The following is a 55816-nucleotide window of genomic DNA, read 5'->3' on the forward strand; positions in this document are numbered from 1 at the left end:
CCGGGGGCCGTATCGTCACCGCGCCCACCAACGGCGCCGCGGGCATCATCCCGGCCGTGCTGACCTACTACAACCGGTTCGTGCCGGGCGCCGATGACGACGGTGTGGTGCGGTTCCTGTTGACGGCGGCGGCGATCGGGGTGCTGTTCAAGGAGAACGCCTCGATCTCCGGTGCCGAGGTCGGCTGTCAGGGTGAGGTGGGTTCGGCCTGCTCGATGGCCTCGGCCGGGCTGACGGAGGTGCTGGGTGGCACGCCGGAGCAGGTGGAGAACGCCGCCGAGATCGGTATCGAGCACAATCTGGGGCTGACCTGCGACCCGATCGGTGGTCTGGTGCAGATCCCGTGTATCGAGCGCAACGCGGTGGCCTCGATCAAGGCGATCACCGCCGCCCGTATCGCGTTGCGCGGTGACGGCCGGCACTTCGTCTCGCTGGACAAGGCGATCAAGACGATGCGGGACACCGGGCGGGACATGCTCGACAAGTACAAGGAGACCTCGCGCGGCGGCCTGGCCGTCAACGTCATCGAGTGCTAAACCGTTTGCTCCCTGTCTCCCCTGGTCAGCACACTCATGGTCATGCGCATCGAGTCGTTCCCCGAGTCGGCCACCCCTGCGGAGCTGCTGGTGCAGGTCCGTGAGCTCCAGCAGGAGGCCTGGCCGGGCTTCACGTTCCCGACGCCGAACCACGATCCCGCGCTGCGGCCGTTGTCGATGGTGCTGGTGGACGACGACGCGGTGGTGGCCGCCCTGGACATCCTGTCCAAGGAGATCACGCACGCCGGTCAGCGCTACCGGGCCGCGGGGCTGAGCACCGTGGTGACCAGGAAGGCGGCCCGCGGCCGGGGCTACGGCCGCCACCTGGTGGCCGCCGCCCGCACCGCGATGGCCGACGCCGGTTTCGACGTCGGCCTGTTCACCTGCGACCGGCCCCTCCAGGCGTTCTACGAGAGCGCGGGCTGGCAGTTGCTCCCCGGCACCGTCCTGATCGGCGGAACCCCCGAGGACCCCTTCCCCAGCGACCGCCCCGGCTTCGACAAGGTCACCATGGCGGCCTTCTTCACGCCCGCGGCCGAGCGGCACCGGCCGTCGTTCCACCATGCCCGCATAGAGCTCTACCCAGGTCAGATCGACAAGCTGTGGTGACGAGGTTTGAGCGAGAATGACCCCTAGTCGTGATCGATTTTGAGCGCTAGTGTCCACGTCATGCCCCAGGAGTCGGCTCTGCCCCCATCCGTGCACGAAGCGCTCGCCAAGCCGATGCCGGAAGGCGGGCTGGCAGCGATCAAGCACGTGGTCTTCCTCATGCAGGAGAACCGCTCCTTCGACCACTACTTCGGCACGCTGCGCGGCGTGCGCGGCTTCGCCGACCGCAACGCGATCACGCTGCGCCACGGCGGGTCGGTCTTCGAGCAGCCCTCGGGCGGCGGCCCTGTGCGGCCCTTCCCGCTGCGGGAGGCGGCCAGGCTGGCCGGGCGGGATCCGCAGTGGCTCGACTCCCTGCCGCACAGCTGGACGGACGGCCAGGTGGCGGTCGCGGGCGGCTGGCACGACGGCTGGATCACGGCCAAGGGCCCCGCCACGATGACGTATCTGGACCGCAGGGACGTGCCGCTGCAGTACGAGCTCGCCGACACCTTCACCATCTGCGACCAGTACTTCTGCTCCGTGATCGGCTCCACCAGCCCGAACCGCAACTACCACTTCAGCGGCCACTCCGGCTTCGAGCCCGGCAGCGACAGGCGGGCCGTGGACAACGACGCCTACGAGGCCGACCACCCAGGCTACACCTGGTCCAACGCCGGCGAGATCCTCCAGGCGGCCGGCCACTCCTGGCGCGTCTACCAGGAGCGGGACAATTTCACCGACAACAACCTGGAGTACTTCGCCCGCTTCCGCGACCTGGCCATGAAGGTGCTGCCCGGCGGGTTCACGAGCATGGAGTCCTTCTACGCGGCGGCAGACCCCGACCTGCTGTCCCAGCTGGCCGAGAACGTGGCCGCGCTGCCGCCCGAGGACCGGCAGCTCTACGACCGGGCACTGCACCGCGTGCCCGCGGGCACCCTGGCCGCCGCCTTCCGCGCCGACGTCGAGGCCGGGACCCTGCCGCAGGTGAGCTACGTCGTCGCCGCCGCGGCCGACTGCGACCACCCGAACGAGTCCTCCCCCGTCCAGAGCGCGCGCCTCGTCCACGACATCCTCGACGCCCTCGCGAGCACCCCCGAGGTGTGGAACTCGACCGTGCTGTTCCTCACCTACGACGAGAACGACGGCCAGTTCGACCACGTGCCTCCACCCCTGCCGCCGGACGACAGGACCGAGGAGTTCTACGACGGGCACCCGATCGGCCTGGGCATGCGGGTCCCGATGATCGTGGTCTCGCCGTGGAGCGCCGGCGGGTACGTCTGCTCGCAGACCTTCGACCACACCTCCACCGCCCGCTTCCTGGAGACCTGGCTGGGCGTCCGCTTCCCCGACATCAGCCCCTGGCGGCGGCAGATCTCCGGCGACCTGACCGGCGCCTTCGACTTCTCCACCGCCGCCGCCCCGCAGCGGCTGACCCCGCCGGGGCCCGTTCCGCCCTTCACCGGCCGCTGGCTCCCCGCCGCCCTCACCTCACCCGGCCTGCCCCTGGTCGAGGAGGGTGTACGGCCGGCCAGGGCGCTGCCGTACCAGCTGGACGGGTGGGCAGTGGCGCGGGACGGGACGCTGAGCGTGACCGCGGTCAACAGCGGCACCGAGAGCGCCCACCTGGCCCTGTACCCCTACGCGGGCGAGTTCGCCCGGCCCTGGCACGCCGACGTGCTGGGCACCACCAGCCGGGACATCGCGATCCGCGGCCGCTACGACCTCGTGCTCACCGGCCCCAACGGCTTCCGCCGCGAGTTCGCCGGATCCGCCTCGGGGCCTTCCGTCGAGATCACGCACCGCGTCGAGACCGAACCCCGGCGGATCGTGGTCCGCCTGGCCAATCCCGGTGCCTCGGCGGTCACGCTCCAGGTGGGCGGCCTCACCGTCCGGCTCGAACCCGGCGCCTCGCGGGAGGTCCCGGTGTCGTGCGAGAACACCCACGGCTGGTACGAGCTCCGCATCACCAGCCCGGCCGACAAGGCCTTCCGTCGCGTGCTGGCCGGCCACATCGAGAACGGCCTGCCCAGCGTCTCGGGCTGATCACCGCTTGAGTCCCACCGCGCAGAGGTGGTAGTCGCCGCTGACCCGGGAGGAGTCGGTGGTCGGGTCCGGACGCCACTCGCGGGTGTTGACGATGCCGGGTTCCAGGATCTCGAAACCCTCGAGGAACGTCTCGAACACCGCCCGCTTGCGCGGCGTGAAGGGCGAGGTGGCGTTGCGGTAGACGGCGCTGACGCCGTCGGCCTTGGCCGGCATGGTGTCCGGGGCGACGTGCGTCAGCACGAGGTGGCTGCCCGCGGGCAGCAGGTCCCGGTAGCGGTGGACGATCCCGGCCGGGTCCTCCGTGTCGGCGACGAAGTGCAGCAGCGAGACCACGAGCAGCGCGATCGGCCGGGAGAGGTCGAGCACCTCCGCCGCCTGCTCCATGAGCTCGTCCGGCCGGCGCAGGTCGCCCTCCTGGACGGTGACGCCGGGCGAGCTTCCGAGCAGCGCCCGCGAGTGGGTCAGCACGACCGGGTCGTTGTCCACGTAGACGACCTTCGCGCCGTCGATCACCTCGTGCACGTGGCCGGAGGTCGGCAGCCCCGAGCCGATGTCGAGGAACTGGTCCACCCCCACCTGCCTGAGGTGGCGCACCGCGCGCTGCAGGAAGGCCCGGCTGTTGCGGGCGTCGCCCCTGACTTCGGGGATGAGCGCCAGCACCTTCTCGGCGGCCTCCCTGTCGGCCGCGAAGTTGTCCTTCCCACCGAGGTAGTAGTCGTACATCCGCGCCACGTTGGGCACGGAAGCGCTGATGCCCGGAGGGACTCGGTCACTCGTCATGGGGCAAACCTAGACGATCTAGGGCGAAAGTTGCGATGATCGCTGCCATGTTAGGTCTCGACGCCTCTTCAGGCATCAGCAAGACCAACCTCTGGGCGTGCATGGGGCTCGGGCTCCTGGGCACCGCCATCATCACCTTCCTGCCGGCAGGCCAGCCGTACGTGCTGAGCGAGGTGCTGGGGCTGTCGGGCGACGAGCTGGGCCGCGCGACCGGATACCTGCAGGTCGCGGCCGAGGTCGGGCTCATACTGAGCCTGGCCTGGTACGGCGCGCTGGCCGACAGGATCGGCAGGCGCCCTGTCGCGATCGCCGGGCTGCTGCTGTGCGCGCTGGGCGCGGCCCTGTACCCGTTCGCGGGCAACGTGGTCGTCCTGGTCGCGCTGCGGATCGTCTTCGCGCTCGGGATCGCCGCGCTGAACGTCACCATGTCCGCGATCACCGCCGACTACGTCCTCGATCGGGCGCGCGGCAAGGCCTACGGCTGGCTCGGCCTGTTCAGCGGCATCGGCGCGGTGGTCGCGGTGCTGGTGCTGGTGCGGCTGCCGAACATGCTGGAGAAGGGCGGCATGGACACGGCGACGGCCGCCAGGGTGGGTTTCCTGATCGTCGCCGCGCTGGTGGTGCTCGGCGCGCTGGCGCTGCGCGCCACGCTCGCACCGGGTCTCGCGGTGCCCCCGGCCGTCCGGGGGCCGGGGCTGATGCGCCTGATCGGTGAGGGCGTACGGCTGGCTCGCGACCCCGGCGTGGCGCTGTCGTACGCGGCATCCTTCGTGGCCAGGGCAGACCTCGCCCTCGTGGCCAGTTTCCTGTCGCTGTGGATCGTGGACTACGCCAGGGCCGTGCGGGGCATGTCCGCCACCGAGGCGCTGGCCAAGAGCGGCGCGATCGTCGGCATCGCCTACCTGGTGATCGTGGTGGGCGCGCCGCTGTTCGGCTGGCTCGGCGACCGGATGCGGCGGCAGGACGTGGTGATCCTGGCCCAGGCGCTGGCCGCTGTGGCGTACCTGTCGAGCCTGCTGGTCAGCGACCCCCTCGGGCCGGGGATGATGCTGGTGGCGGCCCTCATCGGGCTGGGCGAGATCGGCGTCATCACCACGGCGGGCCCGCTGCTGGCCCAGCAGGTGCCTGCCCGCCTGCGTGGCTCCAGCTTCGGCGTGCAGACGCTGTGCGGCGCGGTCGGGATCTTCGTCATCTCCGGGATCGGCGGGTGGCTCTACGACCTGTGGCGGCCCGCCGCCCCCTTCGCGCTGTCCGGCGTGTGCGGACTGCTCGTCGTGCTGCTGGGGCTGGCCGTACGGCGGCGCGTCACGCCACACCCGGAGGCCGCCGAGACCGTGGCGCCGCCGATCCCCCTCAGGAGACCGGCGGCGCCCGAGGCCTAGAAGACCTCGATCTCCGCGAACTGCAGCAGGTAGCTGGGATCGAGCTGCGTCCCCGTCGTCCGCACGTAGCGGGCGGTCACCGGGGAGAAGCCGAACTCCTGCCCGGTCGCGCCCGGCTTCTGGTACCCGGTGCGGGAGGCTACCGTCGTCCAGTTGGTCCCGTCAGGCGACACCTGGACGGTGAAGTCGACGGGGAAGCCGTTCCCGGTGTTCGCGCCGTCGCTGCGCGGCCACAGCACGACCTTGCTCACCCGTGAGGGTCCGCCCAGGTCCACCTGGACCCACTCGGTGTGCTGCGAGGAGGCCAGCGCGCTGCTGAAGCCCATCGAGTACCACAGCTGCGACAGCCGTACCCCGTCCGTGGCGTCGTACCGCAGCCAGCTCTCGGCGGGGTACTCGACCGAGCTGGACGAGGTGACGGTGCGGCCGAGGGCCAGGTCGCCGCCCGCGGTCTCGATCTCGGCGAACTGCATGTGGTAGTGCCCGAGGTTGTCGGTCCGCAGGTTGGTGCCGGTGACCTTCACGTAGCGGGCGTTGACCGGCGCGAACGGGAAGGTCTGCGGATCGGCGGACGGCCTGGCGTACCCGGTGGGCGAGGCGACCGTGGTCCAGCTGGTCCCGTTCGCCGACACCTGGACGGTGAAGTCGACCGGGAAGCCGAGGCCGGTGCTGGCGCCGTCGTTGCGCGGGTAGAGATCGACCCGGCTGATGGACCGGGTGCTGCCGAGGTCGACCTTCACCCACTCGGTGTGGTTGGTGGTCATGTTGTCGACGCTGCTCCACCCCATCGCGTTGCTCCACGAGGTCCGCAGCCCGTCGTTGGCGGCGGCCAGGCTCCAGCCGTCGCCCTGGTAGCTGCTCGACGCGGTCACCGTCCCGAACTCGGCCGCGTTGACCAGCGGGTTGAGGTGGACGTTGTCGAAGCGGGCGCTCGCGCCGCCGGTGACCACCGCGACGCTGCCGAGGGGGAAGGCGTTGTCGGTGACCGACAGGACCTGGTCGCCGCCCGAGAAGACCTTGATCGCGCCCTGCTGGTAGATCACCCGCAGGTGGTTCCACGCGCCGGGGACGTAGCCGGGCGCGGTGGCCTGCGCCAGGGTGGTGCCGTTGCGGTAGAGGAAGACCCGGCCGTCGTTGCGCTGGGCGACCAGGTAGCCGCTGTCCATGTCGGTCGGGTTCAGGCTGTGGATCATCAGCCCGGCCCAGTTGGAGTTGCCGCCGCCGGCCAGCACGCCGGTGATCTTCAGGTCGACGCTCGCGGCGACGTCGCCGTAGGTGCGGCCCTCGACGGCCGAGGCGAAGCCCCAGTCGCTGGTGTCCGACTGGACGTACTCGCCGGCGTTGACCGACCACGTGCCCTTGGTGTGCCGCCACGCGTTCTCGGTGCCGTCGAAGCTGTCCACGAACGGGAAGGACATGTCGGGCGTCGTCGAGACCAGCTCGTCCAGGATCTGCTTGTGCCGTTCCACCACGTCCGCACCGGAGTGGTCGTAGGAGGTCCCGTTGGTGATCAGGCTTTCCGTGATCTGCCGCGCGGTGATCGGCTTGGCCGCCTTGAGCAGGTTGAGCAGCTCGAAGTCCTGCTGGCCGTCGAGCTGGGCCTCGCTGCGCAGGCTGTCGTACACGTCGTAGGCCGGTTTGTTGGGCCTGACCAGCCAGTTGTCGCCGGTCTGCCAGTCGTCGAAGGTGTTGACGTTGCCGAAGTTGGAGCCGTCGCCGAGGTTGCCCCAGTAGTTCCAGCCCCAGTGCAGGTAGCCGTCTCCGCCGACCTTCCAGACCAGCCACGGGAGCAGCCGCGTGCCGTCCAGGGCGTAGGAGACGAACCGGTTCATGTGCCCGTCCTGCGGCACGATGCAGGTGTAGAGCCACAGGTCTTTACCGGCCAGCCGCTGGCTCTGGTAGTGCGCGATGTTCGCGTCGTAGGTGCCGGTGTACGGCGTGAGCGTCGTCAGGTTGGCCTCGTTGCCGGGGAAGAGCGAGGCGTGCGCCTCGTTGGTGCGCGCGTTCGGGAAGTAGGCCTTGTACTTGGTGTAGAGCCAGTTCGCGGCGTTCACCTGGGCGGTCGTCGACGGCTCGTCGAGCGCGCTCATGTAGAACTTGTCCGTCCACCCCTTGGCGTCCAGGTGCGCCTTGAGCGCGGGGAAGACCTTGTCCAGATAGCCGTTGGTCGTCGTGGTGTTGGGCGCGGCGAGAACCCGCTTGACCGGGCCGCTCACCCCGTTGGACGCGACGAGCATCTCCAGGCCAGGGGTGTTGCCGTCCGGGTTCCCCTCGATCAGGGTGGGCGTGTAGATGTACTGCATCGCTCCGGCGTCCACGAACAGCTGGACGAAGCGATCGAAGTTGGACCAGTCCCAGGTGTAGGTGCCCGACGAGTCCACCGTGGTCCCCGGGATCAGGAGGGCCTGGAAGTCCGCGTAGATCACGTTGTTGCGGTGCTTGGCCTGGTTGACGGCGAAGTTGCCGATGACCTTCCACCAGTTCGCGTCGTACATGCTGACGCCGTACTGGACCGGGATCGACATCTGCGTGCCGGAGTAGTCCCAACCGGCCGAGGTGAACCAGTTGTTCATCTTGAACGAGGACTGGTTGGCCGGCGGAATCGTCACGTTGTACACCGCCACCGAGACCGGCACGCTCACGTTGCCCGAGTCGCTGTGCACCACCGCGCTGCCGGTGTAGACGCCGGGCGTCTGCCCTGCGGGCACGTGGACCTGGTAGAAGTACGCCAGCGTGGTGTTGGCCGCCAGGCTCTGCGGTGTGTTGTCGACCAGGGCGTCGAAGTAGGCGCTGCCGCCGTCGGGCGGATTCTGGTAGTCCGAGCCCACCTTGGCGATGTTGGGGTGGTTGTACTCCTTGCGGGCGGTGATGTCGGTGATCGGCGTTCCCGGACCGGACAGCGCCCCGAAGCTGACCGAGACGCCGGTCTGCGCGCTGGCGGATCGGACCAGGATCTGCGCGGCCTGGTACTCGTTGCGCGCGGCGTAGAGCGCGACCGAGCTCGGCGCGCCTGACGGCGGGGCGGAGGAGGAGAAGGCGCGGTCGGATTCGTTCTGCACCCAGACCGACAGCGCGGCTGCCTGGGCGGGCTCGGAGAGCAGTAAGGGGAAGAGTAAGGCGGCTAACGCGAGCATGGTACGGAGCACTGAGATCTCCTGGGGGGTGTCAGCTCATGCGGAAGTCGTAGCGGGCGGGGAGTTCGGCGTCGTCGCCGTGCAGGGCGAACCAGAGCGCGTCGAGGGAGTCCTCACCCTCGCGCAGGTCGGGAACGACCAGGTCGCCGTCGAGGACGCGGGCGGCGCGCTCCAGGTCACCGGCCTTGACGGCCGCCTGGGCCTCCAGGAGCCTGATCCGGCCGTGACGGCGGTCCTCCAGGTTGTCGATCACCTCCAGTGCGTCGCCGGCCCGATCGGCGTCGATCAGGGCGCGGAGCGTTTCGACCGTCAGCGGGTGCAGGTCCGGCGCGAGCGCGTGCGCCTCGAGGAGCAGTACGGCTTTCGCCGTGTCGTCCCCTGTCTGCGCCAGCGCCCGCAGGACCAGCGGAGACCTCTTGAGGCTCAGCGACTCCTCCCAGGCGGACCTGGCGCCGCGGTGGTCTCCGGCCGCGAGGAGGTTGAGCCCGAAATGGTAGAGCCCGTGCCAGTCGGTGGCGCTCTCGAGCAGGCTCAGCCATTCCGGGCCGACCACGCAGGCGGCGGGTTCCGGCAGCACCCCGGTTTCGCACAACGTCAGCCAGGGCTGCTGCTCGGGTCCCAGGCTCTCCGGAGGGAAGCCGGGCAGCGCCTCGAGGGCGCCCCAGCCGGATCCCAGGTGCAGGATCTCGCCGGCGGGCTGGTCCCACCACTGCTCGGCGGCGTTCTCCAGGCCTGCCGTACGGGCGGGGTCGTAGGGGCCGTAGCTCTCCGTCCAGGTCCAGCGCTCCCCCGGCCCGATCGGGACGTGCTCGAGCTGGGTGCGGCACAGCCCGCCCTGGATCTCCAGGTAGCGCAGGCCGGGCTCGGACAGCCACTCCTGCCAGCGCGAGCCGCCCGGCCCGGTCCCCCAGCCGAACAGCTTCCTGCCGGACAGCCGCTCGGTGGACTGGTGCAGCAGCCCGTGGCCGGAGGCGTCCACCGCCGCGATCCACGGCGGGCCCTCGACGTGGAAGAAGTAGTCGGCCGCCCGCCGCCAGGTCGAGGGGCGCAGCACCTCGGGCGTGACGGGGACCGTGGTCAGCTCCTGCTCGTAGCCGTAATAGTCGGCCTTGTCCGCCGGGACCAGGACCCGGGTGTCCGGCGTCTCGGGGACCGCGATGTTCGACCACCAGTAGGCCTGGACGGTGTGCGGGCGCGGGTTGCGCAGCGTCACGCCGACCAGGAGCCTGTCGCCGTCGAGCCGCGCGTCGAGCTGCATGACCAGCCCGAACGCCCGCTCGTACTCGAACATCCTGATCCCGTCGCCGACCCGGACCGCGTGCAGCGGCTCGCAGGTCAGCGGCCAGTGCCCGGTCGTGCCGAGGTTCCACTCGACCCCGCCGGCGAACCAGGCGTCGCGCAGCGCCAGGTTGGCCGGTTGGATGACCGGGTTCTTGAACAGCAGCTCCCTTCCGGTGGATCTGTCCACGAGCGACCAGAGCCGCCCGCCGAGCGACGGCAGGAACTCGGCGCGCAGGTGGTCGTTCTCCAGCACCAGCACCGGGACGTCCCGCTCGCGCGAGTCTCGGGCGTACTCGCTGCGCATGCCGTACGGCAGCAGCCCGAGGATCGGCAGCGGGCTGACCGGCCCGAGGTCCGACATCCACGTCACTTGCCCGCTCCCAGGGTGAGGCCGGAGATGATCCTCCTGGCCAGGACGATGTACAGGACGAGCATCGGGATCACCACGATGGCCACGCCGGCGATCAGCCCGCCGTACTCCGACTGGTAGGTGGCGGCGCCGTACAGCGTGAACAGCGCGCGGGCCAGTGTGAAGCCCGAGGTGTCCTGGATGAACACGATCGCCAGCAGGGCCTCGTTCCACAGCCCGATCGCGTTGAGTATCAGCGCGGTGATCATCCCGCCTCTGGCGAGCGGGAGCGTGATCCGCACGAACGTCCGCAGCGGCGAGGCGCCGTCCAGCGCGGCCGCCTCCTCCAGCTCCTCCGGCAGGGTGCGGAAGAACCCGGTCAGCAGGAAGATCGTGAAGGGCAGCGACAGCGCGACGTACAGCAGGAACAGCCCGACCAGGCTGTTGGTCAGCTTGAGGTGCGCCATCCCGACGAACAGCGGGATGATCACCGTCTGGATCGGCACCCCCATCCCGATCGCGATGAAGCTGGTCAGCGGCCCCGATCCGCGGACGCCGAGCCGGCTCAGCGCGTACGCCGCGGGGGCCGAGACCAGCACGATCGCGAACGACGCCACGGCCGTCAGCACGACCGTGATCAGGAAGGCGTGCCCGAACTCCGCCTGGTTCCAGGCGTAGAGGAAGTTGCGGAACGGCTGGCCGCGCTGGATCCACGTGTGCGGCAGCCCGAACGGGTCGCGGAAGATCTCCAGCGGCGTCTTGAACGACGCCGCGATCAGCCAGTAGAGCAGCAGGACGTTGACCGCGGTGAACAGCCAGATGATCGTCCTGCCGGCCAGGCGCAGCATCAGTACTCCAGCCTCTCCCTGCGCATCACCCAGCGCAGCGTCAGCACCAGGACGGTCACCAGCACGATCATCACGACGGCCGTGGCGCAGGCGACCCCGTACTCCGGCGTGCCCTGGGTGCCGAACGACCGGTCGTAGACGTAGATCGCCAGCGTCCAGGTCTTGTTGGGCGGCAGGTAGGTGCCGGGACCCGCCAGGACGAAGACCATCTCGAAGATCTTGACGGCGCCGATCGTCCACAGCACCCCGGCGATCCCGACCACGTCCCAGATCATGGGCAGCGTGATGTGCCGGAACTTCTGCCAGGGCGTCGCCCCGCACAGGTCCGCGTCCTCGTAGAGGTAGGGCGGGATGCGGTCGATCGCGGCCATCAGGATGGTGATGTAGAACCCGGCGCTCGCCCAGATCAGCGCGCCGATCACCACCCAGACGACGCTCTCCGGCTGCAGGAACTTGGCCGCGGGCGCCCCGACCAGGTTGAGCAGGAAGTTGGCCAGGCCCTGCTTGGAGGGGTTGTAGCGGAAGACGAAGCCGAAGAACATCCCGATGGCCACCGGCGCGACGATGTTCGGGAAGAACAGGATCGCCCGGATCAGCTTGCTCGCCTTCATGTCCCGCAGCACCATCGCGAACAGGAAGGCGAACAGGAACGTCCCGACCCCGCCGACCGCGACGTACATCAGCGTGTTGCCGAAGGCGTACCCGAACGACTCGCTGCCCAGCATCTGCGCGTACTCGTCGAGGCCGGCGAACCTCGGCGTCCCCGCGCCCGACCAGCGGGTGAAGCTGAGCGCCACGGTGACGATCGCCGGGCCGACCAGGAACAGCACGTAGAGCACGATCGCCGGGAGCACGAAGGGCCAGAACAGCCGCTGCTTGCGGGCCAGGTGCGGCGTGCCGGTGACGGGCAGGTCACGCCCGCGCGCCACCGCACGCTCCTGTACGGCCTGCGCCATCAGTGCTGGGTCTTCCAGAACTCGGCGGTCTTGGCGGCGAGCCTGTCCACGAACTGCTGCGCGGTGATCTTGCCCTTGAGCAGGTCGTTGTCGGCGGGGAAGAAGACCTGCTCGGCATACTTGCCGCCGGCGATGCCGTCCAGCCCGTCCATGAACAGCATGTGCGTCTTGGCCGGGTCGTCCAGCGCGGCCTTCAGGTCGGCGATGTCGCTGGGCACGGGCAGGTCCTTGCGCGGGGTCAGGCTGTCGGCGACCGCGGGGACGCCGGCCAGCATCGCCTTGTTCAGGAAGTAGGCCATGAAGGCCTTGGCGGCCTCGGGGTGCTTGGCCTTCTTGGTGACGCTGAAGCCGATCTCCTGGACCTCGATGACGTCGTGCGTCGCGCCCTCGGGCATCGGGTACTGGAACGAGCCGTAGTCGATGGCCTCGCCGCCGCCCTGCTTGTTGAGGTACTCGCGGGTCTCGGTCGGACCCCAGCTGCCCATGAACAGGAAGTCGGCGTCGCCGTCCGCCCAGCGCTGCTGGATCTGCGGGAACTTGGCCGCGTCCCAGCCGTCGATCAGGTAGGTGCCGATCTTGGAGGTGTACTCGGCCGCCTTCTGGAAGCCCGGGTCGGCCTTCCAGGCCTGGCCGGTCGTGTCCTGCGCGGCCTTGGCCAGCCCGCCGGCACCGGCGTACCGCGCGGCGGCCTGCTCGAAGAACCAGGCGGCGTAGTAGCTGATGTCGCCGTCGAGCGCGACCGCCGAGCGGCCCGCCTTCTTGGCGGAGTCGAACCGGGTGAACAGCTCGTTCATGGTCTTGGGCGGCTGCAGGCCTGTGACCTGCTTCTTGTTGTACCACCAGGCGTCGCCCAGGACGATGTACGGGACCGAGAACAGCTTGCCCGCCTCGTCCTTGGCGGCCGGGGTGTCCCAGTACGGCGCGGGCAGAACCTCGCGGACCGTGCCGTCGCCGGTCTTCATGTCCAGGACGTCGTCCACGGGCTGGGTGCCGCCCGCCTGGACGATGGCGGCCTTCACGCTGGTGAAGTCCTGGTCGAACAGGTCGGGCACGGTGTCGGTGTTCAGCGCGGGGACCAGGTTCTGGCGTAAGTAGGCGCGGCCGAGCCACTGGATGTTCATCTTGACGCCGGTCTGCTTGGTGAAGCAGTCGGCGACGTACTGGACGACCTTGCCCTGCGGCTCGTCCTTGGTCCACATCGACCAGTAGGTGAGCTCCTTGTCGGTCGTGGGCTTGACCGCGGCCGACGGGCACGAGGTCTTGAAGTAGGCGGCAGCGGTCGGGAGCGTGAACTCGCCGCCGCTCTGGGCGGAGCTCGCGTCCGAGGACTCGCTCGCGGGGGTGTTGCTGGAACCACAGGCGGTCAGGACGAGGCTGGTCGCCATGCCGAGTGCCGCCAGGATACGGGTGTTGGACATGTGCTTCTCCTGCTGGGGGGCTACGCCAGAGAAACGTTTTAAAGGAATTGGGGTGGACGGTAGGCGTGGCGCTGAGGCGTGTCAAGAGATTGCACTCGTCACAGAGATCGGATGTTACATCGCCGCACGTCACAGAGTTGACGGCTCATTTGGGTTGTCCGTAAATGACTTAAAAACGTTCGTATCGAACAGCTCTTGTCAGCGACGGCGACTCAGCGGGGAGGACTCCCGGGCGACGAGCTCGGGCTGGAACATGATCTGCTGGTGGGCGTGCCCGCCGGGGTTGTCGCACTCGTCCAACAGCAGCTCGGTGGCGATCCGGCCGAGCTGGTACGTCGGCTGCCTGATCGAGGACAGCGTCACGGCGGAGGCCGCGGCGAACTCGATGTCGTCGTAGCCGATCAGCGCCACGTCGTCGGGGACACGCACGCCCGCCTGCAGCAGGCCGCGCAGCGCGCCCAGGGCGAGCAGGTCGTTGGCGCAGAAGACCGCGTCGGGAAGCGAGCCGGAGACCAGTTTCTCCGCCGCGCGCTGCCCGTTGCGCGCGTTCATCTCCGGCATCACGATCTCGGTGACCTTGCCACGGACGCCGCGCTCGCGCAGCGCCCGACGCATGCCTTCCTGCCGCTCGCGGCACTGCCGGATCCCGAGCGGCCCGGTCACGAAGGCGATCCTCTCCGCCCCGGAGTCCAGCAGGTGCGCCGTGGCCAGCATCCCGCCGGCGATGTCGTCGACCGCTACCGAGCACTGGTCGGGGCGGTGGGCGGCGTGGTCGAGCAGCACGACGTGGATGCCGCGCTCACGCAGGGCCTCGAGCGGGGCGGGATCCTCCCCCGCCGGGGTGATCAGCACGCCCCTGACCCGCTGCTCGGCCAGCACCAGCAGGTTGCGGTCCTCGCGCGAGCGCGAGCCGGCCGAGTTCCCCAGGATCACCGCGTACCCGCGGTCGCTCGCCACGTCCTCGACCCCGGCCGCGACGTCGGTGAAGAACGGGTTGGCGATGTCGAGCACGGACAGCCCGATCGACCGGCTCCGCCCGGCCCGCAGGGTGGACGCCGACCCGTGCCGGACGAAGCCGAGCTCGCGGATGGCCCGCAGCACTCGCTCACGGGTCTCGGGGGCGACGCGCTCGGGCCGGTTCAGGGTGTTGGACACGGTGCCGGGGGACACTCCCGCGCGTTCCGCGACGTCCTTGATGCTGGCGGTGTGCATAGTGAGCCCATTAAAACGTGCAAAGCACGCATCCAGCCACTGCCCTTGACCCGAGCACGGCATGCACTTATGTTGCTCACAGTTGCTCGTTAAAACGTTCGTTCGCGCCAGACCATCCGATGACAGCCAGAGGATGCCGACCTTCGCAGCCGGCCCCTCCAGTCCGGCTGCGAAGGAGGTCCAATTTTTCATCACATGCCGAGGAACGCAATCACATTCCGTAGTTGACTGATAACTGTCGCCAACAGTTAGGGCCAGGTCACTCAGGGACCACGGCCACCGGGCAGGCGGCGCGATGCAGGGTGTGCCGGGCGTGCTTGCGGCCGACGACGAGCAGGCTGGGGCCGGCTTCCTGCTCCTCGACGAGCTCGACGCCGGGGTAGCGCTCGGCCCAGAGGGCGGGCGGTGCTCCGGTCACCGGCAGCCCGCGCAGCTCGGCCTCGTGGAAGGCGAACTCGAGCACGGCGCCGCCGTCGTCCTCGACCTTGACCGGCCCCGGCCGGGTGCTCGCGGGAAGGGGACCGGGTCCGCGTACGACGATGACCGGGCAGGCGGCATGGGCGGCCACGTGCTCGGCGACCGAGCCGAGCACCCGGGTGGGCAGCCTGCCGAGGCCGCGCGAGCCGACCACGATCATGGCGGCGTCCGCGGACAGGTCGATGAGGTGCTGCGCGGGATGTCCCTCGAACAGGTCGGTGTCGACGTCGGTGATCGCGCTGGTGTTGCGGGCGCATTCGGCGCCGTGCCACAGGACGTGTTCGGCCGCCTTGCGCAGGTGGGACTTGGCCTCGTCGTCGGCCTCGCCGTACGGCCATTGCCAGGTGTGGGTGAGCAGCAGCGGTGTCTTGCGCAGCTCGGCCTCGTCCATGGCCCAGTCGAGGGCCTGCATGGCGAAGTCGGAGCCGTCGTAGCCGGCCACGATCGGTTTCATGTCAGGTTGCTCCTGTCAGGCGGCGGCGGAAGACCCAGTAGGTCCAGGCCTGGTAGGCCAGCACCACCGGGGTGAAGATCGCCGCCACCCAGGTCATCACCGTCAAGGTGTAGGGCGAGGAGGCGGCGTTGGTCACGGTGAGGCTGTTGGCCGGCTCCACAGCGGGCAGCACGTTGGGCCACAGCAGGAGGAACAGCGAGGCGACGCCGGCGACGATCGCCACGGCGCTGGCGGTGAACGCCCAGCCGTCGCGGCCGCGCAGCGTGGCGACCAGTGCTCCGGCGATACCGGCAGCGGCCAGCGCGGCGGCGGTCCACGAGGCGGGCTTGCCGTCGCCGAGCTGGGCGACCACCAGGAATGCGGCGGCCACGAGCGCCGTCACAGGTCCCAGCAGGCGGGCCGTCCGCTGAGCGCGCTCGCGCAGGTCGCCGGTGGTGCGCAGGGTCAGGAAGATCGCGCCGTGCAGGGTGAACAGCAGCAGCGTGGCCGCCCCGCCGAGCAGGGCGAAGGGGTTGAGCAGGGTGAGCAGGCCGCCGGTGTACTCGTGGGCGGCGTTCAGCGGGACGCCGCGGACGATGTTGGCGAACGCCACGCCCCACAGGAAGGCAGGGCCGAGCGACCCCCAGAAGAAGGCCCGGTCCCATCCCCTGGTCGACGTGCTCTTGCCGCGGTACTCCAGGGCCACGCCACGCAGGATCAGGGCCAGCAGGATGAGGAAGAGCGGCAGGTAGAAGCCGCTGAACAGGGTGGCGTACCACTCGGGGAAGGCGGCGAAGGTGGCCCCGCCGGCCACCAGCAGCCACACCTCGTTACCGTCCCAGACCGGGCCGATGGTGCGCGCCACGGTGGTGCGCTCCTCTGGCGTACGGCCGAGGAAGGGCAGCAGGATGCCCACGCCGAAGTCGAAGCCCTCCAGGACGAAGTAGCCGATCCACAGGACGGCGATCAGGACGAACCAGACGGTGGTCATGGCGGCCTCCTTCAGTAGGACAGGGCAGGCAGGGCGGACTCGGCTTCGGCTTCCTCGTGCGGCCCGAGCCGCACGTACTTGAGCAGGAGCCGGATCTCGATCACGGCGAGCACGGCGTAGACCACGGTGAAGCCGGTCAGGCTGATGGCCACCTCGGCGACGCTCGAGCCGGGCGAGACCGCCGCCGGGGTTCGCATGAGACCGAAGACCGTCCAGGGCTGGCGGCCCATCTCGGTGAAGATCCAGCCGAGTGTGTTGGCCAGGAACGGCAGGCCGATCCCGATCATGGCGAACCTGTAGAACCAGCGGCCGGCGGGCAACCGTCCGCGCCTGGTCAGCCAGAGCCCGGCCAGGGCCAGCAGGGCGGCGAGAGCGCCGAAGCCGATCATCAGGCGGAAGCTCCAGTAGGCCAGGCCGACGTTGGGCCGATAGTCGCCGGGGCCGTAAAGCCGCTGGTAGCGGTCCTGGATGTCGTTGATGCCCTCGACCTTGCCGTCGAGGGTGTTGGTGGCCAGCAGGCTCAGCCCGTTGGGGATCTGCAGGTTGACGCGGTTGCGCCCGTGCTCGACGTCACCGACGGCGAACAGCGAGAACCCGGCCGAGCTCTCGTCTTCCCAGAGCGCTTCGGCGGCGGCCATCTTCATCGGCTGCTGCTCGGTCATGATCTGCGCCTGCCAGTGGCCTGACAGGGAGACACCCACCGCGGCCACCGCCGTGACGATCAGCGCCAGCCGAGTGGACGTCCTATAGAGGGATATTTCCCGCTTTCGTGCCAGGAACCATGCGCTGATGCCGAGCACGAACGCGCCGGCGGTCAGGAACGCGCCGAAGATCACGTGCGGGAAGGTGACCAGTGTGGTCGGGTTGGTGAGCACCGCCCAGATGTCGGTCAGCTCCGCCCGGCCGTTGTTCAGGCGGTAGCCGACCGGGTGCTGCATCCACGAGTTCGCCGCGAGAATGAAGTAGGCCGAGACATTGGTCCCGATGGCCGCCGCCCAGATCGTCGCCAGGTGCACCCGTGGCGGGAGCCTGTCCCAGCCGAAGATCCACAGCCCGAGGAACGTCGACTCCAGGAAGAAGGCGATCAGCCCCTCCATGGCCAGCGGCGCCCCGAACACGTCCCCGACGAAGCGGGAGTAGTCACTCCAGTTCATCCCGAACTGGAACTCCTGCACGATCCCGGTCACCACTCCCATCGTGAAGTTGATCAGGAACAGCCGCCCCCAGAACCGGGTCAGGCGCAGGTACTCAGCCTTCCCCGTGCGATGCCAGGCGGTCTGTAATCCGGCGACGATGATCGACAGCCCGATCGTGAGCGGCACGAACAGGAAGTGGTAGACGGTGGTGATGCCGAACTGCCACCGCGAGAGATCAAGGACATCCATGCCCGCCACCTTCGACCCGCCGGCCCGGCGTTCGTAGGGCCGCACGGCCCACCCCATGGGGGACCTAAGTCCTTTTGGGACTTTTGTCCCTACCGAGTGGATCAGGAGGGAGCTACCGTCGAACCATGATTAGGGTGTTTCTCGTCGATGATCACGAGGTGGTACGGCGGGGCGTCGCGGCGCTGCTCGAGGCCGAGGACGACATCGAGGTGATCGGCGAGGCCGGCACCGCGGAGTCGGCGATCGCCCGCATTCCGGCGCTCAAGCCGGACGTGGCGGTGCTGGACGTGCGGCTGCCGGACGGCAGCGGCGTGGAGGTGTGTCGCGAAGTGCGCTCCCGGATGCCGGGGCTGGCGTGCTTGATGCTGACGTCGTTCGCCGACGACGACGCCCTCTTCGAGGCTGTCATGGCAGGGGCCGCGGGCTACGTGCTCAAGCAGATCCACGGCTCCGACCTGGTCGGTGCCGTCCGGACGGTGGCCTCCGGCCAGTCGCTGCTCGACCCGCAGACCACCGCCGCGATGCTGTCCCGGCTGCGCGAGCAGGCCGCCAGGAAGGATCCCCTCGCGGACCTGTCCGAGCAGGAGAAGAAGATCCTGGAGCTGATCGGCGAAGGGCTGACCAACCGCCAGATCGGCGAGAAGCTGTTCCTGGCCGAGAAGACGGTCAAGAACTACGTGTCCAACCTGCTGGCCAAGCTGAACATGCAGCGCCGCACACAGGCCGCCGCCCTGGCCGCAAGGCTGCGAAACAAGGACTAAAGCCTCTAACTTCGCATGACCGTCCTCATGATGCTGGACGTTATGCAACTGGACGCATCAGGCCTGCAGGTACTCTCCCGCCAGGAGTGCCTGGATCTCCTCTGCACGGCTTTGATCGGCCGGATCGTCTTCACCGACCGCGCTCTCCCCGCGGTCCAGCCGGTCAACTTCCACCTGTACGGCGAGCAGATCGTGATCCGCACCTCCGTCGGCTCCAAGCTGGCCGCGGCCACCCAGCGGACCGTGGTCGCCTTCGAGGCCGACGAGTTCGATCCCGGCATGCGCACCGGCTGGTCGGTGACCGCGGTCGGGCACGCCCGCGCCGTGGACGACCCCGAGGAGATGGCTCGCCTGGCCCGGCTCCCCCTGTTGCCGTGGGCGCCGGGCAGCCGCGACCACTACATCGTGGTGGACGCCGAACAGGTGTCGGGGCGCCGGATCACAGCGGAACCGACCAACTGAGCCGGGTCCCGCCCCCTTCGGGCGACTCGACCGTGAACGTGCCGCCGAGCCGTTTCGCCCGTTCGTCCAGGTTGGCCAGCCCGCTGCGCCGCCCGTCAGGCTTGATCCCGACACCGTTGTCGCTCACGACCAGGACCAACCGGCCGTCGGCCGCCTCGACCAGGATGTCGGCCGAGCTCGCCTTGGCATGCCGTACCAGATTGGACAGGGCCTCGCGCAGCACGGCCAGCAGTTGCCCGGCGACCGGGTCCGGCACGCCGCTGTCGAGGTGCCCCTCCAGCCGGAGTCCGGGGAGGAAGCCCAGATGCGCGCGGGCGCTCTCGACCAGCTCCAGGATCTGCCCGCGCAATCCGTCCTCCGAGGGTCCCTGCAGGGCGAAGATGCTGGAGCGGATCTGGCGGATCGTCTCGTCCAGTTCGTCGATCGCGTGCTGGACGCGGCTGCTCGCCTCGGGCCGCTCCACGAGCCTGAGGGCGCCCATCAGCGTCATGGCCACCGCGAACAGGCGCTGGATGACCACGTCGTGCAGGTCCTTGGCGATCCGGTCGCGGTCTTCGAGCAGGCCCAGCCGCTCGGCGTCGCGGCGCGCCTCGGCCAGTTCCAGCGCGATCGCCGCCTGCCCCGCGAACGCCTCCACCATCCGCACGTCGGCGCTGCTGAACGGCAGGCGACCCGACCGCTTGGTCAGCACCAGGACCCCCCGCACGGGCGGCTGTGTGCCCAGCGGCACCAGCAGCCGCATGTCGCCCTCGGTCAGAGACTCGCCCCGGGTCAGCACCTCCCCCGCCGGCGTGCAGTCCACCGCGCAGGAGCTGCCGAGCGTCTTGTCCGCATGAGTTCCTTCGGCGATCTCCACCACCAGCCTGGTCCCGCCCTCGGCAGGCAGCATCAGCTCGACCAGGTCGGCGTCCGTCATCTCCTTCGCGCTCTCCGTCAGCGCGGTCAGCACGTCGTGCCGGTCGGCGCCTGACAGCAGGCTGGTGGTGATCTGCGACGAGGCCTCCAGCCACCTCTCCCGCCGCCGTGTCTGCTCATACAGCCGCGCGTTCTCCACCGCCACGCCGGCCGCGGTGGCCAGTGCGATGACGACCGCCTCGTCCTCCTCGTCGAACTCGCTCCCGCCGCGCTTCTCGGTCAGGTACAGGTTGCCAAAGACCTCGTCGCGCACCCGGACCGGAACACCCAGGAACGTTCCCATCGGCGGGTGACCTGGCGGGAAACCGTACGACTCGGGATGGTCGGAGATCCGCGCAAGCCGCAACGGCCGCGCGTCCTTGATCAGCAGTCCGAGCAGGCCGAGCCCGTGCGGCCAGTGCTCGATCTTGGCGATCTCCTCCTCGCTCAATCCCACGGGGATGAACTCGATCAGCGTGCTGCCCTGGCCGACCACCCCCATCGCGCCATAGCTGGCGTCCACCAGATTGGTGGCCGTCTCCACGATCCGCCGCAGCACTGTCTCGAGATCCAGATCGCTGCCCACCGACACCACGGCGTCCAGCAGTGCGTGCACGCGATCACGCGTCGCCAGAACCGCGTTCAGCCGAACCTGGAGCTCGGACAGCAACTCGTCCAGCCGCATGGACGGCATGACTGATCTGTCGGTCATACCCGCAGTTTCTCCCTCACGCTGCCGATTGGTAAAGCTCCGCGCCGGTGGGTTGGAGGCCGAACGTCCCTCTCGAAAGGTGACCAACGCCTCCAGACACGGCCCGGGACAAATCCCCAGGCTAGAGGTGAAATTTCCGGAACGAAGGGGAATCGTGATGGTCAAGCCGATCGTGGTCGCCGTCGACGGGTCCGAATCCGCGGCCGTAGCCGTGTCCTGGGCAGCGGACGACGCGTGCCGCCGCGGGCTTCCGCTGCGAGTCGTGCACGTGTGCGAGAAGTTCAGCCTGCTGCCTGACGAGGTGGTCGAGCGGCAGCGCGACCACGGCGAGACAGTTGTCGCGGCTGCCGCCGAACGGGCTCGGGAGCGCGCGCCCGGTCTGCGGATCACCACGGAGCCGACGACCGGCAACGTCGTCGAGGAGCTCATCGCCGAGGCAGGCGACGCGGACTGCGTCGTGCTCGGCAGCCGGGGCCTGGGCGGCTTCACCGGCCTGCTCGTCGGGTCGGCCGGCCTGGGCGTCGCCGGGCACGCGCCCGGCCCGGTCGTGATCGTGCGCGGCTCGGCTGAAGCCGCTCACGGTGAGGTGGTGGCCGGGTTCGACGGTTCCCCGGCGTCGGAGGCTGCCCTGGAGTACGCCTTCCAGCAGGCCCGGGCGCGCAAGGCGCGCCTGCGGGTGATGTACGCCTGGCGGATGCCGGTCACCGGGCCGTACGCCTTCGGGATGGCCGACACCATCCGGAGCATCGAGCAGGGCGAGGTGGAGCAGGCGCGGGAGCGGCTGGCGCCGTGGCCGGGCAAGTACCCGGACGTGCCGGTCGTGGAGGACGTGGTGTGCGGCCATCCCGCGTACATGCTGAGCAGGGCGTCGCAATCGGCGGACCTGGTGGTGGTCGGCTCGCGCGGGCTGGGCGGCTTCGCCTCGGCGGTGCTGGGCTCCGTCAGCCACGCCGTGCTGCACCACGCGGCCTGCCCGGTAGCGGTCGTGCGGCCACGCCCCGCGGGTCAGGAGTAAGGGCCGAAAGTCCCATCACATCGGTGTCCTTCGCCTCGGTGCGAGGACTGGCGGGGCTGGTGTGCTGGACGAGATCACCAGTGAGAAAGAGGGATCCCCCATGTCCGTCACTCAACTACCCAGCCGCAGGAAGCTGGGCCCCTGGATGGCGACCGCGCTGGTAGTCGGGAACATGATCGGCTCCGGTGTGTTCCTGCTGCCCGCCTCCCTGGCCGCCTTCGGCAGCGCGAGCCTGGTGGCCTGGGCGCTGACCGCCACCGGGGCGCTGCTGCTCGCGCTGGTGTTCGCCCGCCTGGGCCGGGCCTACCCCAGGACCGGCGGGCCGTACGCCTACGCCCGTCAGGCTTTCGGCGACTTCATCGGCTTCCAGACCGCCTGGGGCTACTGGATCGCGGTCTGGGTCGGCAACGCCGCGATCGCCGTGGCGTTCGTCAGCTACCTCGGCTACTTCTGGCCCTCGGTGTCCGGCACCGCGCTGACGGCCTCCGGCCTGGCACTGGCCGCCATCTGGCTGCTGACCGCGGTCAACGTCCGCGGCGTCCGCCAGGGCGGCTGGGTCCAGGTGATCACCACCGTGGCCAAGCTGCTTCCGCTGGTGGGCCTGGCGGTGGCCGCGCCGTTCTTCATCGACGCCACCGACTTCACCCCGTTCAACCCCAGCGGTCAGGGCACCTTCGGAGCCGTCTCGGCGGCGGCCGCGCTGACGCTGTGGGCCTTCATCGGGATCGAGTCGGCCACCGTGCCCGCGGAAGACGTCGACGACCCGGAAAGGACGATCCCCCGCGCCACGATCATCGGCACGGTCGTCACCGCTACCGTGTACGTCCTGGGCACTGTCGCCGTCTTCGCCTCGGTGCCGCGCGACGTGCTGGGCAAGTCCACCGCGCCCTTCGCGGACGCCGCCGAGGCCATGTTCGGCCACTGGGCGGGCGTCCTGGTCGCGATCGGCGCGATCCTCAGCGCCTTCGGCGCGCTCAACGGCTGGATCATGCTGCAGGGCCAGGTGGCGCTCGCCGCGGCCCGGGACGGGCTGTTCCCGCGCGTGTTCGCCAAGCTGTCCCGCTGGGGCACGCCGGCCGTCGGCCTGGTCGTCTCCAGCGTGCTGGTCACCGCGCTGATGGTGCTCAACTACAACGCCGGGCTGGTCGAGCAGTTCAACTTCGTGATCCTGCTGGCCACGCTCACCACCCTCATCCCCTACGCGTACTCGGCGGCGGCGCAGCTGATGCTGGCCCTCACAGACAGCGAGCGCTTCTCCGGCAAGCGGCTGGCCACCAGCCTCACCATCGCCGGGCTGGCCTTCGCCTACGCCCTGTGGACCATCGCGGGCTCCGGCTATGAGGTGGTGTACAAGGGCACGCTGCTCATGCTCGCCGGGGTGCCGGTGTACGTGTGGCTGAAGTACCGCGACCGCCGCCCCGCGGCCGAGATCGAAAGGCAGGCGGCATGAGCGTGCTCCACGTGGACAGCGAGGTGGGTCCGCTTCGGCAGGTCATCCTGCACCGCCCCGGGCTGGAGCTGAAGAGGCTCACCCCCACCAACTGCGACGACCTGCTCTTCGACGACGTGCTCTGGGTCACGCGGGCCCGTCAGGAACACGACGCGTTCGCCGATGCCCTGCGCGAGCGCGGGGTGACCGTACACCTCTTCGACGAGTTGCTCACCGAGACGCTCAAGCTGGACCGGGCACGGGCGTGGGTGCTTGACCGGGTCGTCACCGAACCCGCGTTCGGCCCCACGCTGGCCGGGCCGCTGCGCGAGGCGCTGGACGCCATGCCCGCGGACACGCTGGCCCGGCATCTCATCGGCGGGCTGTCCAAGCGCGAACTCGGCCTCACGGTGGACAGCCTGCGCCTGGCCGGGCTGGAGGAGGACGGCTTCGTCCTGCCGCCGCTGCCCAACCACCTTTTCACCCGCGACGCCTCCGCCTGGATCTACGGCGGGGTGTCGCTCCATCCCATGGCCAAGCCGGCCCGCCGCAGGGAGACCACGCACGTGGCGGCCGTGTACGCCTTCCATCCGATGTTCGCCGGGCAGGCGCCGGTCTGGTATCCGGCGGATGCCTCGGCCAGCATCGAGGGCGGCGACATCCACGTCGTCGGCGACGGCGCGGTCCTGGTCGGCATGAGCGAACGCACCACCCCGCAGGCCATCGAGCTGCTGGCGCGCCGCCTGTTCGAGGCCGGGGCGGCCGACCGCGTCATCGTCGCGATGCTGCCGAAGAAGCGGGCGTTCATGCACCTGGACACCGTCATGACGACGGTGGACCGGGGCGTCTTCGTGGTCTACCCGGAGCTGCCGCCACTGCGCTCGTTCATCCTCACCCCCGGCCTGCGGGTGCATGAGAACGACGACCTGTTCAAGGCGCTCGGCGCGACCCGCGTGCTGCGCGCGGAGCAGGACGTGTGGGCGGCCGAGCGCGAGCAGTGGGACGACGGCACCAACGTGCTGGCCATCGCCCCCGGCGTGGTCGTCGCCTACGAGCGCAACGTCACCACCAACACGATGCTGCGCAAGCACGGCATCGAGGTCATCACCATCGCCGGCGCCGAGCTCGGCCGCGGTCGCGGCGGCCCTCGGTGCATGAGCTGCCCCATCGAGAGAGGCCCTTGATGAAAGACCTGCTGCGTGTCGCCGATCTGTCCCCCGAAGACCTCGCCGACCTTCTCCGCCGCGCCGAGGAGTTCATGCGGCACCCTCTCGCCGCGCACGACCTGTTGCGCGGCAGGACCGTCCTGCTCTACTTCGCCAAGCCCTCCACCAGGACCAGGATCTCCTCCGAGACCGCCGTTGCGCGACTCGGCGGGACCCCGGTCGCCGTCGGTCCCGCCGAGCTGCAGCTCGGTCGGGGCGAGACGATCGAGGACACCGCCCGGGTCATCTCCTCCTACACGGCGGCCGTGATCATCCGCACGTTCGCCGACCAGGACGTGCGGACCTTCGCCAGTGCCGCGCAGGTCCCGGTGATCAACGCCCTCACCGACGGCCACCATCCGCTCCAGGCGCTGGCGGACCTGATGACGCTGCGCGAGCACGTCGGTGACCTTCGCGGACGCAAGATCGCCTACGTGGGGGCGGCCACCAATGTCACGCACAGTCTGATGGAGGCCGCCGCGCCGGCCGGGCTCTCGATCGCCGTGGCCACTCCCCCTGCCTACGCGCCTGATCCCGCTGTGGAGGCGACGACCAGGAAGCTGTCCACCGGCGGGGACCTGCTGCTCACCGGTGACCCGCTCGAGGCGGTCGAGGGCGCGGACGCCGTCTACACCGATGTGTGGTTGTCCATGGGCGACCCGCCGGAGGAGAAGGCTGCTCGGGTCGCCGCGCTGAGCCCGTACCGGGTCACAGCCGAGCTGATGAGCGCGGCCGGGCCTGACGCGATCTTCCTGCACTGCCTGCCTGCCCATCGTGGCGAGGAGGTCACCGCGGAGGTGATCGACGGGCCGCGGTCCCGGGTGTTCCGTCAGGCCGCCAATCGGCTGCCGACGGTGCAGGCCGTACTGGAGGCTCTGCTGTGAGGATCGTGCTGGCGCTCGGCGGCAATGCCCTGCTGCGTCGCGGCGAGCGTGCCGACGCCGCGACGCAGTTGCGCAACGTGGCCGCCGCCGCCGACCAGATCGCCGAGGTCGCCGCGCAGCACCAGATCCTTCTCGTGCACGGCAACGGCCCGCAGGTGGGACTGCTGGCCGAGGAGAGCGAACGCGACCCGACGCTGGAGCGCGGCTACCCCCTGGACACCCTCGTGGCCGAGACCCAGGGCATGATCGGCTACTGGCTGGCGCAGAGCATCGGCCGCCGCCTGCCCGGCACGCCGGTCGCCGCGCTGGTCACGCAGGTCCGCGTGGATCCCGACCTGGGACCTCCCGTCAAGCCCATCGGCCCCTACTACCCGCCCGTCGAGGCCGAGCGGCTGACGCGCGAGCGCGGCTGGACCTTCTCCGATGAGCGGTACGGCATGCGGCGCGTCGTCCCCTCCCCGCGGCCGGTCGAGGTCGTCGAACTACCCGTCATCACCAGGCTCATGAGCGACGGCTGCGTGGTGATAGCAGGTGGCGGTGGCGGAGCCCCCGTCACCGGCGACCTGACAGGAGTGGAAGGGGTCGTGGACAAGGACCTGGTCGCGGCGCTGCTGGCCGAGCGGGTCCAGGCCGACCTGCTGGCCATACTGACCGACGTGCCCTATGTGTTCAGCGGCTACGGCACGCCCACCCAGCGCCCGATCCTGCGAACGAGCCCCGGGGAGCTGGCCGCGGGCGACTTCGCGGCCGGCTCGATGCGACCGAAGATCGAGGCGGTGTGCGGGTTCACCCGCAACACCGGACGCACCGCGGTGATAGGCGCGCTGAGCGAGATGACGACGGTGCTGCGGGGCGACAGCGGAACATGGGTGACCTAGGTCGCCCGAGCTGAGAAGCGTCAGATCCGGCCCGCCAGGGTCAGCTCCGGGACGGGTTCGGTGCCCCAGGCGTGCACGATCGTCAACGTCGCGCCGCACCGATCCGCTTCCGAAGCGGCCCACAGCAGGGCCGGTTCGGAAGCGGCGGTGCCCTCCACTCCCACCAGGATCCTCATGCCTCCACCGTCTTGGACTGTCCGCTGGAGCGGCAGAGGCCTTCGGTACCTGCTTTTGGGGACCTTCGGCCGCTGCCTGCCGTCCCCCGTGTGTGGTGACGTGGACTGACAGGGGGGAGGTCGTGCGATGAGATCAATGCTCCGCCTCCGGTACTACCGGCCGGATGGCAACCCCCTGCGCCGCACCTCCGATCGGCTGGAGGCCTTGGCGATGGCGATGGCCATCGCGCTGTTCCTGATCAGCATCTGGCCGTCGATCGTCGTAGGGAGGATGGCCGCCGACGCTCATCGGCGTGTCCCGGCCGGCGAGCACCAAGTGATCGCGACCGTCCTGGCGGACGTGCGCACCCCGCCCATGTACTCCGAAGAGACGGCGATGCGCGCCACGGCCCCGGCGACATGGACGACCCCGGACGGCAGGCAGCGCACCGGGCAGGTGGTCGTGCCCGCGTTCGCGGTCAAGGGCGACAGGGTTCGGGTGTGGATCGACGCCACCGGCTCACCCGTCACTCCCCCGCCCAGCCCATCCGAGAGCTGGTTGTACGGCGTCAGCTCGACGCTGCTCGTGCTGATGGGTACGGCCGCGCTCCTGGGCCTGCTGTTCGCGGGGGTCAGGTGGGGGCTGGACCGGCGGCGGTCCGCTCGGTGGGAGAAGGCCTGGCTGCTCGAGAACGAGCCCTGGCGGCGAAGGAGATCAGAATGAACGACACCATCTTCGTCGGCACCGACGGCTCACCGGTGGCCACGATCGCCGTCGGCTGGGCGGCCGTGGCGATACTGTGCGCTGCCGGGGAACGATCCGTGCACGTGGTGGTCGGGTCCCGCGGCCTGGCGCGATCAAGGGCGTCCTGCTCGGGTCCGTGAGCCTGGGCGTCGCGAGCCACGTGCGCGGGACCGTTCGACCCGGACAGAACTCACCGCGAGGAGCACAATGTGCTGCTCGACAAGCTGGCGGTCGGTCGCGCAATGCATCCCGATGTGACTGTCATCGACGATCTCACCAGCATCGACGCCGTGACCGCCCTGTCGGAAGCTTCGCGGACCGCGGCCCTGCTCGTGCTCGGCGGCTCGATGTCACCGGGCTCGGTGGGGCGCGGCGTTCTCCACCACGCCCACTGCCCCATGGCCGTGGTACGCCGCCCCTAAAGGTCGCCTGACAACCCCAGATAACGGCCGGATCACGTGCCCGTCGCCGGCTAGAGCCGCGCGCCGTGCTCAGCGGCGTGGACGACGTGGGCGTCCGGGCCGGGGAAGACGAGGCTCTCGTGTGCGCTGTCCTCCCAGCGCACCCGGTAGGGCGGGGTGCCGTCGGCGTGGTCCACTCCGACGATGAGCCCCATCCTGCGCGAGTCTCCGCCGCGCCTGCCCTCGACGATCAGCGTGTCGCCCGGTGCTGCTTTCATCATCATCTCCTATCAGCGGCTCGTCCTGCCCGGGGACCACGGCGTGCCGGCGCGATCGCCGCCGCGCCGGCTGTCACCACCGCGTCTCTCCAGGTCAGCCCCCCTCTGTCTCACCTCCAAGCTGCGCGCCCGGAGGGTCAGGGGGTAGGGCCGTTGGACCTCAGGTGCCCGTGACCATCGACGGGATGACCGGCTCGATACGGAACATGCCGGTCACGATCTCGCCGTGCTCCTCCCGGGGAGAGGTACGGCCGGCGATCGCCTCCAGCAGGTCCGTGGTGGTGATCAACCCGACGATCCTGCTGTCCGCCATGACGGGGACGGCGTCGGCCTGGGCGTCGAGCATCGCCGCCGCCACCTTCGACATCGGATCGGAGGGCTGGACATGCGGGGTACGGCGGCCGGCGACCAGGGACTTGACCTGGTACCGCGACTGCGCGTCCGGACCGCCCTGCCAGGCCGCCGCCACGTCCTCGCGGGTCAGGACGCCCAGCAGGCGCCCGCGCCGGCTGACCGGCAGGTGGTGCACGCAGGCACGGCGCATCAGCTCCCATGCCATCAGCACGGACTCCTCGGGTTCGACGACCACCAGCACCCGGCTCATCACCTGCCCGGCGGTCAGGTCCTCGACGCGCATGATGTCCTCCCTTCGGTGCGGCGGCCCATCAGCAGGTAGGCGATCGGCCCGACAGGCTGGACGAGCAGGGCGGGCCACCACAGGCTCTTGCGTCCACGGACGGCGTCCCGTGGGCGGAACCACAGGTCCACCGCCGCGGTCGCGGTGAGCGCCCATTCGATCGACGCCATCACCAGGATGGCGGCTTGCTGGCGCTGCGTGAGATCCCGCCATCGTCGGCGCTGTCGCATGTCCGGCTCCTTTCCTGCTCCTCAGCGTCTCAGTGTCCGGCCCGGACGGCAGACCCCGGTAGGGCCGGAAGTCCATCAGAAAGGGACCTTCGCCTCCGGTCGAGCCGACCAGGACCGGCGGTCAGGACGGCGGCGGCGAGGGTTCAATACCTCCGGGGGTATGGAGAGGTCATGCGGTCTTGCGTAGGCGGGTGAGGGCTGTCTCGACGTCCACACCGCCGGCGCGGTTGTAGGGCAGCCTGGACAGCAGCAGGCCCATGGCACAGGTGTCGGTGAGCGCCGCGAACGTCAGGCCCGCGCCGATGATCGCGGCGACGAGCACCGCGGCGGGGACCCAGAGGGTCGCCACGACCGAGGCGAGCACGAGGCTTCCGGCGACGAGCCGGACCTGCCGCTCCAGCGCCCAGCGTGCCTGTCCGCGATTGACGGGCGCGCCGATGGCGTTCCAGGCGTTCATGCCGCCGTCCAGGACGGCGACGTCGGTGAGCCCGGCCTCGCTCAGTGCCGCCCGGGCGCGTTCGGCGCGGATGCCGGACTGGCAGATGAGCAGCACGCGGCCGCCCGCGTCGGTGACGATGCGCCGCAGGTGGGTGTTCACCTGGTCGAGGGGCAGGTTGATGGCGCCGTCGATGTGCGCGGACTCGAACTCGGACGGGGTGCGGACGTCCACGACGAGGACCTCGGGGTTGGCGGCGATCAGCGAGCGGGCGGAGGCGGCGTCGATGCGGGACACGAAGGGGTTCTCCAGTTCGTTCTTGCGAAGGGATCAGGCGGCGTCGCGCGTGCGGCGTAGCGCGGTGACCACCTCGGGGACGCCTGCGCCGGTGAGCGCGATCGGCCGGTAGCCCTCGCGGGCCAGAAGTCCGGCGGCGATGCTCGCGCGGCGGCCTGAGCCGCACACGACGAGCACGGGACGCTCCGGATCGAGCTCGGCGGGGACACCCTGGGTGACCAGGTCGGGCAGGAAGCGCTCGACGGCGTTCGCCAGCCGGGCCTGCTCCAGCTCGCTGGGCATGCGCACGTCCAGCAGCTGGGCGTCCGGCTGGGTCAGGCGTTCGACGAAGGCGTCCAGTTCCAGCAGTTCGTACGTCTGGGTGGCCGTCTCGCCGAGGTCACGGACGACGCCCAGGACGGTGTCGATGCCGATCCGGGCGAGCTGGGTGACGGCCTCGGCGACGTCCTGGCCGGGTTCGGCGACCAGCGTGATCGGCTCGGCGTAGGGAAGCAGCCAGCCGGTCCAGCTACCGAAGTCGTCGGCCGATTCGATGCCGAGCGAGCCGGGCAGCATGCCGCGCGCCTGCGCCTGGCGCGGGCGGATGTCGACGATGTGGGTGTCCTCCGGTACGGCGTCGAGTTCGGGCACGCGAACCGGGGGCATCGGCGGCACGCCGAGCGTGTTGGCGGGGCCCATGTGCCGGTAGAAGGCCGGGACAGGCATGGGAGCGGCCAGGAGCGCGTCGGCGAACGCCTCCGCGTCGCCGATGGCCAGCAGCGGGTTGTCCGTCAGCTCCGTCCCGATGGTGGAGGTCAGGCGGCCGGCGCCGGTGGCGGTGCAGAAGGAGCCCTCGCCGTGTGTGGGATACAGGGCGACGCCGGGCGGCAGCGCCGCCAAGCGGCGCAGCGAGAGGTGCTGGAGGCGGGCCAAGGAGCGGGCTCGCCGGAGGCCGAGCAGGTCGGGCCGTCCGGCTGAGGCGACCAGCAGGCTGCCGCCGGAGAACAGGGCGACAGGCCGGCCATCGATGAGCACCAGGTAGCTGGTGTGTTCGGGGGTGTGGCCGGGCGTGTGGACGGGCCGGATGGTCAGCCCTGCGCCGCCTTCGATGTCCTCCAGGTGGAAGGCGGGTGTGTGCCGGTAGGCGGGGGCCGCGGCGGCGGGCAGCACCAGTTCGGCGCCGGTGCGCAACGCGGCCTGCTCACCGCCGGAGACGTAGTCGTTGTGCAGATGCGTCTCCAGCACGAACCGCAGCTCGACGTCCCCCTCCGCCGCGGCGTCCAGGAAGCGGCCGATGTCCCGCTGCGGATCGACGAGCACCCCCTGGCCCTCGTGGGTCAGCAGGTAGGTCTGGTCGCCCAGGCCGGGCGTCCGGAACGACGTGACGTCCATCCCACTCCTCCATTCCATACCCCTGGGGGTATCCGTGAGTCAAAAAGGTGCGGCCACGGTCGCTCCGTGGCCGCTGGTCTCAGGCGAGGGCCAGGAAGAGCTTCTCCAGCTCGGCGACGCTCATGGGTGGCTCGTCGCCCTGCCGCTGCGCGTCCTGGCAGTGCCGCAGACCGGTCGCGACAATCTTGAACCCGGCCCGGTCCAGGGCCTTGGAGACGGCGGCGAGCTGCGTGAGGACCTTCGTACAGTCCTCTCCCGCCTCGATCATCGCGATGACCCCGGCCAGCTGGCCGTGCGCCCGCTTGAGCCGGGTCAGCGCGTCACCCACCATGCCCTCGTTCAGCTCCATGCCCCCAAAGTACCCCCAGGGGTATACGAAAAGCGAATCCGGGCGGCCAACTCCAGCGGGGTGAGCTCGCTCGTGCAGCCGGCCGTCGAGCCTGTTCAGGGACGAAGGACCCCATGCATTAGGGACTTCTGCCTCCAGACCTCACGGGCGGAAAACCCGACGCTGGAGGTATGAACGAGCAGATCGTGGTGGCCGTGGACGGATCCGAGGCCTCCCAAGCCGCAGTCGACTGGGCGGCGACGGACGCGCGGCGCAGAGGCCGCACGCTGAAGGTCGTCCATGTGTGCGAGCAGGTGGCGACCGCCGAGACGGAGTACTGCGAGAAAGCGCTGGCCGCGGCGGTGGACCGGGCTCGCGTGATCCTGCCGGAGTCCGAGATCGCGTCCGCGCTGATGCCCGGGCATCCCGTCGAGACGCTCGTCGCGGAATCCGCGCGGGCCGACAGCATCGTGCTGGGCAGCCGCGGCCTCGGCGGGTTCGCCGGGCTGGTCGTCGGATCGGTCAGCCTGCTGGTCGCCGGGCACGCGACGGGACCCGTGGTGGTCGTGCGCGGCACCGATCCCGTCGAGCACGGCGAGGTGGTGCTCGGCTTCGACGGCTCGCGTCCCGCGCAGGCCGCCGCCGAGTACGCCTTCGAGCAGGCCCGCGCCCGCGGAGCGCGGCTGCGCGCGGTCTACGCGTGGCAGGCGCCGCCGGCCTCGCCGTACGCCGTGGGCTACGGCGGCTACGTGGCCTCGGTGTTCAAGACCGAGACCGCGGCGATGCGCGAGGCGCTGACGCCGTGGCGCGAGAAGTACCAGGACATCCAGGTGATCGACGACGAGGTGTGCGACCACCCGGTCTCGGCGCTGATCAAGGCGTCGCGGACGGCCGACCTCGTCGTGGTCGGCTCGCGCGGGCTGGGCGGCTTCGCCTCGGCGGTGCTCGGCTCGGTCAGCCACGGGGTTCTGCACCACGTCGAGGGGCCGGTCGCGGTCGTCCGTCCGAGGAAGGGTTGAACATGCGCGCGCTGGTGATCTACGAGTCGATGTTCGGCAACACCCGGCGGGTGGCCGAAGCCGTGGCGGAGGGGCTGTCGTCCCATCTGCAAGCCGAAGCCGTCGAGGTGGGACAGGCTCCCGCCGCCGTCGACGGCGACGCCGGCCTGCTGGTGGTCGGCGGGCCGACCCACGCCTTCTCCATGACCAGGCCCTCCACCAGGGCCTCGGCCGCGCAGCAGGCGACTCAGCCGCTGGTCTCGCCCGGCATCGGCATCCGCGAGTGGCTGGAGTCGGCATACGTGGGCCCGGTCCAAGCGGTCGCCTTCGACACCCGGGTACGGCACATGCCCGGGTCGGCGGCCCGCGCCGCCGCCAAGCAGCTGCACCGGCTGGGCGCCGCGATCGCCGGGCCGACGCAGAGCTTCTACGTCACCGGCACGACCGGGCCGCTCATCGACGGCGAACTCGAACGTGCCCGTTCCTGGGGCGAGCAGCTCGGCGCCACCTTCCGCACCCCTGAGCTCCTGGCCTGACGTCCTGTACGGCAGCGCCGGAAGGTTCCGCCGATCGAGGACCGCTGTCCGCCGCCTTCGGCAGTACCAGCGAACGTCCCCCATGCCCGGGCCTAAAGTCCCTAGGTGCGTCCGGGCCCGTGCGCGATCGTCGAAGTCATGACGTTCGTCGCAGCTCCCCCGCACCTGACGGATACCGCGTTCGCCGACTGGGACGTGCTCCAGGCGGAGACGCCCGATCCGCCGCTGTTCGACCCTGCCGTAACCGATCGGCTTCCCGAGCCCGCGCGCGCCTGGATCCTGCATGCCATCAGCCCCGGCACACCGCTGCGGAAGGCCGTCGTCCTCCACACGCACGGGCGCATCCGGCTCGGCCAGTGGCGCGACTTCACCGCCGACCAGGTCCTCGCGCCGCTGCGCGGCTTCGTCTGGGCGGCCGATGCCTACCTGGGAATCCTGCCGGTGCACGGCTTCGACCGCTACCACGACGGCGTGGGCGAGATGCGCTGGCGGGTGCTCGACCTGCTCCCCGTCATGTCCGGTACGGGCCCCGACGTGACCAGGAGCGCCGCGGACAGGCTGGCCTGCGAGTTCGTCATGGCGCCCGCGGCGGCCCTCGATCCGTCGATCACCTGGAAGGCCCCGGACGACCGTACGGCGCTCGCCTGCCTGGGCGGCCGGGAGATCACTCTTTCCATCGGGCCCGGTGGCGAGCTGCGCCGGGTGAGCATGCGACGCTGGGGCAACCCCGGCGGCCGGCCGTACACCACCCATGACTTCACCGTGGAGTGCCGGGCCGAGGACACCTTCGACGGGTTCACCATCCCCACCGACCTTCGCGGAGCGTGGGACGGCCAGGACTTCATCACCTTCACCGTGGACGACGCGATCTTCCGATGAGAGCAGAGACCAAAGTCCTTTCGATCTCGGGTCGTACGGCACTGCTCGCGATCCCCCGCGAACAGTGTCATTGAGGCAGACCTCGACGAAGGGAGGCCGTCATGGCCGCCACGCACCCCCGGCCCGTCATGGCCGCCGATCCGAGCGGCGCGGGGCGCACGCTCGGCCTGGGCAACCTGTCCGTCGTCCGGCACAACCCCACCCTCCAGTAGTGGACGGCCTCTCCAGCGAGGAGGCCGCGCGGCGCCTGGCCGCGGACGGGCCCAACCGGATGGTCCCCGCCCGCGGCCATCGCGGTGCGCGGCTGCTGATCGCGCAGTTCACCAGCCCGATCGTGCTGATCCTGGTCGCGGCGACCGTCCTGTCGATGGTGCTCGGCGATCTGACCGACGGGATGATCATCCTGGTGATCGTCGCCGCGAGCGGGGCGCTCGGATTCTGGCAGGAGCACTCCGCGGGCCGCGCGGTCGACGCGCTGCTGGCCAGGGTGCGGGTCGAGGTCGAGGTGGTCAGGGACGGCGTCGAGGTGTCGGTGCCGGCCGAGGACGTGGTGGTCGGCGACCTGGTGGTGCTGCGGGCGGGCGACATCGTCGCCGCCGACTGCGTGGCGGACGAGTCGCACAGCCTGCTCGTCGACGAGGCGGCGCTGACCGGCGAGTCCTTCCCCGTGGAGAAACGCGGCGGGGACAAGCTGTTCGCGGGCACCCACGTCGTGAGCGGCGCCGGCCGCGCCGAGGTGACGCGCATCGGGCGTGACACCGAGTTCGCCGCGGTGACCGCCGAGCTGGCCTCGCGCGAGGTCACCACCGGGTTCGAGCGCGGGATGACCCGCTTCGGGCTGCTGCTCGTGCGGGCCATGGTCGTGCTGGTGACCATGATCTTCGTGGTGAACCTGCTGCTGAACAGGCCCATCGTCGATTCGGTGCTGTTCTCCCTGGCGCTGGCCGTCGGACTGACCCCGCAGCTGCTGCCCGCGATCGTCGCGGTCAGCCTGTCGGCGGGGGCGCGGCGGATGGCGGCCGAGCGGGTCATCGTCAAGCGGCTGGACGCCATCGAGGACTTCGGCGCGATGACGATCCTGTGCACCGACAAGACGGGCACGCTCACCGCGGGAGCCGTACGCCTGGACGCGGCCCTCGACCCGCACGGCGCCCCCAGCCCCGAGGTGCTGCGGCTGGCCAGGCTCAACGCCGCGCTCCAGCAGGGCTTCGCCAATCCCGTCGACGCCGCCGTCCTGACGGGCGCGCCGGAGATCGACCAGGCCCTGCGCCTGGACGAGGTGCCCTACGACTTCCACCGCAGGCGGCTGTCGGTGCTGGTCGACGACGGCGGGACGCCGACGCTGGTCACCAAGGGCGCCCTGGATTCCGTGCTCACGGCGTGTGCCGACGCTCCGGATGTGGGAGACCTGTTCGAACGGCTGAGCGGTGACGGCTACCGGGTGCTCGGACTGGCCGTCAAACCGCTGCCGGGGCGCACCTCCGTCTCGTCCGAGGACGAGACGGGCATGACGCTGGCGGGCGTGCTCGCCTTCCACGACCCGGTCAAGCCGGGCGTGGCCGAGGCGATCGCCGACCTGGCCCGGCTGGGGATCTCGGTACGGCTGATCACCGGCGACAATCGGCTCGCCGCGGCGAACATCGCCCGCCAGGTCGGCCTGACCGGGCCCGTCTGCGTGGGCGACGAGATCGACGTGCACGCCCAGGTGTTCGCCGAGGTCGACCCGCTGCACAAGGAGCGCATCGTCCGGGCGCTGCGCGAGAGCGGCGCCACGGTCGGCTTCCTGGGCGACGGCATCAACGACTCCCCCGCGCTGCACGCCGCCGACGTCGGCATCTCGGTCGACACCGCGGTCGACGTGGCCAAACAGTCGGCGGCGATCGTGCTGCTCGACAAGGAGCTGGCGGTCGTCGCCGACGGGGTCAGGCTGGGCCGGCGGACCTTCGCCAACACGCTCAAGTACGTGCGGGTGACCGTCAGCGCCAACTTCGGCAACATGCTCAGCATGGCCGCGGCTTCGGCCTTCCTGCCGTTCCTGCCCTTGCTGCCGCGTCAGATCCTGCTGCTGAACTTCCTGTCCGACATCCCCGGCACGACCATCGCCACCGACTCGGTCGACCCCGAGCAGCTGGAGCGGCCCCGGGCGTGGGACGTCGCGGGGATCCGCACCTTCATGATCATTTTCGGGCTGGTCAGCTCGGTCTTCGACATCGCCACGTTTCTGGTGCTGCGCCTGTGGCTGCACGCCGATACCGACGTCTTCCGCACGGGCTGGTTCGTCGAGTCGACCGCCACCGAACTCGCTGTGATGCTGGTGCTGCGTACGGCCAGGCCGTTCTACCGCAGCCGGCCGTCCTGGCCGCTGCTGGGCTCGAGCCTGGCGGTGGGCGGGCTCACCGTGGCGTTGCCGTACACGCCGCTGGCGGCGCCGCTCGGGCTGGCGCCGCTGTCGTGGGGCGTTCTCGGGGTGCTGGCCGTGCTGACCGCCGGTTACGTGGCGGCCAACGAGGTCGCCAAGCGGTTCACCGGCCGTGAATTCGGCGGCCGGTGACGTCGGCCCGCCCGATCGGCACGGCCGTTGGGCCTGCGCACATGGGACTTCCGGCCCTACGAATCGCCCGCCTGACCTGGTGCGATTGAGGCGAGACCAGGGAGGAAGCCATGATCGTTGTGGGGGTGGACGGCTCGCCCGAGGCCACGGCCGCGCTGGAGTGGGCCGCCGACGACGCACTGCGGATGCACCACGCCCGCTGCCCGGTGGCCGTGATGCGAGGCAGGTGAAAGACATGGCAATCGAAGTCAAGGACGTCATGGGCCGCGTGGCCATCGCCGTGCACGAGGACGCCTCCTTCGGCGACATCGTCGCCGCGATGAAGCGCTACGCCGTCGGCGCCGTCACGGTGATCGACCTCGAGCGCAGGCCGATCGGGGTGGTGTCGGAGGACGACCTGCTGCACAAGGAGACCGACACCGTACGGCACAGCGTCAGCATGTTCGAATCGCGCAGGCAACGCACCGAGCACGTGAAGGCACAGGCCGTCACGGCGTCGGAGCTGATGACCAGCCCGCCCGTCACCGTCACGCCGACCACCCCGGTGCGCGACGCCGCCCGGATCATGCTCGACAAGCGGATCAAGCAGCTTCCCGTCGTCGAACCGATCACCGGCCAGATCGTCGGCACCCTGCACCAGACAGACGTGCTGCGGGTCTTCACCCGCCCGCTGGAGGAGCTGGCGGCCGACATCCGCGCGTTGCTGCCCAAAGGCGTCTCGTTCTACGTCTACGACGGCGTCGTCACGCTCTCCGGCCGGGTCGCCCGCACCTCCGAGGGCACCGCGCTGATCGAGGCCGTGCGACAGGTCGAAGGCGTCGTCGACGTCTCCTCCGAACTGGTCCACGACAGCGACGACCTCCTCATCGTCCCGCCGGAGGCATGATGGCGACCACCCGGCGCATCGAGGTGCGCGGCATCGTGCGGGGCGTCGGCTTCCGGCCCTTCGTGCACCGGCTGGCGACCAGCCTCGGCGTTCGCGGCAGGGTCCGCAACGCCGGTGGCCATGTCGTGATCGACGTCACCGGCAGCCCCGAGGCACTGGACGCCTTCGTCTGCAGCCTGGACGAGGGCAGGCCGGACACCTCGTGGATCAGCCAGGTCATCGTGGTCGAGCGACCGCCCGCCGACCCGGAGGACGTCGAGGTGGGCGAGTTGCCGGAGATCCCACCCGACCTGGCCACCTGCGCCGACTGCCTGCGTGAGCTGTTCACCCCCGGGAACCGGCGCTACCGCTACCCGTTCATCAACTGCGCCGCCTGCGGTCCGCGTGCCACGATCATCGAGGCGCTGCCGTACGACAGGGCCAGGACCAGCATGTGCGGCTTCACGATGTGCCCCGCCTGCGCGGCGGAGTACTCCGACCCCGCGGACCGGCGTTTCCACGCGGAACCGATCGCGTGCCCCGGCTGCGGGCCCCGGCTGCGCTTCGCGGGCGTGACGGGAGAGTCCGCGCTCCATGCCGCCATGGAGATCGTCGGCGCGGGCGGGGTGGTGGCCGTCAAGGGGCTGGGCGGCTTCCAGCTCGTCTGCGACGCGATCAACGAGGAGGCCGTCTCCCGGCTGCGCGCGATCAAGGACCGCCGCGGCAAGCCGCTCGCGGTGATGGTGCGCGACGTGACGGCCGCCTGCGCGCTGGCTCACCTCGAGCCTCCGGACATCTCGCTCCTGAGCTCGCCCGCCGCGCCGATCCTGCTGGCGCCGCGGCGCCTGGGCATGCTCGCGGCGGGCATCTGCGACGGCATGGCCGACCTAGGGCTGTTCCTGCCGTACACCCCGCTGCATCACCTGCTGCTGGACGGATTGCGCCGCCCGCTCGTGGTGACCAGCGCCGGCCACGCCGACGGTCCCATGCCGATCGACACGGTGAGCCTGCCGGTGGACGGCGTCCTCGACCACGACCGGCCGATCGTGAGCCGCTACGACGACTCGGTGGTCCGCAGCCGCGGAACCACCATCCGGGCCGCGCGGGGCCTCACCCCCGCTCCGCACCGCCTGCCGGTCGCCGCACCCCAGCCGCTGCTGGCGGTGGGCGCCCAGCTGAAGAGCACGTTCACGCTTGCCGACGGGGAACACGCCGTGGTCGGCCCGCACATCGGCGACCTGGAGGACGCCGAGACGCTGGAGGCCTACGACATCGCGCTGGACCGGCTGCGCGCGATCCACCGCATCAGCCCCACGGTCGCGGTCCACGACCTGCATCCCGGCTATCTGTCGACCAGGATCGCGCGACGGTATCCGCGGCGGCTGGCCGTACAGCACCATCACGCGCACGTGGCCGCGGTCGCGGCCGAGCACGGGCTGGAGCCGCCCTTCCTGGGGGTCGCCTACGACGGGCTCGGGCTGGGCGACGACGGCACGTTCTGGGGCGGCGAGCTGCTGCTGGCCACCTACACCGGATACGAGCGGCTCGGCCGCTTCTCCCACGCGCCGATGCCCGGCGGAGCGGCGGCCGTCCGCCGGCCCGACCGCATGGCGCTGGGCTACCTGCTCGGCGGCGAGACGTTCCAGGCCCCACCCTCAGGTCTCGCCGCCGATCTGCCCGACCTGGAGGTGATCGAGCGGATGATCACCCAGCGGGTGAACTGCCCGCCCACCTCCAGCGCCGGCCGCCTGTTCGACGCCGCCGCCGCGCTGCTCGGTCTGTGCTCGGTCAACCGCTTCGAGGGCGAGGCTGCCATGCTCTTGGAGGCCGCGGCGACGGGCCCCGCCGAGCCGCTGGCTTGGCGGCTGGAGCGGCGAGACGGGTTGTGGGTGTACGACGGGGTGGCCACGCTGGCCGACCTCCTGGCCGCCCGTGCCGACGGCGAGCCCGTCGGGAAGATCGCCGCCGCCTTCCACGCCACGATCGCCGCCGTCACCGTGCTGATGTGCGAGCGCGCCTCGGAGATCGGCACGGTCTGCCTGTCCGGCGGCGTGTTCCAGAACCGGCTGCTGGCCACGGAGGTGATGGCGCGCCTGGAGAAGGCCGGGTTCGAGCCCTACATCGGCGAGCGCGTGCCCGTCAACGACGCCGGCATCAGCTTCGGCCAGGCCGCCATCGCCGCCGCGAAACTGTCATGTGCCTAGCCCCGCTGCCGATGGAGTGACTCGGCGCTCACGGTAACCATCCGTTTTCGAGACGTGACAGTGCGTGTGCTCCTACATTTGACACAGCAGAGGTTCGGGCCTGCTCACCGACGGGCCCGAACCTCTCATCTTCCGACCGTGCCGCCTCCGGCAGGGCAAGCGCGACGACGCGCGTCACGCCTCCAGGTCCCCATCACGGGGAGAAACCTCATAGGGAGGGCGTTCAGGGACTTTGTGCTCTGGTGTCCACTCTGTGATCGGTGTGACCGTGAAGGTGTAGCACCGTGAGCATGGGGGGTCGTTGTGCACGCCGTACACGCCCAAGCGGAAAGGGTCGGCTCGGCCGTGTCCGCGGAGGTCAAGGAGACGCACGCCGCCGTCCTGTTCCTGGTCGGCGAGCACGTGTACAAGATGAAGAAGCCGGTGGATCTGGGCTTCCTGGACTTCACCACCCGGGAGGCGCGCCGAGCCGCTTGCCACGAGGAGGTGGAGCTCAACCGCAGGCTCGCGCCGGACGTCTACGAGGGGGTCGCCGACGTCACAGGCCCGGACGGCGAGCTGTGCGAGCATCTCGTCGTCATGCGGCGGATGCCGGACGAGCGGCGCCTGTCCGCCCTGGTGGATTCCGGCAGGCCGGTCAACGAGCACCTGAGGGCGATCGCCCGCCTGGTCGCCGGGCTGCACGCGAAGGCGAGGCACGGCCCCCAGATCGACCGCCAGGGCAGCCTGGAGTCGCTGCGCCGCAGGTGGTGCGAAAGCTTCGCGCAGGTCCGCGGCCTACCGGACGCGGTCATCCAGCCTGAGCTCCTGGACGAGATCGAGCACAGGACCCTGCGCTTCCTGGACGGCAGGGCCGCGCTCTTCCAGGCGCGCATCGCGGACGGACGCATCGTCGACGGGCACGGCGACCTGCTGGCCGAGGACATCTTCTGCCTCGACGACGGGCCGCGCGTCCTGGACTGCCTGGAGTTCGACGAGCGCCTGCGCTTCCTGGACGGGCTGGACGACGCGGCGTTCCTGGCCATGGACCTGGAGCAACTCGGCGCCCCTCGGCTGGCTCAGCGCTTCCTCAGCTGGTACGCCGAGTTCTCCGCCGACCCGGCGCCGCCGACGCTGTGGCACCACTACGTGGCCTACCGCGCCTTCGTCCGCGCGAAGGTGGCCTGCCTGCGCCACCGGCAGGGGCGGCAGGACGCCGGCTGGGAGGCCAGGAGGCTGGCCGAGCTGACACTGCGCCACCTGCGCGCGGGTGAGGTGACGATGATCCTGGTCGGTGGCGAGCCGGGTACGGGCAAGTCGACCCTGGGCGGCGCGCTGGCCGACCGCCTCGGCCACACGCTGCTGCGCAGCGACCGGATCCGCAAGGAGCTGGCGGGGCTCGATCCGCTCAAGTCCGCCGCCGCGCCGTACGGCGAGGGCATCTACACCCCTGCCCACACGCAGCGCACCTACCAGGAGCTCCTGTCGCGGGCCGAGCGGCTGGTGTCGATGGGCGAGCCGGTCGTGCTCGACGCCTCCTGGGCCGACGGCCGGTACCGGGCCATGGCGGAGCGTGTGGCCGGCCGTACCGCGACGGAGCTCGTGGCGCTGCGCTGCACGGTCAGCCCGCGGATCGCCGCCGAGCGGCTCGCCGGCGTGCGCGACGTCTCCGACGCCGACGAGTCCATCCGTACGGCGATGGCCGTCGAACCGTGGCCGGAGGCGACCGAGATCGACACCGGGGTCGCGCTGGAGCAGTCGGTGGAGCGGGCGATCGAGGCCGTCCACCCGCCCGAGCTGGAGGTCACCTGGCGATTCCTGCGGCCGCGGATGGAACCCGACTGACAGCGGTCAGCCGGCCCAGGCCTCCAGGGGCTCGCGGCGGCGCAGGTGGGTCAGGGCCTGCTTCTCCAGGCGGCGCACCTGCTGCAGGGACAGGCCGGTCCGGCGGGCGATGTCCGGAAAGGTGTGCTGGTGGCCGTCGTGCAGGCCGAAGCGCAGCGTGACGACCAGCGCCTCGTCGGGGGCCAGGGTGTCCACCAGCGACCTGAGATGCTCGGCCAGCCTGCGGGTCACCGCGACGTCCTCGGCGGACAGCCCGGCGGGGTCCTCGATCAGGTCCGCCAGCATGCGGTTGTGATCTTCGCCTACCGGCATGTCCAGGCTGACCTCGCGCCGGGCGAGGGTCCGCAGTTTGATCACCTTGGCCACCGCCCAGCCCGTCTCCGCCGCCGTCTCCTCCACCGTGGGCTCGCGCCCCAGCCGCCCGGCGAGCTCGCGTTCGATCCTGGCGTGTCGGGTGAGCTCCTCCACGACGTGGATGGGCAGGCGCACCGTCCGTCCCCTGTCGGCCAGCCCGCGCTGGATGGCCTGCCGGATCCACCAGGTGGCGTAGGTGGAGAACTTGAACCCCTTGGCGTAGTCGAACTTCTCCACGGCCTTGATCAGCCCCAGGTTGCCCTCCTGGATCATGTCGAGCAGCGTCATGCCCCGCTGCGGGAACCTGCGCGCGAGCGCCACGACCAGCCGCAGGTTCGCGCGGATCATGTGATCCTTGGCCAGCTCCCCGTCGTCGGCCATGATCAGCAGCTCGGCCTGCCGCGATGTGGACAGCCCGCCGTCGGCGTCGAGCAGCATGCGCGCGTACAGGCCCGCCTCGATCCGCTTGGCCAGCTCCACCTCCTGCTCGGCCGTGAGCAGGGGCGTCTCCCCGATCTGGTCGAGGTACTGGCGCAGCAGATCGGGCTCGCTCTCGGGCTCTCGCGGTTCAGCCCGCACGAGTTCGGAGTCCGGCATGGCCGCCACCTCCCTGGCTCAGCCTCGTCGCAGCCTGGCCGCCGCGTGCACGCCTTCCAGCAGGTACGGCGGGAGCGGCACGACCTCGCCGCCGCCGCGCAGCACCGCCACCACCGCCTCCTCCAGCACGTCGGGCACGGGGTGCACGCGCCCCCCACAGGTCGGGCAGCCGGGCCACACGTCGGGAAGCAGGGCGGCGCAGCCCTCGCACGCGGCGCCGGGCACGTCCGGGCCCTCCTCGACGAGCAGTTGGTGAACGGATCGTGAGTTCACGGCGGCCAGGCAGCTGGGCAGGCCCTCCACCGAGTACGTGCCCGCGGCGGCCTCGTCCAGCACGGCGGCGGCCAGCTTCTCGTCCGCCGAGGCCCGCCAGCGGGCCACGACCTCGTCGGCGAGCCTGCGCAGCTTCACGGGGTTGACCGCGCTCGGCTCGACGACCATGTGCCCGGAGAACGCGCGGCGGGCGAGCGTGGGCAGCAGCGCGATCAGCCGGGTGACGTCGTCCGCGCGCCCGCCGAGCACCACCGCCTCGACACCGTCCTTGCCCACCGCGTCCTCGAGGAGGTCGGCGATACGGCGAAGATGGCCCGCGTGTGTCTCCTCGCCGGTGACCACGGCCGATTCGACCAGCCGGTCCTCCCTGCGGACGCCGATCCAGGCCCGGGCCTCGTCGAAGACGGCCACGCAGTACGGCACCGACCGGTGCAGCGCGGCGAGCAGGGGCCGCACGTAGGGGCGCATGCCGACATGGGCCGACTCCGCCAGGTACCCCGGCAACGGCAGCCGCCTGCGCAGTCCCGGTGCGCGGGAGACGAACAGGGCGACGCCTCCCCGTGTGCCGGGCAGGTCCTCCAGCGCGCCGCGTACGCCGTCGAGGGTGGCGTGGTCGAGGTCAGGGCAGGCCTGCCGGACCAGCCCCACCAGCTGATCAGGGTCGGCGGGGACGGTGAAGTAGAGCGAGACGATCGGCGATGTGATCGGCTCCTCGCTCAACAGTTGCCTGGCGAGCTCGCTGCCTGTCATCGCGACTTCCTTGAAGGACATGCCGCCGTACCTCTCCAGGCTGCGCCCTGGAGCCGTAATGCGCCACTACCTGGCCTCTTCGGTCGTCGGCTGGACGTCCACGACCGCGTGGCAGCACCACCCGCCGCCCGCCCGGGCGAGGACGACGTCGTCGGCCTCGGGGCTCGCGGTCGGCAGGTAACGCAGCCAGGCGTGCGTGACCATCAGCATGACGAGGGTCGTGGTCCCGTCGGGGTGCTCGGCGACCTCGATGTCCGCGGGCACCTGCCCATACGCGGCCATCCGCTCGATCGCCAGGTCCAGGGCCTCGGCCAGGAGGTCGGCATCCGGCTCCGCCTCCAGGCTCTCGGTGATCTGCTCGCCCAGGACGTCCGCTCCCGAGCACCGGACGCCCGCCGTCAGCGCGTGCAGCGCCTCGGCCACGCACTCACCCCTGCCGGGCGCCCAGGCGTCGAGTACCAGGCGCCCTTCGTCTATCCGCACTCGGTGGCTCGGCTCGGTCACCGGGTTCATGCCGTCGCTTCCCACAACCTCCAGCCTGACCCCATGGCTCGCCGTTCGGTAGTGCTGAAGGCCTTTGGATGCCGTTCATCAGGCGAAACGTCAGGCCATGTGCCAAGTTCTGCGGGGTTTGTGGTGCATGCGGCCGGGGATGCCTGGGCGTCGCTGCCACGGGTGCGGGCCGGTGGGCGGGCGGTAGGCCACGCCCATCGCGTCCAGGCGGGCGTAGTGGGCCGCGTTCATCCGGCGCTCGAAGTCGCCGAAGTCGCGCTCGTCGGGGTCCGGCAGTCGCGACCAGGCCACTTCCGCGAAGGCGGCGAGCCGGGGGAAGGCCTGGTAGTCCACCCGGGCGCGGCTGTCGGCGACCTCGGTCCACAGGTTGGCCTGGGTCCCGATGACGCGGGCCGCGTGCGGCGTCCCCGCCAGCCGGGGCGGGACGGGTTCGAAGCGGTAGACGTCCTCCAGCGTGTGCACCCAGCCGAACGGCACCGGCTCGTCGGCGCCGGGGTCCTGGACGTGGTCGAGGTACACCTCCTGCTGGGGGCACATCACCACGTCGTGGCCCGCCTCCGCGGCGGCGATCCCGCCGGTGTACCAGCGCCAGCAGGCGACGGCGGCTCCCTCCGCCAGCCCGCCCTCCACGATCTCGTCCCAGCCGATGAGGCGGCGGCCGCGCGCGGTGAGCCAGCGGTCGAAGTGGCGGATCATCCAGGACTGGAGCTCGTCCTCGTCGTGGAGTCCCAGTCCCTTGATGCGGGCCTGCGCCGTGGCCGAGCGGCGCCACTGGTCCTTGAGGCACTCGTCCCCGCCGATGTGGATGAACCGGCTCGGGAAGACGTCCAGCACCTCGTCCAGTACGCCCTCGTAGAACCGCAGCACGGCGTCGGTCGGCGCCAGCACATGGGGACTCCAGCCCCACTCGGTCCACACCTCGAGCGCGGCCGTGTCGATGACGTCGGTGTTCCCCAGCTCGGGATAGGCCGCGATCGCCGCCTGCGAATGGCCCGGCAGGTCGATCTCCGGGACGACCGTGACGTGCCGCTCCGCGGCGTACGCGATGATCTCCCGCAGGTCGTCCTGGGTGTAGAAGCCGCCGTGCGGCCGCTCGTCCCAGAGCGGCGGCTCGCCCCAGCCCAGGCGGGTCCGCGGCCGCCACGCGCCGACCTCGACGAGCCTGGGGTACCGCTCGATCGCGATGCGCCAGCCCTGGTCGTCGGTCAGGTGGAGGTGGAACACGTTGAGCTTGTGCGCGGCCAGCAGGTCGACATAGCGCAGCACGTCGTCCTTGGGCAGGAAGTGCCGCGCGACGTCGAGCATGAACCCGCGCCACGCGAACCGCGGCGCGTCCCGGATCTCCACGTACGGCACCGCGACGGGTTCGCGCTCGATGGGGGCCCGGCGGAAAGCATCCGGTCCGAGCAGTTGCCGCAAGGTCTGACGCCCCCAGAAGACACCCGCCTCGTCGCCTCCCACGATGTGCGCCCCATCGTGGGACACGGTCAGCTCGTACGCCTCGGGCGCGAGCGAGGAGTCGACGCGCGTACGCACCTCTCCACCGAACGGCCCGGAGCCTCCGGTGAGCCGGAGTTCACGCGGGGCCGGAATCAGATTCACCATGATCCGACCGTCCACGCCTTCCGCCCCGATCTCAAGCGGGAATGTGCCGTGTCAGGCTCCACCCCAGACCGGGATGCCGGCGACGTCGTCGTGTTCCCAGGTGAGCTTCTCGCGGACGGCCACCACGCCGTCGAGGCTCTCGGCCATCCCGGTCAGGGCGATCGCCTCGCTGTGTCTGCGCACCCTGCCAGACAGGGTGATCACACCCTCGTCGACCTCGATGTCCAGCCGTGCGGGGTCGGCCCACACGGCGTATCGCGGGATGGCCTCCAGCAGCTGGCGTCTGATGTCGGCGTCAAGACGCAGGAAGACCTTGAGCAGGTCGCGGCGGCTGACGATGCCGACCAGCTTGCCGTCGGCGTCCACCACCGGCAGGCGTTTGACGCCGTGCCTGTCCATCCTGCGGGCGGCCTCGACGACGCGGGTGCCGGGGGTGGTGACGTACGCGGGCGCGGTCATCAGCTCGCCGGCGGTCTCCCCCATGGCCTTCGCGCGGCCGAGGCCCTCGCTGCCGAAGGATCGGCGGATGCGTGAACGCAGCGGCGGGTGGTATTCGTCGCCGTAGTACTGGTGCTTGAACTCCTCCTTGGCCAGCAGGTCGGCCTCGGTGACGACGCCGACCACGCGGCCGTCGTCGTCCAGCACCGGCAGGCCGCTGACGGCCCGGTTGATGATCAGATCCGCCACCACGTGGAAGTTCGCGTTCTGGTTGACGGCCACCACATCGGTGGTCATCACGTTCCCGACGGTCGTTCTCATGGGATCCTCCTGCGCTCGACCCGGACGATGCCGGTCTTATCCCATCGCCGACATGCCACCCGAGGTAGGGGCGGAAGTCCCGCCTGACGTCCTTCCGATCCGGGACCTTCGGCCCTCACCGCCGGCCCCGGATCATGATGCTGTGGGCCTATGACCGACCGGGAGAAGGAACGAGCGATCCGCATCGCGCTGGAGGCCGCCACCTGGGCGCCATCCGTTCACAACAGCCAGCCCTGGTCATTCTCGATCACCGGGGACGAGATCGCCGTGCGCGCCGACCTCGAGCGAAAGCTGCGTTACGGCGATGCCATGGGCAGGCAGCAGCTGATCAGCTGCGGCGCTGCCCTCTTCAACCTGATCATCACGCTGCGCTGCCAGGGATACGAGCCCGTCGCCCGGATCCTGCCCGACCCGGATCGGCCCTCCTTGCTGGCCACCGTACGGGCAGGAGAACCCACGGACGTCGACGAGCTGACCAAGGCCCTGTGCGACGAGGTCAAGCGCCGTCGCACCCACCGGGCGGGATTCACCGACCTGCCCGTCCCCGACCGGCTCGTCGACGGCCTCGTCGCGCAGGCCGCCGGGGAAGGCGCCCGGCTGACCCCCGTCCGCTCCGCCGTGGCCGTCGAGGTGGTGGCCGCCCTCACCCAGGCCGCGCAGGGCGTCCAATCCCAGGACCGCGTGCTGAACCTGGAGGTCATCCGCTGGGCCCTGCCACCCGGCAGTTCCCGCACCGACGGTGTCCCCGCCGACGCCTATCCCACCGAACCCGCCCGCACCACGCCGTACTTCCCGCAACGCGACTATGCCTGGCGCCACGCGTGGGGCAACGCGTCCGACCAGAGCGCGTCCACCTCTTCGGGCGTTCTGACCCTGCTCACCACGTCGGGCGACACGCGTGAGGAATGGATCGCCTGCGGCAGGGCGCTCCAGCGGGCCCTGCTGTACGCCTCGGCCCACGGGGTCAGCGCCGCCTTCCACACCCAGGCGCTGGAGATGCACCATCTGCGCGAGTACCTCCGGCAGGAACTCTGCTCCGGCGAATACCCTCAGATGATCATGCGGCTGGGCATCACCTTCGACGATACGACCGGTATACGACGCCCCCTGAGTGACGTTCTGGACGCCTGAACACGCAGCTCTTGAGGATCACCCGTGGCATCGCGGCCGTCCGAGCCCACCACCGGCAGCTCGGTCGTGGCGTTCCAGGGCCGGAAGTCCCGCCTCCGGAAGGTCCAACGGCCATGTCGGGCCAGGGGCATGACACGTACTGTCGCTGCCATGGTCATGAATCCGTGGGCGCTCACCTACGACGGCTTCGACCCGTCCGCGGAGGCATTGCGGGAGGCCCTGTGCACACTGGGCAACGGCCGCTTCGCCACCCGAGGGGCGACACCCGACAGACAGACGCGCACGCCCGGCACCTACGTCGCCGGCTGCTACAACCGGCTGACCTCCCCGATCGCCGGCCGTACGGTGACCAACGAAGACCTGGTCAACCTGCCCGACTGGCTGCCGCTGACCTTCGCGACCCCGGACTCGGCATGGTTCTGCCCGGAACGGTCCGAGCTGCTGGACTACGGGCAGGAGCTCGACCTGCGCCACGGGGTCCTGCACCGCACGATCCGCTGGCGAGATGACGCCGGCCGCGTCACCTCGGTACGGCAGCGCCGCCTGGTGTCGATGGCCGACCCCGTTCTGGCCGCGCTGGAGACGACGTTCACCGCGGAGAACTGGTCGGGGCCGCTGCGCGTGCGTGCCACCCTGGACGGCCGGGTGACCAACCGCGGCGTGGCCCGGTACCGGGACCTGCGCGGCGACCACCTGACCGACCACCGCACGGGATCGCGGGACGATCTCACCTGGCTGACCGTCAGGACCCGCTCTTCACAGATCACCGTCGCACTCGCCTCCAGAATCGACCTGCCGGGAGACGTGGAGGCCGAGCAGGACCGGATCACCTCTCACCACGTCCTCGACCTCGTCCCCGGCTCGCCGGTGACGTTGACGAAGGTCGTGGCGCTGGCGACCTCCCGTGATCACGCGATCCACGACGCGCGCTCGGCCGCCCTGAGGTGGGTGCGGCACGCGCCCGGCTTCGACGCGATGCTGGCCCGGCACAGCAGCGCCTGGGATCGGATCTGGGAGCGGGCCGCGATCGAGGTGGACAGCCCGGAACTCGCCCAGATCATCCACCTCCATGTCTTCCATCTGATGCAGACCCTGTCTCCGCACACCGCGGACCTCGACGTGGGCGTGCCCGCCAGAGGGCTGCACGGCGAGGCCTACCGCGGCCACGTGTTCTGGGACGAGCTGTTCGTCCTGCCCTGGCTGAACCTCCGCTTCCCTGAGATCTCGCGGGGCCTGCTGCGCTACCGGTGGCGGCGGCTGCCGGAAGCCAGGCGGGCCGCTCGGGCCGCGGGGTTCGACGGTGCGATGTTCCCCTGGCAGAGCGCCGGCGACGGCAGCGAGCAGACGCAGGCTGTCCACCTCAATCCCCTCTCGGGGCGGTGGCTGACCGACCGGTCTCGCCTGCAGCGTCACATCGGCCTGGCCATCGGCTACAACGTGTGGCAGTACTACCTGGCGACCGGTGCACTACCGGAGTGGTGCGCCGAGCTCGTGCTCGACATCGCCAGGTTCTTCGCGTCGCTGGCCGTGCTCGACCCTTCCTGCGGCCGTTACGAGATCCGCGACGTCATGGGGCCCGACGAGTACCACACCAGCCCAGGCCTGGCCAACAACGCCTATACCAACGTGATGACCGTGTGGCTGCTGATGCGCGCCCGAGAAGCCGCCGAGCTGGTGCCCGCACTCCGCCCCGCCGATGACGAGCTGGCGCGCTGGGACGACATCACCCGGCGGATGCGGGTGGACTTCCTCGACAACGGCGTGATCAGCCAGTTCACCGGTTACGGCGAGCTGCTCGAGCTGGACTGGGCGCGCTACCGGGGCGTGCGCCGCCTGGATCGGGCTCTGGAGGCCACCGGTGACGACGTCAACCGGTACAAGGCGTCCAAGCAGGCCGACGTGCTCATGCTGGTGTACCTGCTGCCCGCCGAGGAACTGCTGGCGATCCTGGATCGGCTCGGCTACCCGGCAGAGCCCGACCTGATTCCCCGGACGGTCCAGTACTACCTGGCGCGCACCAGCCACGGCTCGACGCTGAGCGCGGTGGTGCACGCCTGGGTGCTGGCCAGGTCCGACCGTGCGCGGTCGTGGCGGTTCTTCGCCGAAGCCCTCACCTCCGACATCAAGGACGTCCAGCACGGCACCACCGCGGAGGGCATCCATCTGGGGGCGATGGCCGGCACCCTGGACCTGGTGCAGCGCTGCTACCTGGGGCTGGAGGTCCGCAGGGACGGGCTGCGGGTGAACCCGCAGTTGCCTGACGGACTCGGGGCGGTCTCGATGGCACTGCAGGTGCGCGGTACCCGATTCGTCATCGACGCCGACAACGATTCGGCACGGATCAACGGTGCCACGATCCGGTGTGGCGACAGCCGTACGTTCACCCTCGAAACGGCCCTCATTCCCGGTCACGAGGATGCTGCGGCTCGCTGATCTCGCTGATGACCGGCCTGAGCAGGTCGGCTGTCATCTGGTGGCTGTGGAGCAGCAGGTCGTCCAGGGTCACCATACCGATCACGGTCCCACTGTCGACGACCGGAAGACGGCGGAAGGCATGGCGTCGCAAGGTCTCGTAGGCCATGTCGAGATCGTCGTCCGGCCGTACGGTGACAGGGGCCGGGGTCATCACCATGCTGATCGGACCGTCGGCATCGAGCCCGCGCCCGAGCACCCGCAAGGCGAGATCACGATCGGTCACGATTCCCGTGATCTCGTGCCCATCGGTCACGATCACACAGCCGACACCGGAGTAGTCCATGTGCTGCGCGACATCACGGATCGGCGTGAACGGCGTCACTTCCACGATGGGAGCTGACATCACATCTTTGATCTTCATCGTCGCCCCTCCTTCGTCAGCTCCAGCTTCATGGGCGGGACTCGAAACGGGTGGAGGCCAAGGTCCCGAAGAGGAGGACCAAAGTCCCGTCCGCGGGCCGGCCGGACGGCGGTGACCTTGTATCCGGGACACGACGTCACGGTGTCGGCCCGGTCGGACGTGAGCGCGTTCACCCCGCTCGACGGGAACCGGGTGCCGGCAGGCAAGGGAGTCGCGGGGTTCACAAGAGGGCGGCCACCAGGTCGGCGAACTCCTCCGGGCTGGCGATCCGCACTCCCAGCGACTCGGCCTTCGCTCGTTTGGAACCGGCCTTCTCTCCCGCCACCAGCAGGGAGGTCTTGGCCGACACGCTCGAGGATGCCGTGCCGCCGGCGCGTTCGATCAGCTCGTTCATCTCGTTGCGCGACAATGCCTCCAGCCGCCCGCTCATCGCGCCGGTCACGACGACCGACATGCCCGCCAGCGGGAGCCCGGTCGTCTCGCCCGGGTCGGCCGCGGTGGCCGCTCCGGGCTCGGTCATGTTGACCCCGGCCGCGACGAGCTTGTCGATCAGCGGTCCGATCTCGGCCAGCTCGGCGACCACGACCGGCGCCTTCTCCGCGCCGATGCCCTCGACCTGCTGTATCGCTTCGGCGTCCGCGGCGCGGATGGCGTCCATGGAGCCGAAGTGGCGGGCGATGCGGCGGCTCATGCTCCGGCCGGTGCCGCGCACGCCGAGCGCGCAGAAGACCCGGCTGAGCGGCTGGTTCTTGGCCCGCTCGAACGCGGCGAGCAGGTTGTCGCTGCTGACCTCGCCCATGCGCTCCAGACCGAGCAACTGGTCACGCGTCAGGAAGAACAGGTCGGCGAAGTCGCCGATCAGCCCGGCGTCCAGCATCTGCTGGATGCGGCTCTCCGCCAACCCTTCGATGTCGAGCTGGTCGCGCCCGGCGGCGTAGGTGATCGAGGCGATCGCCCGGCATGCCCGCCCGCGCACACACCGCCACCGTTCCTGCGAGGTGTCGATCTGATCGCCGCACGAGGGGCAGACCGCCGGGATCTCGATCGGCTGTTCGTCACCGGTGCGCAGGTGGACCACCGGCGCCTCCACGCGGGGGATGACGTCGCCGGCCTTGTAGACGACCACGCTGTCGCCGAGCATCAGCCCGCGCCGGGCGATGTCGGAGGCGTTGTGCAGCGTGGCATAGGTGACGATCGAGCCGTCCAGCCGCACCGGCTCGAGCACCGCCCGCGGGGCGATGATCCCGGTACGGCCGGTGTTCCACTCGACCGCGAGCAGCTTGGTGATCTTTTCGACGGCGGGCAGCTTGTAGGCGATCGCCCAGCGCGGCGCGCGCGAGCCGGACCCGGCCGCCGCCTGGTCCTCGGCCAGGTCGCACTTGATGACGATGCCGTCGATGCCGAACGGCAGCTCGGCGCGCACGGCGGCGATCTGCTCGACGCGCTCCTGCACCTGCGCCAGGGCCGCGGCGACGATCCCGGCGACCGGGGTCCGCGCCGTCGTCTGCACGCCCTGCCCGGCGACCCAGGCCATCACCTGGCTGTGCGGCATGGCACGCAGCCGTGTCGCCGTCTCGGAGGTGTCGTCGGGCGCGGGCAGCGCGCCGTAGCCGAAGAAGGTCAGCTCGCACACGTACGGGCGGTCCTGCGCGCGCAACGTGCCCGCCGCGGCGCTGCGCGGGTTGGCGAACGTCGTGCCGTCGTGGGCCTGCCGCTTGGCGCACGCCTGCTCGAACTGGGCCGTGGTCATCATGACCTCGCCGCGCAGCTCGACCGTCACCGGCTCGGCCAGCCGCGCGGGCAGGCCGACAACGGTGCCGATGGCGTGCGAGACGTCCTCGCCGGCCGTGCCGTCGCCGCGGGTCACGAGCTGGACCAGGCGGCCGTGGCGGTAGCGGGCCGAGATCGCCAGACCGTCCAGCTTCGGCTCCACGCTCCAGGCCGTGACCGGGTGGCCGAGCCTGCGCTCGAGCGAGGCGGCCCACTCGGCCAGCTGGTCGGCGCCGAAGACGTTGTCCAGGCTCAGCATCGGCACCAGGTGGGGAACGTCGCCGACCACCGCACCGCCCGCCACCTTGCCCGTGGGCGAGGTCGCCAGCACCTGGTCGGGATGCTCCAGCTCGTAGGCGGCGATGCCGCGCACCAGCCGGTCGTAGGCGTCGTCGTCGAGCGTCGAGGTGCCGTCGGCGTAGTAGGCGGCCGAGGCGTCCACGGCCAGCTGCACGGCCTCGGCGTAGGCGGCCTCGTCGGCCAGAACGGAGATCGGGGGTGCGTCGTTCATAGGGCCATCATGCCGGGTGCCACTGACATTTCCGGGCCGGGAACCAGGCGTTGAGCTGGGCCTTTCGGGCTGAACCACAACGCGGGTGCATGCGGAGCCGACCTCGGTGATCGCGATGGCGTTATGATCGGCGGTCACCTGATCATGGAAGGGACGCCGCCGATGACCACCCATCCCGAGTTACTGGACGTGGGGCATCCGTTCCGGCAGTGGAAGACGTGGCGGATACCCGGGGCGGAGCTGACCATCACCGGCTACTCGCGCGCCAACGACAAGACCTTCTTCCACCTCCCCGAGCTGCGGTGCAGCCTGGACGCGGGGTTGTGCGAGGGACGGCAGGTGGACACGGTCTTCCTGACCCACACCCACCACGACCACGCCAAGGATCTCGATTATCTGGCGGCCAAGGCATCCGGCACGGATGTCTACCTGCCCGCCGCGGCGGTGCCGTACGTGGAGTCGTATCTGCGCGCGTCCGCCGAGCTGAATCACGGCGCGGGATACGACCCGGAGCTGGCGAAGGGATGCCGCCTGCACGGCGTGCGGCAGGACGACGAATTCGCTTTCGGGCGGCGGGGACACCACGTGCGCGTGGTGGAGTGCGAGCACAAGGTGCCCTGCGTGGGATACGCCTTCTCGGAGCGGCGCAAGGCGCTGCTGCCGGAATTCGAGGAGCTGCGGCGGTCGCTGGGCGGGGAGTTCGGCCGGATCATCGCGCAGCGGCGCAAGGAGGGCGTCCAGGTCGAGCACGAGGTCCGCCGCCCGCTGTTCGCCTTTCTCGGAGACACGCACGTCAACGTCTTCGAGAAGAATCCGTGGCTGTTCGACTACCCGGTCGTCATCACCGAGTGCACCTACCTGGACGACGCCGAGCTGGACCGCGCGGACCGGGTCGGCCACACGGTGTGGAGCCGCCTGCGACCCGTGGTGGAGGCCCACCCGGAAACCCTGTTCGTCCTGACCCACTTCAGCCTGCGCCACTCCGACCGCGAGATCGTCGACTTCTTCCGGCAGACCGCGCTGGACAACGTCGTGCTGTGGGCCCACGAGCAAAGCCATCTCCCCGAACAGCACCAGCATCGCGAATCCTGAATCCGGTCAGGGCCGGCCGTCCCGCAGGAACGCGCGCTCAGCGGGCCACGGAGGCAAGCTCAGCGGGCCAGCAGGGGCAGGAGCAGGGACGCCGTCGTGATTCCCGTCGCGGCGGCGACGATCAGGACGAGGAAGTCCAGGCCCAGGTGTCCTGGCGTGCCGAGCAGCAGGGTGCGCAGCGCGTCGACCTGGTAGGTCAGCGGGTTGACGGTGCTGATCGCCTGCAGCCAGCCCGGCATCAGCGCCGTCGGGTACAGGGCGTTGGAGGCGAAGAACAGCGGCATCGTGATCGCCTGCCCGATCCCCATGAGCCGGTCGCGCGTCAGCACGATCCCGGCGATCGTCACCGACAGGCAGGAGAAGAACGCCGCGCCGAGCACGACGACCGCGGCCATGCCGAGCAGGCGCAGCGGGTTCCAGGTCAGGCCGACGCCCAGGAGCGCGGCGATCAGCAGCACCGCGACCGCCTGGATCACCGCCTTCACCCCGGCGGCGAACGCCTTGCCCGCCACCAGCGCAGCCCGCGGAGTGGGCGTGACCAGGAGCTTGGCACGAGAACGCACCAGACGTCACGTCTCGCCCATCAGCACCCGCTATCGCGTAGCTCCCGCTTCCAGGCCCCCTCATGCTTAGTGGTCGGCTCTCGGGGTTGTCCTGTCCGGGCGAACCTTGCGCTGTCCGGGCTTACTCGGCACCAAGCCCTGCGCCGTCCGGACTTACCTGGGGTCGGTCCGCTGAGGCATACTGCCTCGCATGGCGACTTGAAGAGCACCATCTGGCCCGCTGCGCTGGCGCAAGGTCAGCACCTGGGACACCATCCCTGGCGATGGCCACCGGATATGCGCCACCTGCCGCACTCCAGTGCGCTCGTACCAGTACCGCTACTACCCTGCCGAGTCAGATTTCTACGAACGATGTATCGGGTTCGCCTGGTGCTCCGGCTGCCGCATCTACAGCGGATCGATGGTCTACGTGCCGCGCAAAAGAGTGCTCATGGACGCTCTGGCTGGCCTCGCCCCACAAGAGCGTGAGCGCTTGAAGCGCAGCGAAGTCCAGCTGATCGAGTACCTGAACGGCCGTGCCGAAAGTGCAGAGTGATTCCGAACAGCTTCCGGCCGCTCTGTTCAGACCGCCTGCAACCTCTACCTCGGTCACTGACAGAGATCAACCCCCGAAGAACTTACGGCGCGGCCCACTTAGCCACCCGAGTATTTGCCGAATTGTTCTTATAAGAATCAAGGCGGACCGCCTCCGGCGGCCCGCGCGGGCGGCCAAACCGGCCGCCCTCCCCGCCGGGCATGCGGCCTGGAGGCCGGTCCCGGCGGGAGCGGCCAGGCCGCCCGCACCCCTTATCGCGCCGTTCTCTTACAGGCCAAGATCATTACGGGCGCCACCGCGGGGACGGTCCGTGATCATCTTTCCGCCGCGTGCGCGCCGGCTGCACTCACTGCGTTCGCCCTACGGGTGACCTTCGGTCATGCGACCGGCCCCCACGCTCCCGACCCATACCGGCCGTAGCTCCGGGAGATCCGCACACAGATGAGCCACACCGAGCCCAAGTTCGTCGGTTCGTATCTAGCCTTGCCCGCCGAGACACCTGCTCAACAGGGGTACGAGAGTCGCCGGAGACGTCCCGGCGACGGTCGGCGGCACGGATTGTCCTCGATCGTCTTGGCCCAGTGGATGCCGCAGACCAGCATCATCCGACCGTCTCCGGCGCGGTCAGCACATGCGTCAGCACCAGATACGAGCCCGGAGGCACCGCCTCCATCAACAGCTTGCTGATCTTGTACGGCTTGTCGCGCGCCTCGATGAAATGCAGCACCGCTACCGCCAGCACCCCGACCGGACGCGACAGATCGGACGCGCGAACGTCAGGCCAGGGTCGGGAACGGCCTGCGCCGAAGGCCGTCCAAGAGGACGATCAACTGATGAGCCAGGGTCCTGGTCAGGCGCTCGTACTCCTCAAGCAGAACCCTCACGTTGCGATCGGCAATGACGGCATCCCCGGCAGGGGTCGGCCGGAAGACGTGTCCGAGGACCGCCCACGGTTCGGCGTCTGCCACCGTGTAAAGGGCTGCACCCTTGCGGAGCCTGGGGCAGTGCTTGAGGGCCGTGGGGATGCAGGACGGGCAGGTCGGTGGAGCGTTGGTATATCCCCGGTCCGGTGTCGTCCGCGACACGTCGTCCACCAGTAGCCACCATGTGTGCCCCATTGCAGAGTCAGCGGCGGACTCACCGCAGACCTGGCACAACCCGTGTTCCATGCAGCGCCATTGCCGCAATGCGTTGACGAGCAGCCATTGTGGCTGCCCTTGCCGACCGAGACCGTGGCGAGTGCGCAACACCCCATACATCCAGTCAGTGGGTAGGGGGTCGGTGTAGGTAAGGCGCGGGCCGCCCGCCTCAGGGTGGTAACGGAAGGCAAGGCTATGCGCCATCGCTTCGCCCGACCAGGCCGTGATGTACGGAACGCGAAGGGATGGAGGATGCATCACCGACGCGCTCCATGCGGGACGTCCAATATGGCGAACTGGCGTGACAGCCCTTCCGCCGTGGGCGCATGCAGCGTGCGGAGGCAACTGCACCCGGGGGCAGGGCAGGGGCCGGACCCGAGGATGATCCGGCCAACTTCGCGGATGTCCCAGGCGGGGAATGAGGCGATCAAATGATCCAGGGTCACGACTGCCCCCTGGCGTCGCGCCCTATGGCGAACCCGATAGTCCTCCTGTCGCACATCAGATGATCTTCGCGAGCCGATACCTTGAGTGTCATGGTGCCGCCCTCTGCTGTAGGTCGGTGCCCAGAGCCCGCTCGGTGTTGCGATCACC

General features: G+C 70.2%; 52 protein-coding genes. 25 read left to right on the plus strand and 27 right to left on the minus strand.

Going from position 1 to position 55816, the window contains the following annotated elements; genetic code table 11:
* The 3 genes from KIK09_RS24515 to KIK09_RS24525 all read left to right on the plus strand — a co-directional run.
* Positions 1 to 536 (plus strand): L-serine ammonia-lyase, iron-sulfur-dependent, subunit alpha (locus KIK09_RS24515; protein WP_214321606.1); only part of this gene is annotated, 536 nt, incomplete at its 5' end.
* 42 nt (positions 537 to 578) lie between these two features.
* Positions 579 to 1145 carry a GNAT family N-acetyltransferase gene (locus KIK09_RS24520; RefSeq protein ID WP_214321683.1) on the plus strand — a complete coding sequence of 189 codons (567 nt, stop codon included), beginning with the start codon at positions 579 to 581 and terminating at the stop codon, positions 1143 to 1145.
* Between the two features lie 60 nt (positions 1146 to 1205).
* A complete protein-coding gene (locus KIK09_RS24525; RefSeq protein WP_214321684.1) occupies positions 1206 to 3170 on the plus strand; it encodes a phosphocholine-specific phospholipase C in 1965 nt (654 codons plus the stop codon).
* On the opposite strand, the gene KIK09_RS24530 is transcribed toward KIK09_RS24525, so the two are convergent.
* Positions 3171 to 3953 carry an SAM-dependent methyltransferase gene (locus KIK09_RS24530; protein ID WP_214321685.1) on the minus strand — a complete coding sequence of 261 codons (783 nt, stop codon included), beginning with the start codon at positions 3951 to 3953 and terminating at the stop codon, positions 3171 to 3173.
* Between the two features lie 47 nt (positions 3954 to 4000).
* On the opposite strand from KIK09_RS24530, the gene KIK09_RS24535 reads away from it, so the two are divergent.
* The gene (locus tag KIK09_RS24535; RefSeq protein ID WP_214321686.1) at positions 4001 to 5335 is read left to right on the plus strand and encodes an MFS transporter; all 1335 of its coding nucleotides are present in this window, start codon (positions 4001 to 4003) and stop codon (positions 5333 to 5335) included.
* Here KIK09_RS24535 and KIK09_RS60120 read toward each other — a convergent pair.
* The 9 genes from KIK09_RS60120 to KIK09_RS24580 form a co-directional block, all read right to left on the minus strand.
* Positions 5332 to 8481 carry a discoidin domain-containing protein gene (locus KIK09_RS60120; protein ID WP_214321687.1) on the minus strand — a complete coding sequence of 1050 codons (3150 nt, stop codon included), beginning with the start codon at positions 8479 to 8481 and terminating at the stop codon, positions 5332 to 5334. The two genes, KIK09_RS24535 and KIK09_RS60120, sit on opposite strands and share 4 nt — an antisense overlap.
* Before the next feature lie 19 nt (positions 8482 to 8500).
* Positions 8501 to 10111 carry a DUF5107 domain-containing protein gene (locus KIK09_RS24545; RefSeq protein WP_250573780.1) on the minus strand — a complete coding sequence of 537 codons (1611 nt, stop codon included), beginning with the start codon at positions 10109 to 10111 and terminating at the stop codon, positions 8501 to 8503.
* Positions 10112 to 10116: 5 nt separating this feature from the next.
* Positions 10117 to 10947: a carbohydrate ABC transporter permease gene (locus KIK09_RS24550; RefSeq protein ID WP_214321689.1), complete on the minus strand. Its 831-nt coding sequence runs from the start codon at positions 10945 to 10947 to the stop codon at positions 10117 to 10119.
* Positions 10947 to 11876: a carbohydrate ABC transporter permease gene (locus tag KIK09_RS24555; RefSeq protein ID WP_214321690.1), complete on the minus strand. Its 930-nt coding sequence runs from the start codon at positions 11874 to 11876 to the stop codon at positions 10947 to 10949. Before KIK09_RS24555 ends, KIK09_RS24550 begins: the two co-directional genes overlap by 1 nt.
* A gap of 26 nt (positions 11877 to 11902) precedes the next feature.
* Entirely contained in the window at positions 11903 to 13321 is a 1419-nt protein-coding gene (locus KIK09_RS24560; protein WP_214321691.1) for an ABC transporter substrate-binding protein, read from the minus strand.
* Positions 13322 to 13519: 198 nt separating this feature from the next.
* On the minus strand, positions 13520 to 14533 hold the full coding sequence (locus KIK09_RS24565) for a LacI family DNA-binding transcriptional regulator (RefSeq protein WP_214321692.1): 1014 nt from the start codon (positions 14531 to 14533) through the stop codon (positions 13520 to 13522).
* Between the two features lie 259 nt (positions 14534 to 14792).
* Entirely contained in the window at positions 14793 to 15464 is a 672-nt protein-coding gene (locus KIK09_RS24570) for a universal stress protein (protein ID WP_214321693.1), read from the minus strand.
* Position 15465: 1 nt separating this feature from the next.
* Positions 15466 to 16434 carry a cytochrome d ubiquinol oxidase subunit II gene (gene cydB, locus KIK09_RS24575; protein WP_214321694.1) on the minus strand — a complete coding sequence of 323 codons (969 nt, stop codon included), beginning with the start codon at positions 16432 to 16434 and terminating at the stop codon, positions 15466 to 15468.
* 11 nt (positions 16435 to 16445) lie between these two features.
* Positions 16446 to 17819 carry a cytochrome ubiquinol oxidase subunit I gene (locus tag KIK09_RS24580; RefSeq protein ID WP_214321695.1) on the minus strand — a complete coding sequence of 458 codons (1374 nt, stop codon included), beginning with the start codon at positions 17817 to 17819 and terminating at the stop codon, positions 16446 to 16448.
* Between the two features lie 125 nt (positions 17820 to 17944).
* Here KIK09_RS24580 and KIK09_RS24585 point away from each other — a divergent pair, with 125 nt between their 5' ends.
* Positions 17945 to 18580 carry a response regulator transcription factor gene (locus KIK09_RS24585; RefSeq protein ID WP_214321696.1) on the plus strand — a complete coding sequence of 212 codons (636 nt, stop codon included), beginning with the start codon at positions 17945 to 17947 and terminating at the stop codon, positions 18578 to 18580.
* A 42-nt stretch (positions 18581 to 18622) separates the two neighbouring features.
* A complete protein-coding gene (locus KIK09_RS24590; protein WP_214322143.1) occupies positions 18623 to 19042 on the plus strand; it encodes a pyridoxamine 5'-phosphate oxidase family protein in 420 nt (139 codons plus the stop codon).
* Here KIK09_RS24590 and KIK09_RS24595 read toward each other — a convergent pair.
* Positions 19020 to 20648: a sensor histidine kinase gene (locus KIK09_RS24595; RefSeq protein ID WP_214321697.1), complete on the minus strand. Its 1629-nt coding sequence runs from the start codon at positions 20646 to 20648 to the stop codon at positions 19020 to 19022. The genes KIK09_RS24590 and KIK09_RS24595 overlap by 23 nt on opposite strands.
* Positions 20649 to 20805: 157 nt before the next feature.
* Here KIK09_RS24595 and KIK09_RS24600 point away from each other — a divergent pair, with 157 nt between their 5' ends.
* The 5 genes from KIK09_RS24600 to KIK09_RS24620 all read left to right on the plus strand — a co-directional run bounded on the left by KIK09_RS24600 (position 20806) and on the right by KIK09_RS24620 (position 26059).
* On the plus strand, positions 20806 to 21663 hold the full coding sequence (locus KIK09_RS24600) for a universal stress protein (RefSeq protein ID WP_214321698.1): 858 nt from the start codon (positions 20806 to 20808) through the stop codon (positions 21661 to 21663).
* A 100-nt stretch (positions 21664 to 21763) separates the two neighbouring features.
* On the plus strand, positions 21764 to 23113 hold the full coding sequence (locus KIK09_RS24605; protein ID WP_214321699.1) for an amino acid permease: 1350 nt from the start codon (positions 21764 to 21766) through the stop codon (positions 23111 to 23113).
* Positions 23110 to 24276: an arginine deiminase gene (locus tag KIK09_RS24610; protein WP_214321700.1), complete on the plus strand. Its 1167-nt coding sequence runs from the start codon at positions 23110 to 23112 to the stop codon at positions 24274 to 24276. The genes KIK09_RS24605 and KIK09_RS24610 overlap by 4 nt, the downstream gene beginning before the upstream one ends.
* Positions 24276 to 25181 carry an ornithine carbamoyltransferase gene (argF, locus tag KIK09_RS24615; RefSeq protein WP_214321701.1) on the plus strand — a complete coding sequence of 302 codons (906 nt, stop codon included), beginning with the start codon at positions 24276 to 24278 and terminating at the stop codon, positions 25179 to 25181. The genes KIK09_RS24610 and argF overlap by 1 nt, the downstream gene beginning before the upstream one ends.
* A complete protein-coding gene (locus KIK09_RS24620) occupies positions 25178 to 26059 on the plus strand; it encodes an amino acid kinase family protein (RefSeq protein ID WP_214321702.1) in 882 nt (293 codons plus the stop codon). Before argF ends, KIK09_RS24620 begins: the two co-directional genes overlap by 4 nt.
* Positions 26060 to 26079: 20 nt before the next feature.
* Here the strand turns inward: KIK09_RS24620 and KIK09_RS24625 are convergent, their stop codons facing one another.
* Positions 26080 to 26235, minus strand: a complete 156-nt coding sequence (locus KIK09_RS24625; protein ID WP_214321703.1) for a universal stress protein — start codon at positions 26233 to 26235, stop codon at positions 26080 to 26082.
* Between the two features lie 127 nt (positions 26236 to 26362).
* On the opposite strand from KIK09_RS24625, the gene KIK09_RS24630 reads away from it, so the two are divergent.
* The 3 genes from KIK09_RS24630 (at position 26363) to KIK09_RS24640 (ending at position 27381) form a co-directional block, all read left to right on the plus strand.
* On the plus strand, positions 26363 to 26938 hold the full coding sequence (locus KIK09_RS24630) for an Rv1733c family protein (protein ID WP_214321704.1): 576 nt from the start codon (positions 26363 to 26365) through the stop codon (positions 26936 to 26938).
* Entirely contained in the window at positions 26935 to 27099 is a 165-nt protein-coding gene (locus tag KIK09_RS24635) for a hypothetical protein (protein ID WP_214321705.1), read from the plus strand. The genes KIK09_RS24630 and KIK09_RS24635 overlap by 4 nt, the downstream gene beginning before the upstream one ends.
* Before the next feature lie 69 nt (positions 27100 to 27168).
* The gene (locus KIK09_RS24640; protein WP_214321706.1) at positions 27169 to 27381 is read left to right on the plus strand and encodes an adenine nucleotide alpha hydrolase family protein; all 213 of its coding nucleotides are present in this window, start codon (positions 27169 to 27171) and stop codon (positions 27379 to 27381) included.
* 50 nt (positions 27382 to 27431) lie between these two features.
* Here KIK09_RS24640 and KIK09_RS24645 read toward each other — a convergent pair whose 3' ends face one another.
* The 6 genes from KIK09_RS24645 to KIK09_RS24670 all read right to left on the minus strand — a co-directional run bounded on the left by KIK09_RS24645 (position 27432) and on the right by KIK09_RS24670 (position 30958).
* The gene (locus KIK09_RS24645; protein ID WP_214321707.1) at positions 27432 to 27638 is read right to left on the minus strand and encodes a DUF1918 domain-containing protein; all 207 of its coding nucleotides are present in this window, start codon (positions 27636 to 27638) and stop codon (positions 27432 to 27434) included.
* 160 nt (positions 27639 to 27798) lie between these two features.
* Positions 27799 to 28275: a CBS domain-containing protein gene (locus KIK09_RS24650; RefSeq protein ID WP_214321708.1), complete on the minus strand. Its 477-nt coding sequence runs from the start codon at positions 28273 to 28275 to the stop codon at positions 27799 to 27801.
* Entirely contained in the window at positions 28257 to 28505 is a 249-nt protein-coding gene (locus KIK09_RS24655; RefSeq protein ID WP_214321709.1) for a PLD nuclease N-terminal domain-containing protein, read from the minus strand. Before KIK09_RS24655 ends, KIK09_RS24650 begins: the two co-directional genes overlap by 19 nt.
* A 169-nt stretch (positions 28506 to 28674) precedes the next feature.
* A complete protein-coding gene (locus KIK09_RS24660; RefSeq protein WP_214321710.1) occupies positions 28675 to 29238 on the minus strand; it encodes a rhodanese-like domain-containing protein in 564 nt (187 codons plus the stop codon).
* Positions 29239 to 29271: 33 nt separating this feature from the next.
* Positions 29272 to 30609, minus strand: coding sequence for an MBL fold metallo-hydrolase (locus KIK09_RS24665; RefSeq protein ID WP_214321711.1), 1338 nt, complete (start codon positions 30607 to 30609; stop codon positions 29272 to 29274).
* Between the two features lie 79 nt (positions 30610 to 30688).
* Positions 30689 to 30958, minus strand: a complete 270-nt coding sequence (locus tag KIK09_RS24670) for a metal-sensitive transcriptional regulator (RefSeq protein WP_214321712.1) — start codon at positions 30956 to 30958, stop codon at positions 30689 to 30691.
* Between the two features lie 170 nt (positions 30959 to 31128).
* Between KIK09_RS24670 and KIK09_RS24675 the strand changes: the two genes are divergently transcribed.
* The 8 genes from KIK09_RS24675 (at position 31129) to KIK09_RS24710 (ending at position 40794) form a co-directional block, all read left to right on the plus strand.
* The gene (locus KIK09_RS24675) at positions 31129 to 31956 is read left to right on the plus strand and encodes a universal stress protein (protein ID WP_214321713.1); all 828 of its coding nucleotides are present in this window, start codon (positions 31129 to 31131) and stop codon (positions 31954 to 31956) included.
* A gap of 2 nt (positions 31957 to 31958) precedes the next feature.
* Positions 31959 to 32471 (plus strand): flavodoxin family protein, encoded by a 513-nt coding sequence (locus KIK09_RS24680; RefSeq protein ID WP_214321714.1) that lies wholly within the window; start codon positions 31959 to 31961, stop codon positions 32469 to 32471.
* A gap of 138 nt (positions 32472 to 32609) precedes the next feature.
* Complete coding sequence (locus KIK09_RS24685) at positions 32610 to 33350, plus strand: DUF6544 family protein (protein WP_214321715.1); 741 nt, start codon at positions 32610 to 32612, stop codon at positions 33348 to 33350.
* A gap of 211 nt (positions 33351 to 33561) precedes the next feature.
* On the plus strand, positions 33562 to 35901 hold the full coding sequence (gene mgtA, locus KIK09_RS24690) for a magnesium-translocating P-type ATPase (protein WP_214321716.1): 2340 nt from the start codon (positions 33562 to 33564) through the stop codon (positions 35899 to 35901).
* A 110-nt stretch (positions 35902 to 36011) separates the two neighbouring features.
* Positions 36012 to 36131, plus strand: a complete 120-nt coding sequence (locus KIK09_RS57975) for a universal stress protein (protein ID WP_250573753.1) — start codon at positions 36012 to 36014, stop codon at positions 36129 to 36131.
* 5 nt (positions 36132 to 36136) lie between these two features.
* Positions 36137 to 36787, plus strand: coding sequence for a CBS domain-containing protein (locus tag KIK09_RS24700; RefSeq protein ID WP_214321717.1), 651 nt, complete (start codon positions 36137 to 36139; stop codon positions 36785 to 36787).
* On the plus strand, positions 36784 to 38970 hold the full coding sequence (gene hypF, locus KIK09_RS24705) for a carbamoyltransferase HypF (protein ID WP_250573754.1): 2187 nt from the start codon (positions 36784 to 36786) through the stop codon (positions 38968 to 38970). Before KIK09_RS24700 ends, hypF begins: the two co-directional genes overlap by 4 nt.
* 345 nt (positions 38971 to 39315) lie before the next feature.
* Entirely contained in the window at positions 39316 to 40794 is a 1479-nt protein-coding gene (locus KIK09_RS24710; RefSeq protein ID WP_214321718.1) for a bifunctional aminoglycoside phosphotransferase/ATP-binding protein, read from the plus strand.
* Between the two features lie 6 nt (positions 40795 to 40800).
* On the opposite strand, the gene KIK09_RS24715 is transcribed toward KIK09_RS24710, so the two are convergent.
* The 5 genes from KIK09_RS24715 to KIK09_RS24735 form a co-directional block, all read right to left on the minus strand.
* The gene (locus KIK09_RS24715; protein WP_214321719.1) at positions 40801 to 41745 is read right to left on the minus strand and encodes a sigma-70 family RNA polymerase sigma factor; all 945 of its coding nucleotides are present in this window, start codon (positions 41743 to 41745) and stop codon (positions 40801 to 40803) included.
* 18 nt (positions 41746 to 41763) lie between these two features.
* Positions 41764 to 42789, minus strand: a complete 1026-nt coding sequence (locus KIK09_RS24720; protein ID WP_214321720.1) for a hypothetical protein — start codon at positions 42787 to 42789, stop codon at positions 41764 to 41766.
* A 45-nt stretch (positions 42790 to 42834) separates the two neighbouring features.
* Positions 42835 to 43281 (minus strand): archease, encoded by a 447-nt coding sequence (locus tag KIK09_RS24725; RefSeq protein ID WP_214321721.1) that lies wholly within the window; start codon positions 43279 to 43281, stop codon positions 42835 to 42837.
* A gap of 90 nt (positions 43282 to 43371) precedes the next feature.
* Positions 43372 to 44886, minus strand: coding sequence for a beta-N-acetylhexosaminidase (locus KIK09_RS24730; RefSeq protein ID WP_214321722.1), 1515 nt, complete (start codon positions 44884 to 44886; stop codon positions 43372 to 43374).
* A gap of 51 nt (positions 44887 to 44937) precedes the next feature.
* The gene (locus KIK09_RS24735; RefSeq protein WP_214321723.1) at positions 44938 to 45645 is read right to left on the minus strand and encodes a CBS domain-containing protein; all 708 of its coding nucleotides are present in this window, start codon (positions 45643 to 45645) and stop codon (positions 44938 to 44940) included.
* Between the two features lie 150 nt (positions 45646 to 45795).
* Here KIK09_RS24735 and KIK09_RS24740 point away from each other — a divergent pair, with 150 nt between their 5' ends.
* On the plus strand, positions 45796 to 46776 hold the full coding sequence (locus KIK09_RS24740; RefSeq protein ID WP_214321724.1) for an Acg family FMN-binding oxidoreductase: 981 nt from the start codon (positions 45796 to 45798) through the stop codon (positions 46774 to 46776).
* A 150-nt stretch (positions 46777 to 46926) separates the two neighbouring features.
* Positions 46927 to 49209, plus strand: coding sequence for a glycoside hydrolase family 65 protein (locus KIK09_RS24745; protein ID WP_250573755.1), 2283 nt, complete (start codon positions 46927 to 46929; stop codon positions 49207 to 49209).
* Here the strand turns inward: KIK09_RS24745 and KIK09_RS24750 are convergent.
* Both KIK09_RS24750 and ligA read right to left on the minus strand, forming a co-directional pair.
* Positions 49175 to 49612 (minus strand): CBS domain-containing protein, encoded by a 438-nt coding sequence (locus tag KIK09_RS24750; protein ID WP_214321725.1) that lies wholly within the window; start codon positions 49610 to 49612, stop codon positions 49175 to 49177. The two genes, KIK09_RS24745 and KIK09_RS24750, sit on opposite strands and share 35 nt — an antisense overlap.
* 220 nt (positions 49613 to 49832) lie before the next feature.
* Complete coding sequence (ligA, locus tag KIK09_RS24755) at positions 49833 to 51893, minus strand: NAD-dependent DNA ligase LigA (RefSeq protein WP_214321726.1); 2061 nt, start codon at positions 51891 to 51893, stop codon at positions 49833 to 49835.
* A 162-nt stretch (positions 51894 to 52055) separates the two neighbouring features.
* On the opposite strand from ligA, the gene KIK09_RS24760 reads away from it, so the two are divergent.
* Positions 52056 to 52985, plus strand: coding sequence for an MBL fold metallo-hydrolase (locus tag KIK09_RS24760; protein ID WP_214321727.1), 930 nt, complete (start codon positions 52056 to 52058; stop codon positions 52983 to 52985).
* A gap of 59 nt (positions 52986 to 53044) precedes the next feature.
* Here the strand turns inward: KIK09_RS24760 and KIK09_RS24765 are convergent, their stop codons facing one another.
* Together KIK09_RS24765 and KIK09_RS24770 are read right to left on the minus strand one after the other, a co-directional pair.
* Entirely contained in the window at positions 53045 to 53548 is a 504-nt protein-coding gene (locus KIK09_RS24765; RefSeq protein WP_214321728.1) for an ABC transporter permease, read from the minus strand.
* Between the two features lie 1136 nt (positions 53549 to 54684).
* The gene (locus KIK09_RS24770; protein ID WP_214322146.1) at positions 54685 to 54843 is read right to left on the minus strand and encodes an SAM-dependent methyltransferase; all 159 of its coding nucleotides are present in this window, start codon (positions 54841 to 54843) and stop codon (positions 54685 to 54687) included.
* Positions 54844 to 55816 lie beyond the last annotated feature (973 nt).

This window comes from Nonomuraea sediminis, assembly GCF_018531495.1.
In the GTDB taxonomy this organism is placed as follows: domain Bacteria; phylum Actinomycetota; class Actinomycetes; order Streptosporangiales; family Streptosporangiaceae; genus Nonomuraea; species Nonomuraea sediminis.

What these genes read in the sequence shown, in the direction of transcription:
- KIK09_RS24610 (WP_214321700.1), top strand. Translation starts at nt 23,110, where the DNA reads ATGAGCGTGCTCCACGTGGACAGCGAGGTGGGTCCGCTTCGGCAGGTC.
- KIK09_RS24760 (WP_214321727.1), top strand. Translation starts at nt 52,056, where the DNA reads ATGACCACCCATCCCGAGTTACTGGACGTGGGGCATCCGTTCCGGCAG.
- KIK09_RS24520 (WP_214321683.1), top strand. Translation starts at nt 579, where the DNA reads ATGCGCATCGAGTCGTTCCCCGAGTCGGCCACCCCTGCGGAGCTGCTG.
- KIK09_RS24700 (WP_214321717.1), top strand. Translation starts at nt 36,137, where the DNA reads ATGGCAATCGAAGTCAAGGACGTCATGGGCCGCGTGGCCATCGCCGTG.
- KIK09_RS24580 (WP_214321695.1), bottom strand. Translation starts at nt 17,819, where the DNA reads ATGGATGTCCTTGATCTCTCGCGGTGGCAGTTCGGCATCACCACCGTC.
- KIK09_RS24630 (WP_214321704.1), top strand. Translation starts at nt 26,363, where the DNA reads ATGAGATCAATGCTCCGCCTCCGGTACTACCGGCCGGATGGCAACCCC.
- KIK09_RS24535 (WP_214321686.1), top strand. Translation starts at nt 4,001, where the DNA reads ATGTTAGGTCTCGACGCCTCTTCAGGCATCAGCAAGACCAACCTCTGG.
- KIK09_RS24645 (WP_214321707.1), bottom strand. Translation starts at nt 27,638, where the DNA reads ATGAAAGCAGCACCGGGCGACACGCTGATCGTCGAGGGCAGGCGCGGC.
- KIK09_RS24655 (WP_214321709.1), bottom strand. Translation starts at nt 28,505, where the DNA reads ATGCGACAGCGCCGACGATGGCGGGATCTCACGCAGCGCCAGCAAGCC.
- KIK09_RS24625 (WP_214321703.1), bottom strand. Translation starts at nt 26,235, where the DNA reads ATGAGGATCCTGGTGGGAGTGGAGGGCACCGCCGCTTCCGAACCGGCC.
- KIK09_RS24670 (WP_214321712.1), bottom strand. Translation starts at nt 30,958, where the DNA reads ATGGAGCTGAACGAGGGCATGGTGGGTGACGCGCTGACCCGGCTCAAG.
- KIK09_RS24530 (WP_214321685.1), bottom strand. Translation starts at nt 3,953, where the DNA reads ATGACGAGTGACCGAGTCCCTCCGGGCATCAGCGCTTCCGTGCCCAAC.
- KIK09_RS24550 (WP_214321689.1), bottom strand. Translation starts at nt 10,947, where the DNA reads ATGCTGCGCCTGGCCGGCAGGACGATCATCTGGCTGTTCACCGCGGTC.
- cydB (WP_214321694.1), bottom strand. Translation starts at nt 16,434, where the DNA reads ATGACCACCGTCTGGTTCGTCCTGATCGCCGTCCTGTGGATCGGCTAC.
- argF (WP_214321701.1), top strand. Translation starts at nt 24,276, where the DNA reads ATGAAAGACCTGCTGCGTGTCGCCGATCTGTCCCCCGAAGACCTCGCC.
- KIK09_RS24685 (WP_214321715.1), top strand. Translation starts at nt 32,610, where the DNA reads ATGACGTTCGTCGCAGCTCCCCCGCACCTGACGGATACCGCGTTCGCC.
- KIK09_RS24675 (WP_214321713.1), top strand. Translation starts at nt 31,129, where the DNA reads ATGAACGAGCAGATCGTGGTGGCCGTGGACGGATCCGAGGCCTCCCAA.
- KIK09_RS24715 (WP_214321719.1), bottom strand. Translation starts at nt 41,745, where the DNA reads ATGCCGGACTCCGAACTCGTGCGGGCTGAACCGCGAGAGCCCGAGAGC.
- KIK09_RS24635 (WP_214321705.1), top strand. Translation starts at nt 26,935, where the DNA reads ATGAACGACACCATCTTCGTCGGCACCGACGGCTCACCGGTGGCCACG.
- KIK09_RS24545 (WP_250573780.1), bottom strand. Translation starts at nt 10,111, where the DNA reads ATGTCGGACCTCGGGCCGGTCAGCCCGCTGCCGATCCTCGGGCTGCTG.
- KIK09_RS24735 (WP_214321723.1), bottom strand. Translation starts at nt 45,645, where the DNA reads ATGAGAACGACCGTCGGGAACGTGATGACCACCGATGTGGTGGCCGTC.
- KIK09_RS24740 (WP_214321724.1), top strand. Translation starts at nt 45,796, where the DNA reads ATGACCGACCGGGAGAAGGAACGAGCGATCCGCATCGCGCTGGAGGCC.
- KIK09_RS24725 (WP_214321721.1), bottom strand. Translation starts at nt 43,281, where the DNA reads ATGAACCCGGTGACCGAGCCGAGCCACCGAGTGCGGATAGACGAAGGG.
- KIK09_RS24730 (WP_214321722.1), bottom strand. Translation starts at nt 44,886, where the DNA reads ATGGTGAATCTGATTCCGGCCCCGCGTGAACTCCGGCTCACCGGAGGC.
- ligA (WP_214321726.1), bottom strand. Translation starts at nt 51,893, where the DNA reads ATGAACGACGCACCCCCGATCTCCGTTCTGGCCGACGAGGCCGCCTAC.
- hypF (WP_250573754.1), top strand. Translation starts at nt 36,784, where the DNA reads ATGATGGCGACCACCCGGCGCATCGAGGTGCGCGGCATCGTGCGGGGC.
- KIK09_RS24585 (WP_214321696.1), top strand. Translation starts at nt 17,945, where the DNA reads ATGATTAGGGTGTTTCTCGTCGATGATCACGAGGTGGTACGGCGGGGC.
- KIK09_RS24750 (WP_214321725.1), bottom strand. Translation starts at nt 49,612, where the DNA reads ATGAAGATCAAAGATGTGATGTCAGCTCCCATCGTGGAAGTGACGCCG.
- KIK09_RS24665 (WP_214321711.1), bottom strand. Translation starts at nt 30,609, where the DNA reads ATGGACGTCACGTCGTTCCGGACGCCCGGCCTGGGCGACCAGACCTAC.
- KIK09_RS24745 (WP_250573755.1), top strand. Translation starts at nt 46,927, where the DNA reads ATGGTCATGAATCCGTGGGCGCTCACCTACGACGGCTTCGACCCGTCC.
- KIK09_RS57975 (WP_250573753.1), top strand. Translation starts at nt 36,012, where the DNA reads ATGATCGTTGTGGGGGTGGACGGCTCGCCCGAGGCCACGGCCGCGCTG.
- KIK09_RS24650 (WP_214321708.1), bottom strand. Translation starts at nt 28,275, where the DNA reads ATGCGCGTCGAGGACCTGACCGCCGGGCAGGTGATGAGCCGGGTGCTG.
- KIK09_RS24605 (WP_214321699.1), top strand. Translation starts at nt 21,764, where the DNA reads ATGTCCGTCACTCAACTACCCAGCCGCAGGAAGCTGGGCCCCTGGATG.
- KIK09_RS24570 (WP_214321693.1), bottom strand. Translation starts at nt 15,464, where the DNA reads ATGAAACCGATCGTGGCCGGCTACGACGGCTCCGACTTCGCCATGCAG.
- KIK09_RS24720 (WP_214321720.1), bottom strand. Translation starts at nt 42,789, where the DNA reads ATGTCCTTCAAGGAAGTCGCGATGACAGGCAGCGAGCTCGCCAGGCAA.
- KIK09_RS24680 (WP_214321714.1), top strand. Translation starts at nt 31,959, where the DNA reads ATGCGCGCGCTGGTGATCTACGAGTCGATGTTCGGCAACACCCGGCGG.
- KIK09_RS24525 (WP_214321684.1), top strand. Translation starts at nt 1,206, where the DNA reads ATGCCCCAGGAGTCGGCTCTGCCCCCATCCGTGCACGAAGCGCTCGCC.
- KIK09_RS24595 (WP_214321697.1), bottom strand. Translation starts at nt 20,648, where the DNA reads ATGACCGACAGATCAGTCATGCCGTCCATGCGGCTGGACGAGTTGCTG.
- KIK09_RS24590 (WP_214322143.1), top strand. Translation starts at nt 18,623, where the DNA reads ATGCAACTGGACGCATCAGGCCTGCAGGTACTCTCCCGCCAGGAGTGC.
- KIK09_RS24565 (WP_214321692.1), bottom strand. Translation starts at nt 14,533, where the DNA reads ATGCACACCGCCAGCATCAAGGACGTCGCGGAACGCGCGGGAGTGTCC.
- KIK09_RS24560 (WP_214321691.1), bottom strand. Translation starts at nt 13,321, where the DNA reads ATGTCCAACACCCGTATCCTGGCGGCACTCGGCATGGCGACCAGCCTC.
- KIK09_RS24600 (WP_214321698.1), top strand. Translation starts at nt 20,806, where the DNA reads ATGGTCAAGCCGATCGTGGTCGCCGTCGACGGGTCCGAATCCGCGGCC.